Raw genomic sequence first — 55,879 nt, forward strand, 5'->3', positions numbered from 1 at the left:
AACCCACCGCATCAGCCTTGGCATGAAGCAGCTTCAGGCCGATCCGTGGGATGCCGTGGAAAAAGCCTATCCGCTGGGTTCGGTCCACAAGGGCCGTGTCACCAACATCACCGATTACGGCGCCTTCGTGGAGCTGGAAGCCGGTGTCGAAGGTCTGGTCCACGTTTCGGAAATGTCCTGGACGAAGAAGAACGTCCACCCCGGCAAGATCGTTTCGACCTCGCAGGAAGTCGACGTCATGGTTCTGGAAATCGACAGCGCCAAGCGCCGCGTTTCGCTGGGCCTGAAGCAGACCCAGCGCAACCCGTGGGAAGTGTTCGCCGAACAGCATCCCGTCGGCTCGAACATCGAAGGCGAAGTCAAGAACATCACCGAATTCGGTCTGTTCGTCGGCCTCGACAACGATATCGACGGCATGGTCCACCTGTCGGACCTGTCGTGGGACCAGCGCGGCGAGGAAGCCATCCAGAACTACCGCAAGGGCGACACGGTTCAGGCCGCCGTCACCGAAGTGGATGTCGAGAAAGAGCGTATCTCGCTTTCGATCAAGGCTCTGGGCGAAGACAACTTCACCGATGCGGTTGATGGCGTGAAGCGTGGCACGGTCGTGACCGTGGTCGTGACGGCCATCGAAGAAGGCGGGATCGAAGTGGAATACAACGGCGCCAAGTCGTTCATCCGCCGCTCGGACCTGTCGCGTGACCGTGCCGACCAGCGCCCCGAGCGTTTCTCGGTCGGTGACAGCATCGACGCGCGCGTGACCAACATCGACCCGAAGACCCGCCGTCTGGGCCTGTCGATCAAGGCGCGCGAGATCGCGGAAGAGAAAGAGGCTGTGGAACAGTACGGTTCGTCCGATTCGGGCGCCTCGCTGGGCGACATCCTCGGTGCCGCGCTCAAGGGCGGCAACTGATCCATCTGCCGCATGGCAGACACGAAAGGGGGCCCCGCCGCATGGCGGGGCCCTTTTGCTTTGGGGTCACAGCGGCCCGGCGCGGCGGTAACGCCTTGGATTTCATTTGTGTGACCGAAATTTCCGAATATAGTTTCGAGCAATAACAACGTGGCGCCACGCGTTTTGTAGGTGACCGCAGGGGGGACTTGCACGGATGATCCGTTCGGAACTGATCCAGAAGATCGCGGATGAAAACCCGCACCTGACGCAGCGACATGTGGAGCGGATCGTGAATACGGTCTTCGAGGAGATCATCGAGGCGCTTGCCAAGGGTGATCGGGTCGAGTTGCGGGGGTTCGGCGCGTTTTCGGTCAAGGCGCGGGATGCCCGCGTGGGCCGCAACCCGCGCACCGGCGAGGCCGTCAAGGTCGACGACAAGAAGGTGCCCTTCTTCAAGACCGGCAAGCTGCTGCGCGACCGGCTGAACGGCAAGGCCTGACCGCAGGGTCCGGCAGGCTGGTCCGTCGGGCTTGCACCTGCCCTTTGGCGGGGTGATACTGTGCAGGTAACCCGCGGGAAGGGGCCTGCCGATGCTGCGTTATCTGCGATATCTTCTGCTTGCCGTGCTGACGCTGTTCCTGCTGACGGTGGCGCTGGCGAACCGTGCCGTGGTGCCGGTGAGCTTTCTGCCCGAGGATGTGGCGGCGCTGTTCGGGGTGTCATGGTCGATGCAGGTGCCGCTGTTTCTGGTGATCTTCGGCGGCGTGGTCGCGGGTGTGGTGATCGGCTTCACCTGGGAATGGCTGCGCGAGCACAAGCACCGCAAGACGGCATCGGTGCGCGGGCGCGAGCTGGCGCGGCTCGAGCGCGAAATGGCGGTGATGAAGGACAGCAGCAGCCTGCCGCAGAAGGACGATGTGCTGGCGCTGATCGACCGCCCGCGCAAGGCGGGTTGACGTGTCGGACATCCGGGTCAAGATTTGCGGGCTTCGCACCGAAGCCGATGTCGCCGCCGTGGCGCGTGCGGGTGCGGCCTATGCGGGCTTTGTGTTCTTTGCGAAATCGCCGCGCAACCTGAGCCTTGCGCAAGCGCGCGTGCTGGCGCTTGCGGCGCCGGTCGGCCTTGCCAAGGTGGCGCTGGTGGTCGATGCGGAGGATGCCGCGCTGGATGCGCTGGTCGAGGCGGTGCCCTTGGACATGCTTCAGCTTCACGGTCACGAAAGCCCCGACCGCGTGGCCGCGCTGCGCGCGCGCTATGGCCTGCCGGTGATGAAGGCCGTTGGCGTGGCGGACGAGGGCGACCTTGCGGCGCTGTTCGATTATTCGACCGTGGCCGACCAGTTGCTGATCGACGCGAAGCCGCCCAAGGGTGCGGCCTTGCCGGGGGGGAACGGGCTGTCGTTCGACTGGCGTCTTGTGGCGCAGCGGCGCTGGTTGCGGCCCTGGATGCTGGCCGGAGGGTTGACGCCCGCGAACGTGGCCGAGGCGATCCGCCGGACCAATGCGCGGCAGGTGGATGTCTCGTCGGGTGTCGAATCCGCGCCGGGGGTGAAGGATGCCGCGAAGATGGCGGCTTTCGTCGCGGCAGCGCGGGGCTGACGAATTTTCTGCGAAAATTCCGGTCCGGCATGTCGCGGGCGCTTTTGCGGACCCGCCGCGCCCTGCATCGGCGGCGATGCCTTCGGCGAGGATATTTGGGCGAGTATGAAAGCCTGGGCGGTTCGCGGCTTTCATACTCGGGAAAATATCCTCGGGGGTGAGCCCTGAAAGGGCGAGGGGGCAGAGGGCCCCCTTTCCCCGCGCGGGCAAGGGCGCTACATCGGTGCGGCAAGCATAGGGGAGCGGATCATGGCCGAGGACGGAATCAACAGCTTCATGACGGGGCCGGACGAGCAGGGGCGCTTCGGCATTTTCGGCGGGCGCTTCGTGTCGGAAACGCTGATGCCGCTGATCCTCGATCTTGAGGAGCGCTACGAGTTCGCCAAGACCGACCCGACCTTCTGGGCCGAGATGGACTATCTGTGGAAGCATTACGTGGGCCGGCCCTCGCCGCTCTATTATGCCGAGCGGATGACCGAGCATCTTGGCGGGGCCAAGGTCTACATGAAGCGCGACGAGCTGAACCATACGGGCGCGCACAAGATCAACAACGTGCTGGGGCAGATCATCCTTGCCCGCCGCATGGGCAAGACGCGGATCATCGCGGAAACCGGTGCCGGACAGCACGGGGTGGCGACGGCGACTGTTTGCGCCAAGTTCGGCCTGCAATGCGTGGTCTATATGGGCGCGCATGACGTCGAGCGGCAGGCGCCCAACGTGTTCCGCATGAAGCTGCTGGGGGCCGAGGTGATTCCGGTCACCTCGGGTCGCGGCACGCTGAAGGATGCGATGAACGACGCGCTGCGCGACTGGGTGACCAACGTGCGCGACACCTTCTATTGCATCGGCACGGTGGCGGGGCCGCATCCCTACCCCGCGATGGTGCGCGATTTCCAGTCGATCATCGGCAAGGAAGTGCGCTGGCAACTGGCCGAGCAAGAGGGCGAGGGGCGCTTGCCCGACACGGTGATCGCGGCCATCGGCGGCGGATCGAATGCGATGGGGCTGTTCTATCCCTTCCTCGACGATCCGGGGGTGAACATCATTGGCGTGGAAGCGGGCGGCAAGGGCGTGGACGACCGGATGCAGCATTGCGCCAGCCTGACGGGCGGTCGCCCCGGTGTGTTGCACGGCAACCGGACCTATCTGTTGCAGGATCCCGACGGGCAGATCCTTGAAGGCTTCTCGATTTCGGCCGGGCTCGACTATCCGGGGATCGGGCCCGAGCATGCCTGGCTGCATGACATCGGTCGCGCGCAGTATGTAAGCATCACCGACGCCGAGGCTTTGGAGGCGTTCCAGCTGTGCTGCAAGCTGGAAGGAATCATTCCGGCGCTGGAACCGAGCCACGCTTTGGCGCATGTCATGAAAATCGCGCCGACCCTGCCGCGTGACCATATCATCGTGATGAACATGTGCGGGCGCGGGGACAAAGACATCTTTACCGTGGCCAAGCATCTGGGTCAGGATATGAAAGTCTGATATTTCAGATAGTTACGGAAAGGCCCCCGTGGTTCGTGCCGCGGGGGCCTTTTCATTTGTGCCGGACCGAGGGGGCAAAACCGGCCATAAACCATAGTTTATGCAGCCAAACCTTTCGGATAGAGCCCCCGAATAAACCGCGTGCGGATTTCGCGCCGCGGCAAAGCATGTGTTCCTTCTCGTGTCGCCGGAATGCGGCATCCAAATCCGCCTTGAGCAGGATCAACGAAGGAGCGAGACGATGAGGAACAAGACGAAAGGAATGATGTTCGGAGCCGTGATGGCGATGACGTCGACCTTTGCGTTGAATGCGATGGCACAGGACGTGCCGTTCGACGCAACGAATATCCGCAACAGCATCGAAGAAGCGATCGCCGCCGGCACCTATACTTCGGCCGAGCTGAAGTTCGGCCCGAGCCAGATCAAGCTCGAGGCGATTGGCGCCGATGGCATCAAGACCGAGACGATCTACGGCATCGCCGAGGACGGCGTGACGCTGACCGTGCTGAAGTCGGAATCGGAAACCGCCGATGGCGAAGATCTGACCAAGTCGGGTCTCGAAGTCAAAAGCCTGACCGACGACTTCGTCGACGGTGATGACGATGACGACGATGACGACGATGACGACGATGATGACGATGATGATGACGACGATGACGACGATGATGATGACGACGATGATGACGACGACGACGACGATGATGACGACGACGATGATGACGACGACGACGACGACGATGATGACGACGACGACGACAACTGATCGTCTGGAAACGGGTTACTGCGGCTTTTGACAGGCCGAATTCATGAAACGAGGGCGCCCCGGTCTTGCCGGGGCGCTTGTCATGGCGGATAGTCGATGTGCGGCTGCGGCCGCAGGGATTTGAAGATGGACAAGAGACGCATACTTCTGTCGGCCGCTGCTGTCAGTATCTGCCTTGCTGGCAATGCCAGCGCGGCCGATTATGCTGCGGTGATCGTCGAACAGCTGCAATCGCAGGGGTATAGCCTTGTCGAGACGGAGAGCACCTGGCTCGGCCGTGTCCGCATCGTTGCGCAACGCGAGAATGGAACGCGCGAGATCATCCTTAACCCGCGCACGGGTGAAATCTTGCGCGACCTTTGGTTGCTGGCGGATGGCGAAGCCGGTGGCATTGCCGGATCGCGGCCGACCGTCGATCATGACGACGATGATGACGACGACGATGACGACGATGACGACGATGACGATGACGATGACGATGACGATGACGACGACGATGATGACGACGACGACGATGATGACGATGACGACGATGATGACGACGACTCGTCGAACTCCGGCTCGGGCAGCAGTGGAAGCAGTGGTTGACCGGGTGACAGGGAAAGATTTCGGGATGTACTTTGTTTTTTCCGCCAGAGGGCGCAAGGTTCGGTTGACGTGACGCGCCAGGTTCTGATCGGACTTATCCTTGTTGTTCAGACGCTTTGCGCCGTCTTTTTCGTTTCTGACATATTGTCTTCGATGGTCGGCATCTATGTCCGGCCTTTGCCTTGGGAAATCCGCGAATTGATGGAGATCGGCGCCGCTCTCGGGCTGGTGCTGGGGCTGGTGCTGGGCGGGGTGATGCTGGTCTGGACGCTGCGCGAGCGCAATCAGGCGCAGGAAAGATTGCGGCGGGCATCAGGTGCGTTTCTCGAACTGCTCGAGGAACGGTTTGTCGAATGGGGGCTGACCCCTGCCGAGCGGGATGTGGCGCTGTTTGCGATAAAGGGCATGTCGACAGCGGAAATCGCTGTGTTGCGGGCGACATCGGAAGGCACGGTCAAGGCGCAGACCAATGCCATCTACCGCAAGGCGGGGGTCAGCGGGCGGCCGCAGCTTCTGTCGCTGTTCATCGACGATCTGATGCGGGACGACAGCCCCCTGAAGCAGGGCCGCGCCGCCTAGCGCGCGGGGTCGCGCAACGAGGGCGGGGCGTTCGGCGCATCCATCATGCCGAAGCGCAGCCCGCGCCCGATGCGGTGGGCAAGGTCGGACCATGCCGCTGCGGTTTCGGCGGGAAGGTGGCGTTTCAGCACCGAATCGAACAGGCCCAGCCAGACATCGAACATGCCCAGGCGCACATTGCCCGCCGCGCGGTGGACCTGCATCGGGTTGCCGTCATAGCTGCGGTCATAAAGGATCGCGTTGCGCCAGAAGCGGATGATCTTTGCCTCATGCGCCTCCCAGTCGGTGACATGCGCGGCAAAGACGGGGCCAAGACCGGGGTGGGTTCGGGCCACGGCGTAGAATTCGTGGACCACGGTGGCGATCTGGTCGTCGGTGATGGAAAAGCGCGGGGTCATGTGCCTTTGGTCGGGCTTTGCGCGCGCAACCGCAAGGGGCGGCGGTGTCGCAGGTCAGGCGTCGAGGTCGATCGCGTAGTCGCGCAGGATCGACAGGGGCACGATGTCGAGCGTGCGGATATGGGTGGCCGCGAGCCGGACCTTGGGCGCTGCGCCTTCCTGATGCGCTTGCAGGAAGCGGGCGGCGCAGAGGCACCATTGATCGCCCGCCTTCAGCCCTGCGAAACCGAATTCGGGGCGCGGGGTCGACAGGTCGTTGCCGAGGTATTTCGACATGGCAAGGAAATCGTCGGTCATGATGGCGCAGACGGTATGGAGGCCGCGGTCCATCGGGCCGGTGTCGCAACATCCGTTGCGGAAGAACCCCGTGACGGGCGCTGTCGAGCAGGTGACCAGCGCGCCGCCGAGGACGTTGACCGAGGCTTCCTTCATCGACCGCTCCTGTGTCTGTGCTGCCATTCTGCCCTTTGGCGCGGCGGGGGGACAGGGGAAATTCGCGGGTTTACGCAAGGTTGCGCTTGCATTGCACGCTTCCTTTGCAGCCTTAAGGCGGTAAGGTCCGCAAAAGGCCAAGGTGGAGTGCAGGGATGGATCTGGAGGCGCTGATCATGCTGGCGCTGGCCTTTCCGGCCGGGGTGGTCATTCTTTTCATCTGGGTCGCCGTTCTGGCGCGGCGGACGCGGGCTTTGGAGCGCGAGGTTGCGGCGCTGCGGATGGCGGCGGTCCGTCCGGAGATGCCCGTTTTGCCGGGTGCTTCCGTGGAAAGCGCCGTTCCTGCGGCGGCGGTCCCGCCCCGATCCGATATGCCCGTTGCCGATGCGCCGCTTGCCGATGCGCCGCTTGCCGATGCGACGGGGCCTCTTGCGGCCGTGGCCGGAGAGGATGCCGCCGCGCCGCGTCTGTTCGACCCTTGGGCTCCGAAGGGTGCGGCGCTTGTCGGACCCGAAGCGACCCTTTCGCCGCCCGGTCCGCCGCCCCTGCCTGTTCCGACCGGGCCAAGCGGGTTCGAGCGGTTCGGCGCTTGGCTGCGCGAGAACTGGGTCTATGCCATTTCGGGCGTCTCGCTTGCCTTGGCGGGCGTCTTTTTCGTGCAATACGGGATCGAACGCGGCCTGTTGCCGCCCGTCATGCGGGTGCTGATGGGCATCGGCTTCGGTCTGGCGCTGGTCGGGACGGGGGAATATGTCCGGCGGCGTTTCGGGGACCGGCTGGTCGACAGCACGGCCTATCTGCCTTCGGTCTTTTCCGGCGCGGGGGTGGTTTCCGTCTTTGCCGCCGTGGTGGCCGCGCGGCAGATGTACGGGTTGATCGGCCCCGAGGCAGGCTTTGCCGCACTGGTCCTGACCGCTGCGGGGGCGGTTGTGCTGGGCTGGTTCAACGGGCCGTTCATGGTTGCGCTGGGGCTTGCGGGCGCGGCAACGGCCCCCTTTGTCGTGGGGGGAAGTGCCGAGGCGGTCGATTGGCTTTACGCCTATTTCGCGCTGGTGGCGGCGGTGGGCCTGATGGTCGATACCGTGCGGCGCTGGGCCTGGGTGTCGGTGCTGGCGCTGGGGCTTGGCTTCGTTGCGGGGCTGCTGTTGCGGCAGGGCGGTGGCGGGGCCGATGGCTGGATGCTTTTGTGCTTTGCGCTGGTGCCTTTGGCCGTGGGCCTGCCCGCGCTGCGGCTGATGCCCGATCATGCGGGGCCGACGATGCTGGCTGCGGTCTTGCAGCCCAAGGGCGATGCGCCGATCTTTCCGGTGAAACTGGCGGCGGGCGCGGTGGCCGCAAGCACGCTGCTGCTGACGGTCGAGACGGGCGGGATGCTTCCCTTTGCGCTGCTGGCGGCGCTTGCGCTGGTGTTGGCGCTGTGGAGCGAGGAGGCCCCCGGTTTGCAGGATATGGCCTTGCTGCCTGCGGCGGGGTTCCTGCTGCGATTGGGCAGCGAGGGGCTGTTTGGCGGGGCGCTGTCGGCCGGGTTCCTGCAAGGGCTTTACCGCGAACCCGAAACCGCCGCGCCGATGACGGTGACATGGTTGGTGCTGATGGCGGCGGCGATGAGCGGGGCCTTGGCGTGGCGGTCGCTGCGGGGGCCGCTGCATCCCTTGGTGCTGTCGGGCGCGGCGGCTTTGGCGGCGCCCGTGGCGGTGCTGGTGATCGAGTTGCTGTGGAGTGCGTCACTGGTGATGGGGTCTTACCCCTGGGCGCTGCATGTGGTGGCGCTGGCGGCGATGATGACCGCGCTGGCGCTGGCCTTCGCGCGGCTCGGCGATCTGCGGCGGGCGGCGCATTTCACGCTTTCGGCGCTGTCGCTGATCGCGCTGGCCATGTTCCTGACGCTGACGGCGGCGGCGCTGACCGTGGCGCTGGCGGTGCTTGTGGTGGTCGCCGCAGGGCTGGACCAGAGGTTCCGGCTGCCCGAGATGGGCTGGTTCCTGCAAGCCGCTGTCATGGTGATCGGCTGGCGGGTGACCGTCGATCCGGGGATCGTCGGGTCGATCGACGCGTCATGGGGGGCGATGGTGCTGGGGCATGTGGCGCCGCTTGCGGCCTTTGCCACGGCGATTTGGCTGCTGCGCGGCTTGCCGCGCGATGTGGCGCGGGCCTTTCTCGAATCCGGTTTTGCCGGAACGGCGGCGGTCTTTGCCGATGTGGTGATCTTTCGCGTCATGGACAGCTATTCGCAGACCCTGCCCTTTGACACGCATTGGGGCATGGCGCTTCTGGCCTATCCGTGGCTGGTGCTGACCCTTGTGCAGCTTTACCGCGCCGCCTTGGGCGGGTGGTTGCGCTGGTTGCGCTATGCAATCGCGGCGGTGGCGGGGGTGGCCTTTACCGCGATGACGTTGATCGTCTTGGTGGCCGACAGTCCGCTGACCGCAGGCGAGAGGGTGATCGGGCCGCTGCTGCTCGATTCCATGCTGCTCGCCTATGTGCTGCCGGGGGTGACGCTGATCTTCGGGCAGCGGTTCCTCGGGCATCTGCCGCGCGGTTTGCGCCGGGCGATGCTGGGGGGCGGGGTGGCGCTTTGCGCGCTTTACGCGGCGCTGGAAATCCGGCGCTTCTGGCGCGGCGATGATCTGAGCGTCGCGGGCACGACCCAGCCCGAGCTTTACAGCTATACCGTGGCGCTGCTGGTGCTTGGCGCGGTGCTTCTGTGGCAGGCGATCGCCAAGGCCTCGCCCCTGCTGCGACGGATGGCGATGGGGGTGATCGCGGTGACCGTGGCCAAGGTGTTTCTGGTCGATGCCTCGGGCCTGTCGGGTCTGATACGGGTGTTCTCGTTCCTTGCGCTGGGGCTGGCGCTGGCGGGGCTTGCATGGCTGAACCGCTGGGCGGCGGGGCGGATGGCGGGGGCGGATCAGGCCGGCACGGGTGCGCCGTGAAGGCGCAGCCTACGGGGTGGACCACTGCCGCTGTGGCGTCTATAACGCGCGCATGACGCATCACCTTGCGATACATGGCCGAATTATCGGCCCGGCGCGCTGATCCAGCCGCCGGGACGCCCGCCGTTATGCCCGTTGCGCCGCGTGACCGTGGCGACACCCCCATAAGCTATAGCCGACAGGACCGCCACGATGTGCGCCGACACGACCACGCCTGACTACCGTTCGACCGTTTTCCTGCCCGAAACCGAATTCCCCATGCGCGCGGGCCTGCCGCAGCGCGAGCCTGACTGGCTGAAGCGCTGGGAGGAGATCGGCGTCTACGACCGCCTGCGCGAGCGCGGTGCGGCCGAGGGGCGCGCGCCCTTCGTGCTGCATGACGGCCCCCCCTATGCAAACGGGCATCTGCACATCGGCCATGCGCTGAACAAGGTGCTGAAGGACATGGTGGTGCGCAGCCAGCAGATGATGGGCAAGGACGCCCGCTATGTGCCGGGCTGGGATTGCCACGGCCTGCCCATCGAATGGAAGATCGAAGAGCAATACCGCGCCAAGGGGCTGAACAAGGACGACGTCGATGTCGTGGCCTTCCGTCAGGAATGCCGCAAGTTCGCCGAAGGCTGGATCGACGTGCAGCGCGAAGAGTTCAAGCGCCTTGGCATCACGGGGAAATGGGACGACCCCTACCTGACGATGGATTACCACGCCGAGGCCGTGATCGCGGACGAGTTCATGAAGTTCGTCATGAACGGCTCGCTCTATCAGGGGTCGAAGCCCGTGATGTGGTCGCCCGTGGAAAAGACCGCGCTGGCAGAAGCCGAGGTCGAGTATCACGACCATACCAGCCATACGATCTGGGCCAAGTTCCGCGTGATCGCGGGAGATGCGCTTTACACCAAGACACCCACCGATGTGGTGATCTGGACCACGACTCCTTGGACCATCCCGCAAAACCGCGCCATCAGCTTCGGGCCTGCAATCGCTTACGGGCTTTACGAGATCATCGGGCGGCCCGCCGACAGCGGCGCCACCATCGGGCATCGGGTGATCTTGGCCGATGCGCTGGCCGAAGCGACCTTTGCCCAAGCCAAGCTTGCGGGGCCGGAATTCGTGCGCCGTCTGGCGGATGTTCCGGCGGCCGACCTGTCGGGCATGGTCTGCGCCCACCCCTATCGCGGGATCGAGGGCGGCGCGGGCGAGTGGGATTATGACGTCCCCATGCTCGCCGGTGACCATGTGACCGACGACGCGGGCACGGGGTTCGTCCACACTGCGCCCAGCCACGGCGATGACGACTACCAGATGGGTCTGAAGCATGGCTTGCCGATGACCTACAACGTCGAACCCGATGGTTCCTACCGCGCCGATCTGCCGCTGTTCGGCGGGCAGCACATCATCCTGCCCGATGGCAAGGAGGGTCCGGCCAACGTCTCGAACATCAAGGCGCTGGCGGGGGCGGGGGCGCTGTTCGCCAAGGGCAAGCTCAAGCATTCCTACCCGCATTCGTGGCGCTCGAAAGCGCCGCTGATCTATCGCAACACGCCGCAATGGTTCGTGGCCATCGACAAGCCGCTTGCGGACGGCATGGGCCAATATGGCGAGACGATCCGCGCGCGGGCGCTGACCTCGATCAACGATCTGGTGGAATGGACGCCGCAGACGGGGCGCAACCGTCTGTTCAGCATGATTGAGGCGCGGCCCGACTGGGTGCTGTCGCGCCAACGGGCATGGGGCGTGCCGCTGACCTGCTTCGTGAAAAAGGGCGCAAAGCCCACGGATGCCGATTACGTGCTGCGCGATGCCGAAGTGAACGCCCGCATCAAGGCGGCCTTCGAGGCCGAGGGTGCGGATGTCTGGTATGTGGCGGGCTTCAAGGAGCGGATGCTCGGCGGGCTGCATGACCCCGAAGCCTACACCCAGGTCTATGACGTTCTCGACGTGTGGTTCGACAGCGGTTCCACCCATGCCTTCGTGCTGCGCGACCGTGCCGATGGCGCGGCCGACGGGATTGCGGACCTCTATCTCGAAGGCACCGACCAGCATCGCGGCTGGTTCCATTCCTCGATGTTGCAAGCCTGCGGCACCAAGGGGCGCGCGCCCTATCGCGGCGTTCTGACCCACGGTTTCACGCTGGACGAGAAGGGCATGAAGATGTCCAAGTCGCTTGGCAACACGGTCGCCCCGCAAGAGGTGATCGGGGAATATGGCGCCGATATCCTGCGGCTTTGGGTGGCGCAGTCGGATTACACCGCCGATCTGCGGATCGGAAAGGAAATCCTGAAAGGCGTGGCCGACAGCTACCGCCGCCTGCGCAACACGATGCGCTTCATGCTGGGCAACCTGAAGGACTTCACCGAGGCCGAACGGGTCGAGCTGCGCGACATGCCCGAGTTGGAGCAATGGCTGCTGCACCGTCTGGCGGAACTTGATGCCGAGGTGCGCGAGGGCTACGCGAAATACGACTTCCAGGGCGTGTTCCAGAAGCTGTTCACCTTCTGCACCACGGACCTGTCGGCGGTCTATTTCGACATCCGCAAGGACGCGCTTTATTGTGACGCGCCTGCCTCGGTGCGGCGGCGCGCGGCGCGGACGGTGCTGGACCTGCTGTTCCACCGTCTGGCCACATGGCTTGCGCCGATCCTTGTGTTCACGATGGAGGATGTCTGGCTGTCGCGCTTCGAAGCCCCCGGCGAGAGCGTGCATCTGCATGACATTCCCGAAACGCCGAAAGCATGGCTCAACCATGCGCTGGCGGTGAAATGGGACCGCATCCGTGCGGTGCGCCGCGTGGTGACGGGCGCGCTCGAGGTGCAGCGCACGGCCAAGGTGATCGGCGCGTCGCTCGAGGCTGCACCGGTTGTGCATGTCGATGCCGAGACCAAGGCGATGCTCGACGGCGTGCCCTTTGCCGATCTGTGCATCACCAGCGCGATCGAGGTCAGCAGCGCCGCCGCCCCCGCCGATGCCTTTACCCTGCCCGATGTGGCGGGGGTGGCCGTGGTGTTCCGCCCGGCGCAGGGCGGGAAGTGCGAACGCTGCTGGCAGATCCTGCCCGAGGTCGGCACGCTTTCCCATCCGGCAACCTGCAAGCGCTGCAACGACGCGCTGGGCTGAAGGCGGCGGGGCAAAGTCGGAGGGGCAAAGGCCCTGTCTCACCCTTGCCGAAATACTCTCGGGGGGTGAGCGCCCTTTGGCGCGAGGGGGGCGGATAGCCCCCCTGATTCTTCGCAGAAGAATCGCCTTGCCCTTGCCCTGCGGCGCGCTTAGCCGTTTCGTAACGGTTTCATGACGGGTGGTTTCCTTGTCCTTTGGCGTTTTCATGGCCGTGATCGGTGCGGCCTTTCTGCATGCGCTCTGGAATGCGCTGATCAAGGTCGGCTCGTCCAAGGTGGGGGGCATGGTGATCCTGTCGATCACCGAGGTGCCGATCGGGCTTGCCATCGGCCTTGCCTCGCCCTGGCCCAAGCCCGAGGTCTGGCCCTGGGTCATCGCGGCCGGATGCACGCATTTCTTCTATAAATCCTTCCTTGTCTTTGCCTACGAGCGGGGCGATCTGAGCCGCGTCTATCCCATCGCGCGGGGGGCGGCTCCGATGGTGGTGGCGCTGGTCGGGTTCTTCGCGCTGAGCGATGCGATCACGAGCCATGAATATCTGGGCATTGCCGTGCTGGGGTGCGGCATCTTCCTTATGGCGCGGGGTGTTTTCGCGCAGGCCGAGGACCGCAAGCTTTTACCCTTTGCGCTGGGGTCGGCCTGTGCCACGGCGGCCTATACGCTGATCGACGGGCTGGGGGCGCGGGTGTCGGGCGATGCGGCGGCCTATGTGGCCTGGGTCTTCGTGGCGGACGGGTTGATCTTTACCACCGTGACCTTGCTCTGGAAGGGGACGGATGTCCTGCCGCGCGATCTGAAAAGCTGGGGCATGGCGGGATTTGCCTCGGCGGCGTCCTACGGGTCCTATGCGATTGCGATCTGGGCGATGACCTTTGCGCCGCTTGCGGTGGTTGCGGCGCTGCGCGAAACCTCGATCCTGTTCGCGGTGCTGATCGGCTGGCTTGTCTTTGGCGAGAAGATGACGGGGGAAAAGGCGCTGGCGGCGGTTGTGATCGTGTCGGGGGTCTTGCTGACGCGGCTTTAGGCGGCAATGGGGCCTGCGGCCCTGCGACGTGACAGGGGGGGCGTGACAGGGGGGGATCGGGGGCCGCCCGCGCGCGGCCCGTGCCGAAGCGTCAGGTGACGCGGTTCACGCCGCGTTCGGGGATGATCTGCTGCGCGATGCCCGCGAAGGTCAGGTAAAGCGAGGTGATCACAAGGCCCCAATGCGCCCAGCTTTGCGGCCAGAAATCGACCCATGCCGCCCAGCCCGCGAAGAACACCCAAGCCAGCGCCATCGGCAGCGAGATGTTGCGCCAGCGCTTGGTGCGGGTGGGGTGGATGAATTTCAGGTTGGTGAACATGCCGACGGTCAGCGCGATCACCACGGTCAGGATCACCAGCCAGTGGGGATGCAGCGAGAAAAGCACCAGCACCACCATGTTCCAGCAGGCCGGAAAGCCCGCGAAGCTTTTGTCCTTGGTCTTCATGCGGGTGTCGGCGAAATAGACGACCGATCCGAAGACGATGGCGATGATGGCAAGCCAGCCCGTCCAGCCCGGCAGCAGCCCCGATTTGAACAGGGCATAGGCGGGGATGAAGACGTAAGTCAGATAGTCGACGATCAGGTCCATCAGGACGCCGTCGTAGGTGGGCCAGTTCTTGTGGACGTCGTAGCGGCGGGCAAGCGGGCCGTCGATTCCGTCGACGAAGAGCGCCAGCACGAGCCAGAGGAACATCAGGCTCCACTTTTCCTCGACGGCGGCGAGCATGGCAAACATCGAAAGCACCGCGCCCGAAGCGGTGAGGAGGTGCACGGAAAGGGCTTTGAGACGCATGTCCATTCGCCTTGGATTGCATGTAAATTCACGCCGCGCAATCCGCTTGCGGAGGGGATGTGGTTTTTGCGTCCTGCGGATTTTGACGCGAAGGGGGCCGATGGCCAGCCCCCGGGGGTTTTACCCCCGGACCCCCAGAGTATTTGGGCAAGGATGAAGGGCAAGGGGGCCGCACTGCGGCAGGGTCGCGGTCGGGCGGGTTTGTCAGGCGCGGGGGTGGGCGCTTTGGTAGACCTCCATCAGCCTTGCGGCATCGACGGCGGTGTAGGCCTGCGTGGTCGAGAGCGAGGCGTGGCCGAGAAGTTCCTGGATGGCGCGCAGGTCGCCTCCGGCCGAAAGGAGATGGGTGGCGAAGCTGTGCCGCATGGCGTGGGGCGTGGCCGTGGCGGGCAGGCCGAGCTGCATGCGGGCTTTCTCCATCACCGACTGGATCAGGCGCGGGTTGAGCGGGCCGCCGCGCTGTCCCCTGAAGAGGGGAGTGCCGGGCGCGAGGTCGAAGGGGCAAAGGCGGGCGTATTCGGCCACCGTTCCGCGCGCGACGGGAAGGACGGGGACGAGCCGCTCTTTCCCCCCCTTGCCGGTGATGCGCAGGACTTCGGGGAGGGGGTGGGCTTCTGCCGCGAGGCCGAGCGCTTCCGAGATGCGCAGGCCGCAGCCGTAGAGCAGGACGATGACGGCGCGGTCGCGGGCGGCGACCCAAGGTTCGGCCGCTTGCGCTGCGGCGGTGTCGATCATGTCGGCGGCCCCTTCGACCGAGAGGGGGCGCGGCAGCTTGCGGCGGAACTTGGGGCCGCGGGCCGAAAGGACGGCGGTGGCATCGCTGCCGCCCGCGCGGTCGGCCAGATAGGCGGTGAAGCCCTTGACCGCCGAGAGCGACCGCGCGAGCGAGCGTGCGCCGACGCCCCGCGCGCGTTCCTGCGCCATCCAGGCGCGCAGGTCGGTGAGCGGAACGGAGGCGAGGGCGGCAAGCCCCTCGGTCCCGCCACGGTGGCGGGCAAGGAAGGACAGATAGCCCGCAACATCGCGGGCATAGGCGGTGATCGTCTTTTCCGCCGCCCCGTCCAGCGCGCGCAGGTGGTCGAGCCAGCCGGACAGCGCATCTCTCGCCTGTGGCGAGATCAACGCGGGGGCCGTCATGACAGCCAGCGCCGCATGGTGCGTTCGAACACGCCCGCAAAGAAGGCCAGCAGGTCGGTTCCATGCGTCGGGCGGAACTGGTGCGGGTCTTCGGCGCCGAGGACCAGCATTCCCGGCAGCCGGCCCGCGCCGAAGTCGAGCCGCATCAGCGCCTCGGACCGGATCCATCCGGCGCGGTCGCCGTAGAGGCCCGGCGTTTCGGCCGGCATGGTCTGGCGCAGGACGACGGGGCGCATCGGCACGTTGCGCCCGCCTGCAAGGTAATCGGCCACGAAGCCGGGTTCGGCGACGTAGAGAACGTCACCCAGTTTGCGCAGAAGGGCGGGGCTGTCTTCGGGTTGCACCGATTCCAGCACGAGACGCACGCAATCGACGCGCAGGGTGCCCGCCACATCGGCGGCAAGGGTTTTCAGGAAATCCTCGAAGGTGAGCGGGTCGAGCATTTGCAGGATGGCCCGATGCACCTGATTGGTGCCCGCGAGGTTCTCGTAGGCGGCGGCGATCACGGAACGGTGCGTATCTTCCAGCCGGTCGAGACGGCTTTCGAGCCGTTCCATCGCGATGCCGCGCAGGTCGACGATGTTGGCCCCCATCGCGCGTTCGTTCGCGGCGATCAGGGCCGCCATGACATCGCGGTCCTCAAGCAGAAGTTCCGGCTCTGCCAGAAGCCGGTCGCGCAAATCCTGTTCGATCATGAAGGCACTGCCCGTGTGTTCTTGGTGATTTGCGCGACCTTAGCAGGAAATCAGATGATTTTCTGCCCTGTTTTCGCCCAGTCGGCCATGAACTGTTCCAGACCCTTGTCGGTGAGCACATGGTTGGCCATCTGCTTGATCACCGAAGGCGGCGCGGTCATCACGTCGGCCCCGATCAGGGCGCTGTCCTTGGCGTGGTTCAGGGTGCGGATCGAGGCCGCGAGGATCTGCGTGTCAAAGCCGTAGTTGTCGTAGATCGTGCGGATGTCGGCGATCAGGTCGAGGCCGTCGAGGTTGATGTCATCCAGACGGCCGATGAAGGGCGAGATGAAGGTGGCGCCGGCCTTGGCGGCGAGAAGCGCCTGATTGGCCGAGAAGCAGAGGGTGACGTTGACCATCTTGCCCTCGGCGGCGAGAACCTTGCAGGTTTTCAGGCCATCCCATGTCAGCGGCACCTTGACGGCGATGTTGGGCGCGATTTCGGCCAGCTTGCGGCCTTCGGCGATCATGTCGTCGGCTTTCAGGGCCACGACTTCGGCCGAGACGGGGCCGGAGACGATGGAGCAGATCTCGCGCGTGACTTCGAGGATGTCGCGGCCGGATTTCAGGATCAGCGAGGGGTTGGTGGTGACGCCATCGACCATGCCGAGGTCATTGAGTTCGGAAATGGCGGCCACATCGGCGGTGTCCACAAAGAATTTCATCGGCGCGGTCCTTATGGGTTGCGGGGGTTCGGGGGCGGGTTTACCCCAAAGGCGTTCCGGTTGAAAGACTGGGCGGGTGAAAGACTGGCCGTTTCAAGGATGGGGCGGTTCAAGGATTGGGCGGTTGAAAAACCGCAAGGCGGGTGCGCGTGTCGGACAGGACCTATGCGGCGGGCGAGCTGGTGGGCGTGCTGACGACCGAGCCGCTGGGGCGCGTGCTGGATTACCGCGCGCCCGAAGGCGGCTGCGGGGATGGCGATTTCGTCGAGGTGCCACTGGGGCCGCGCCGCGTGCTGGGCGTTGTCTGGGGGCGCGGCAAGGGCGATTGGGACCCTGCCAAGGTGCGCCCGGTCTCGCGCGTGCTCGATGCCCCGCCGATGCGGGCAGAGCTGCGGACATTCCTGCAACGCGCGGCGGATTACACGCTGACGCCGCTGCCGCAGATGCTGCGGCTTGCCACACGTGCGCCGGGATTGGGCGAGGGCGTGGCGGTGCGGCGGGTCTACCGACTGGGCGGGGCGGTGCCGAACCAGTTGACCGAGGCGCGGCACAGGGTGGTCGAGGCGCTGCGGGCCTTTGGCGGTGCGCCGATGACGCTGGGCGAACTGGCCGAGGAGGCGGGTTGCGGCACATCGGTCATCAAGGGCCTTGTGAAGCTGGGTGTGGTGGTGGAGGAGGATGCTCCGCGCGATCTGCCCTTTGCCACGCTCGACCCCGCGGGGGCGGCGGTTCTGGCGGGCGATCAGGTCGCGGCGGGGGATGCCTTGGTCGCGGCGGTGAATGGGGGGGAGTATTCGACGACGCTGCTGAAGGGGGTGACGGGGTCGGGCAAGACCGAAGTCTACCTCGAGGCGGTGGCGGAATGCATCCGGCTGGGACGGCAGGCCCTGGTCCTGCTGCCCGAAATCGCCCTGACGGCCGAGTTCCTGACGCGGGTCGAGGCGCGGTTCGGGGCGCGGCCTGCGGAATGGCATTCGGGTGTGACCCAGACCGAGCGGCGGCGGGTCTGGCGCATGGTCGCAAGCGGGCAGGCGCAATTCGTCGTGGGGGCGCGGTCGGCGCTGTTCCTGCCCTTCCAGCGGCTCGGGCTGGTGGTGGTGGATGAGGAACACGACACCTCGTACAAGCAGGAGGAAGGCGTCCTTTACAACGCCCGCGACATGGCGGTTCTGCGGGCGGCGGTCGCGGGATGTCCTGTCGTGCTGGCCAGTGCCACGCCATCGCTGGAGACATGGGCCAATGTCGAGGCGGGGAAATACGGGCGGCTGGACCTGTCGGCCCGTTATGGCCCGGCCGAAATGCCCGACCTTGGCGTGATCGACATGCGCGAGGCGAATCTGCCCGCCAACAGCTGGATTTCGGCGAAGCTGGGGGCCGAGATCGGGGCGCGGCTGGATCGGGGGGAGCAGTCGCTGGTGTTCCTGAACCGGCGGGGCTATGCGCCGGTGACGCTGTGCCGCGCCTGCGGGGCGCAGGTGGGCTGCGACCATTGCGACGCGCGGATGGTCGAGCACCGGTTCCTGAAGCGGCTGGTCTGCCACCAGTGCGGCGCGACCAAGCCGATGCCCGAGGCCTGTCCGTCGTGCAAGGTCGAGGGGAAGATGGCCGCCGTCGGGCCGGGGGTCGAGCGTATGGCCGAAGAGGTGCAGGCGCGGTTTCCGCAAGCGCGGGTGGCGGTGCTGTCGTCGGACCTGTTCGGATCGGCGCGCGAGTTGAAGGCGCAGATCGAGGCAATCGCGGCGGGTGCGGCGGATATCATCATCGGGACGCAGATCGTCGCCAAGGGTCATAACTTTCCGCTGCTGACCCTTGTGGGCGTGATCGACGCCGACCTTGGGTTGCAGGGGTCGGACCTGCGGGCGGCAGAGCGGACGTTCCAGCTGATGCGGCAGGTGGCCGGGCGCGCGGGGCGCAGCGAGAAGCGCGGGGCTGCGTGGTTGCAGACGCACCAGCCCGAGCATCCGGTGATACGGGCCATTCTGGGCGGCGACGAGGAGGCCTTCTGGCGGGCCGAGGCCGCCGAGCGCAAGGCGGCGGGCGTGCCGCCCTATGGGCGGATGGCGGGGGTGATCCTGTCCTCGCCCGATCTGCAACAGGTGTTCGATTTCGGGGCCGAGCTGGCGCGGCGCGACGGGCCGTTGCGCAAGGTGGGGGCGCAGGTTTTCGGCCCCGCCCCGGCACCGATCGCGCGGGTGCGGGGGCGGCATCGGGTCAGGCTGCTGGTCAAGGCGGGCAAGCTGGTGCCGTTGCAGGCGGCGCTGGCGGAATGGGTGGCGCAGGTGCGGGTGCCGAACAACCTGCGGATGGCGATCGACATCGATCCGCAGAGTTTTCTGTAAGGTCGGCAAAGGGGGGGCGCCCCCCACCGCCCGCAAGCGGTTGGTCAAGGTCGCCGTGTCGTGAGGACGGGCGCACTGGCGCGGGGGGCGGGGCGGCCCTATATTCAGGCCCAACCAAGGAGGCCCGAGATGTTCCTGAACGCCAAGAAGATGGAAATGGTGTCGCCCGACCGCGCCCTGCCGGGGCGGGCCGAGCCTTTGCCCACCGCCGAGACGCATTTCATTTCGGGCCTGCCGCTGAAATCGCCCGTGCCTGCGGGCATGGCCGAAGCCATGTTCGGCATGGGGTGTTTCTGGGGAGTCGAGCGCAAGTTCTGGCAGCTGGACGGCGTCTGGCTGACGATGGTCGGTTATGCGGGCGGTTTCACCCCGAACCCGACCTATCCCGAGACATGCACGCAGTTGACGGGCCATAACGAGGTGGTTCGGGTGATCTATGACCCCGCCAAGGTCAGCTACGAGCGGCTTTTGCAGCATTTCTGGGAAAACCACGATCCGACGCAGGGCATGCGGCAGGGCAATGATGTGGGATCGACCTACCGGTCGGGCATCTACACCTATACGCCCGAGCAGGCGGCGGCGGCGCAGGCCTCGAAAGCGGTCTACCAGCACCGGCTTAAGGCGGCGGGCTACGGGATGATCACGACCGAGATCCTGCCCGTTCCCGTGTTCTATTTCGCGGAAGCCTATCACCAGCAGTATCTGGCGAAAAACCCCGACGGATATTGCGGCATCGGCGGCACCGGCGTAACTTGCCCCATCGGACTGTCCGCCTGAAGCGCGGTCGTTTGCTTCGGGAGTGAGTGATGGCTGGTAAGAAGATCGACACCCGCGCGCCGGGACTAGAGGCGGGTGTCGCCCTTGCAAAGTGGCTTACGGGCAAGGAGCATCTGCATTACGGGCTTTGGACCGGGCTCGAGGTGCGGGCGGCCAATCTTGGGCCCGCGCAGGAAGCCTATAGCCAGAAGCTGTTCGCGTTGCTGCCGCAGGGGCGCGCGCTGCGCATCCTCGACATCGGCGGCGGGGCCGGAGAGACGGCGAAGCGGCTGATGGATCTGGGCCACCGTGTCGAGATCGTCGTGCCTTCGCCCTATCTGGCCGGCCGCTGCCGCGAGAACGCAAAGGGGGCGGTCGTCCACGAGGCGCTGTTCCAGCAGGCGCAGGTGACGGGGCCGTTCGATGTGTGCCTGTTCTCGGAAAGCTTCCAGTACATGCCCTTCAAGGTCTCGTTGCCCAAGGCGCGGGGCTTGCTGGCACCGGACGGGGTGATCGTGATCGGTGATACATTCCGGCCCGAGGGGTTTGATCGCGGCACGGGCGACCGTCCGGTCGGCGGGGGGCATCCGCTCGGGAAGTTCCGCGCCTTTCTGCCGAAGGCGGGGCTTGCCATAGAGACGGAAGAGGACGTGACCGATGCCGTGGCGCCGTCGATCGACCTTGAACAGGCGTTCTTCAACGTGGTGGGCGTGGGTCTTGCGGGGCTGGACCGCGAGTTCAGCGAGAAGCGCCCGCGGATGCGCAACCTGCTGGTCGGGCTGATCGGGTTGTTCATGGGCAAGGCGGCGCGCGACCGTCTGGCGCGGCGCTTGCGCGGAAAGGCGCGAACGGCGGATGCATTCCGCGCCAACAACCGTTATCTGCTGATGCGACTCGGCCAGACGGCCTGATCTGACCCCTGCCGGAGACAAGACGATGCCCAGCTATTCCGCCCTGACCACCCTGATGGGCGAGGACGCCGCCGAGGCGCTTGCCGAAGCCATCGAGAAGATGGAGCCGGAGCCGACGGGCGTGGGTGTCTTCGAGATCGAGGATGATTCCGGGCTGTGGGAGGTGGGGGCCTATTTCCTCGAACAGCCGAACGAGGTGGTTCTGGACGTGCTGGCGATGGCCTTCGGGGCCAAGCCCTTTGCCGTTTCGGAAATTCCCGAAATCGACTGGGTCGCCAAGGTCCGGCGCGAGTTGTCGCCGGTCGAGGCGGGGCGGTTCTATGTCTTTGGCAGCCATGACGCCCACACCGTGCCCGACGTTCTGGCGCAGGGCGGGCGGGTGCCGTTGCAGATCGAGGCCACGGTGGCCTTCGGCACGGGGCATCACGGCACGACGTTGGGGTGCCTGCGCGCCTTTGACCGGCTGTTCGAGGCGGGGGCGCGGCCTGCCAAGGTCGCGGATATCGGCTGTGGCACCGCGGTGCTGGCGCTGGCGGCGGCGGCGGTCTTGCCCGAGGCGCTGGTGATCGCGTCGGATATCGACGAGGTGGCGGTCGATGTTGCGCGTGCCAATGTCGAGATCAACGAGATGCAGGGGCGGATCGAATGCCTCGAGGCGGCGGGTTTCGCGCATCCGCGCATTGCCGAGGCGGGGCCGTTCGACCTTGTCTTTGCCAATATCCTCAAGGGGCCGCTGATCGAACTTGCCCCGGATATGGCGCGCCATGTGGCGGCGGGTGGCCTTGTGATCCTGTCGGGCCTGCTGGTCGTGCAGGCCGAGGCGGTGACGGCGGCCTATGTCGCGGCCGGTTTCTCGCTGCAATCGCGCGAGGATCTGGGCGAGTGGTCGGCGCTGGTCTTGCGGCGGCTGTGACCGGTGCCGGCATGGAAACGGGGCGTTTCCTGCGGGCTGCCTAGGTTTTGCCATCAATAAAGGTTAAAAACACCGCGCCGGCAGGTCTTGGCGAGGTAGGCAGATGTCCGACCCGAATATGCAGGATTTCCGCGCCCGCGTGACGCGGCTGCAACGCGCCCACGCGCGGGGCAAGGGATTCGACGCGCCCGGCACGCTGAGCCGGGCCGATTTCGTGCGCCCCAAGCTTCGCCGCCGTCCGATCTTTCGCACGCTGCTTTTCGTCGTCGCCTTCCTGTTCGGGATCAAGGGGGCGCTGCACCAGCATCTTGGCCCGAATGCCTACGAGGCGCGGATCGAGGAATTGCGGCAGTCGGGCGGGATCGACGCGTGGCAGGCCAGTTTCATGCAGGCCGATCCGGTGACGCTGATGGTGTCGCATACGATCCAGCGTCTGGTCGCAAAGGTCGTCTGACATGCAAAAGGCCGCCGACCCCGATGGTCGACGGCCCTAGCATACGGTCAGACGGCGCTGAAAGATCAGCGGCCGATCATTTCGACGTCGCCACGGCACAGGCCGATATCGTCAAGCTCACGGTCGGAAAGCTTGCCGAGGGCGTTGCGGGTGACGCGGGCGTCGTTCCAGTTGGCGACGGTCAGGTAGGCATCGCTGACGAACTGGACGAAGCGGAAGATCGAAATTGCGCCGAAAGGCGCCGGACGGGTCGTATCGAAGGCGGCCATGGCTGTTATCCTTTTACAAACTGCTCATAGTAGAGGCATCACTGTCTCACAGCGGCTAAATATCTATGCTGCAGGTGCAAAACAAGTCTGGTCCAAGCAAACCACCCTTGCGTGCAATGCATGGCAGATCGGGGCCGTCTGGCCCTGTTTTTGCTGGGATATGCCCCTGACGCGCCGCCATTGTCGTTTAAGCTGGCCGCTGCGTCGGTTTCTGCATCTGCATAAAGCACTGGGCGGCGATGCCTGCAAGGGGGTTTAAAGCGATTGCCCGATGTTCTTGTTTCGTGCTAATCGTGACGCCAAGAAGAAAAGCGGCCCGGATGGGGCCAAGGGCAGGGATACGATGCGCGTTCTGGGAATCGACCCGGGCCTTCGCAACCTCGGTTGGGGGGTGATCGAGGTGACGGGGGCGAAGATCGTGCATGTCGCAAACGGCATCTGCCATTCCGCCCCGGGCGAGGCGGGAGAGGGCGACCTCGCCCTGCGGCTGGTCAGTCTATACGAGCAATTGACAGCGGTGATCCGGACCTATGCGCCGGATGCGGCGGCGGTCGAGCATACATTTGTCAACAAGGATGCGGTGGCGACGCTGAAGCTGGGGCAGGCGCGGGGGATCGCGTTGCTGGTTCCGGCGCAGGCGGGGATCACGGTCGGGGAATATGCGCCCAATGCGGTGAAGAAGACGGTTGTCGGTGTGGGCCATGCCGCCAAGGTGCAGGTGGACCATATGGTGCGGCTGCACCTGCCCGGTGTGCAGATCGCGGGGCCGGATGCGGCGGATGCGCTGGCGATCGCCATTTGCCACGCGCATCATATGCAAAGCGCGGGGCGGTTGGCGCAGGCGTTGAAAAGGGCGGCGGGATGATCGGCAGGATTTCGGGGCGGCTGGACTGGCGGGGGCCGGAGTCGGTGCTGATCGACGTGCGCGGGGTGGGCTATATCGTCCATGTCAGCGACAGGACGCTACGCGGGATGCCCGGCGTGGGCGAGGCCGTGTCGCTGTATACCGAGTTGCTGGTGCGCGAGGATCTGCTGCAGTTGTTCGGCTTTCCGACGATGTATGAAAAGGAATGGCACAAGCTGCTGACCACCGTTCAGGGCGTGGGGGCAAAGGCGTCGATGTCGATCCTTGGCACGCTGGGGGCCGAGGGCGTGGCGCGGGCCATCAGCCTTGGCGATGCGCGCGCGGTGCAATCGGCGCCGGGTGTCGGGCCGAAGCTGGCGCAGCGGGTGATCCTCGAGCTGAAGTCCAAGGCGCATTCGGTGATGGCTGCGGGCGGCGGGCTGATGGACGTGGCCGAGGCCGATGACGCGGTGATCGAAGCGCCCGCCCCCAAACGGGCCGCAAAGCCCGCAGGTGCCGAGCAACTCGCCTCGCAGGCGCGGGCCCGGGCGGCGGCCGATGCGCTTTCGGCGCTGGCGAACCTTGGCTACGGGCCGGGAGATGCGGCGCAGGCGGTGGCCGCGGCGGCGGGCGATGCGCCCGAGGCGGATACCGCCATGCTGATCCGCGCCGCGCTGAAACTGCTGGCGCCGAAGGGATAAGGGATGGAGCCCGATCCGCTGATCCGCCCCGAAAGGCTGGCCGAGGATACCGACCGCGCGCTGCGCCCGCAGACGCTAGAAGAATTCGTCGGACAGGCCGAGGCGCGGGCGAACCTGCGCGTCTTTATCGAAAGCGCCAAGATGCGCGGCGAGGCGATGGACCACACGCTGTTCCACGGCCCGCCCGGTCTGGGCAAGACCACGCTGGCGCAGATCATGGCGCGCGAACTGGGGGTGGGGTTCCGCATGACCTCGGGGCCGGTGCTGGCAAAGCCCGGCGACCTCGCGGCGATCCTGACCAATCTCGAACCGCGCGATGTGCTTTTCATCGACGAAATCCACCGCCTGTCGCCCGTGGTGGAGGAGGTTCTCTATCCCGCGCTGGAAGATTTCGCGCTGGATCTGGTGATCGGCGAGGGGCCGGCGGCGCGGACGGTGCGGATCGACCTGCAACCCTTTACGCTGGTGGGGGCGACGACACGGCTCGGGCTGCTGACGACGCCGCTGCGCGACCGTTTCGGGATTCCGACGCGGTTGCAGTTCTATACCGAGGACGAGCTTGATCTGATCGTCACGCGCGGGGCGCGGCTGCTGGGCGTCGCCGCCGATCCCGAAGGCACGCGCGAGATCGCGCGGCGCGCCCGGGGCACCCCGCGCGTGGCGGGGCGGCTTTTGCGTCGGGTGGTGGATTTCGTGCTGGTCGAAGGCGACGGGCGGTTGACCAAAGCCATCGCCGACCGCGCGCTGACGCGGCTTGGGGTCGATCACCTTGGCCTCGACGGGGCCGACCGGCGCTACCTGCTGCTTCTGGCGGAAAATTACGGCGGCGGGCCGGTGGGGGTGGAAACCATCGCGGCGGCCCTGTCAGAGGCGCGCGATGCCATCGAGGAGGTGATCGAACCCTATCTGCTGCAACAGGGGCTGATCCAGCGCACGCCGCGCGGGCGGATGCTCGCGGCCAAGGCGTGGCGGCACATCGGGCTGGACGCGCCGCGGGTGACAGGGCAGAGCGACCTCTTCGAAGGCTAGCGCAGGGGCGAAAAATCTTCGGACGAAGATTTTTCGGGTGGCGGGAAAAATCATCGGAGGGGATTTTTCGGGCGGTGCGCGTGGTTGAGGGCGCGGCGGATCTGGGCTAGGTCGGCGCGGTATTTTCGGGGGGATGCCCATGACGCCGGACGAGATCGCAGCCCTGTTCACGCGGGCCGACGGGCAATATCTGTGCGCCCGCTGGGGGCGGCCCATCGTGCCGGTGGTCTTTGGCGTCGAGGATGCCACGCTGTCGGTGCTGAAGGGCGCGGTCGAGGCGGTGGTGACCTTGGCGGGTCACAAGATGGCAGAGACCGACCCCGAACTCGGCGCAAATCTGATGGTGTTCTTCTTCCGCGACTGGTCGGAACTGCCCGAGGTGCCGAACCTTGACCGGATGATACCCGACCTTGGCCCGCTGTGCGCGCGTCTGGCTGCGGCCGGGGCGAACCAGTACCGCATCTTCCGCTTTGACGAGGGGGGCGCGATCAAGGCGGCTTTCGTGTTCTTGCGGATGGATGCGGATCTTGCCTCGGTCTCGGCCGAGACGCTGGCTTTGGCGCAGGCGGTGCAGACGATCCTGCTTTGGTCCGACACGGCCTTTCACGGCGTCTCGCCGCTTGCACTGGCGGGGGGGCAGGTGATCTTGCGTCCCGAAATCGCCGCCGTGATCCGCGCGGCCTATGACCCCGTGCTGCCCGCCGTGGCGCGGGACGCAAGCCATGCGCTGCGCCTTGCGGCGCGGTTGCGCGTTCAGTAGGCCGCGACCCGTCGCTGCCGCAAAAGGCCGCTGGGCCGATGCGTCGGCAAGAACGGCGGGGGGGCGAGGTTTCGCTTGCAGCCCAAGCGCCCCGAGCGCTAGGTCGGGGCAGCTTTGGAGGCTGCCGATGGACCACGATGTCACCTTGCGCGTCTATTACGAGGACACCGATCTTGCCGGTATCGTCTATTACGCCAATTACCTGAAGTTCATCGAACGCGGGCGCAGCGAATGGGTGCGGAGCCTTGGCATCGACCAGGCGGCGCTGAAGCGGGATCACGGGGTGGTCTTTGCCGTGCGGCGGGTCGAGGCGGATTATCTGCGGCCCGCGCGGTTCGACGATATGCTGACGGTGCGGACGCGGCTGGCCGATGTGGGCGGGGCGCGGATCGTTCTGGAGCAAGAGGTGCTGCGCGATGGCGAGCGGCTGTTTGTGGCGCATGTCGTGCTGGTCTGCCTGACCGACGCCGGCACGGCGGGGCGCATCCCGCCGCAGGTGCGCGCGGCGCTTTCGGCCACGCGGCACTAAGCCGGGCGGCGGTTTTCGCCGGTTCGCGCAGATGTGTTGGCATTCCGTGTGGAACTTGGGTAGAATCACCCTTAAAGGCCGCGACAGGACGGCCATAACAAGAGCAGGCGTAATGGATACCCAGACCCTCGCGGCAGCGCAGGAGATTGATTTCTCCTTGCTGGCCCTTTTCATGAAGGCCACCCTTACCAACAAACTCGTCCTCATGACCCTGATGGGAATGAGCTTCTGGTCGTGGTCGATCATCATCCAGCGGCACATGACCTTTCGCAAGGCGCGGGTCGAGGCGGCCGAGTTCGATCAGGCCTTCTGGTCGGGTGAACCGCTCGACGAACTGTTCGAGACCATCGCGCCCGATCCGCAAGGGGCCGCGCAGCGCATCTTCGCGGCGGGCATGACCGAATGGCGGCGCAGTCACCGGCAGGACGGCGGGCTGATCGCGGGGGCGCAGGCGCGCATCGACCGCGCGATGGATGTCGCCATCGCCCGCGAGGCCGAGGTCCTGAACAAGGGTCTGGCCTTTCTTGCCACCACGGGATCGACCGCGCCCTTCATCGGGCTTTTCGGGACGGTCTGGGGGATCAAGCACAGCTTCGAGCAGATCGCCATAAGCCAGAATACCAACCTTGCCGTCGTGGCCCCCGGTATCGCCGAGGCGCTGCTTGCCACGGCCATCGGTCTGGTCGCGGCCATTCCGGCCGTCGTGGCCTACAACAAGCTCAACAGCGACAGCGAGCGCATTCTGGGCGGGTATGAATCCTTTGCCGACGAATTCGCCACGATCCTGTCGCGCCAGCTGGACGCCTGAGCATGGGAGCGGGAATCGCCAAGAAATCGGGCGGCGGCGGACGGCGCGGGCGGCGGCGTGGCGGCGCGGCCCCGATGGCCGATATCAACGTGACGCCCTTCATCGACGTGATGCTGGTCTTGCTGATCATCTTCATGGTCGCGGCCCCGATGCTGACCGTGGGCGTTCCGGTGGAACTGCCCGAGACGGCGGCCAATGCCTTGCCCACCGAACAGGAAGAGCCGCTTGCGATCACCATGACGGCGGACGGCAAGTTGCTGATCCAGAAGAACGAGATCCAGCCGGGCGACTTGATCCAGAAGCTGACGGCGATTGCCGCCGAGCGCACGTCGGACAAGATCTTCCTGCGGGCGGACGGGGCCATTCCCTATGCCAAGGTGGCCGAGGTGATGGGTGCTTTGAACAAGGGCGGGTTCAACAATATCGGGCTGGTAACCGATGCGGGTGGACCCTCGCTCGACGGCAGCGGCGGCTGACGGCCTGAGAGATGGGCTTGCGTGAACGCACAGGTATGAACACGGGGCAGATGGTTTCTGCGGTCGGTCACCTATGCCTGTTGCTTTGGGTGGCCATCGGGGATTGGCTGTTCACCACCAAGGACATGCCCGAGGTGACGGTTGCCGAAGTGTCGCTGATGACCTCGAGCGAGTTCGACGCGATGATGGAAGCCTCGCCCGCGGCGGCACCGGCCGAGCCTGCGGCCCAGCCCGACGCGCCCGCCGAGCAGCCCGCCGAACCGGCGCAGCCCGCGCCGACCGAGCCGCCGCCCGTCGTCGAGGACATTCCCGCCGATGTGCCGGTTTCGGATGCGCCCCAGCCCATCGAGGCGCCCGATCCCGTCGCGCCGATCGCCGATACCGAACAGCCTGTTCCCGTGGCCCCTTCGGATGTGAAGCCGAAGCCGCGGCCCATCGACCGCGTGGCGGCGGTGCCGGTGGATGCGACCGAGGATGCGCCCGAAATCGCCGATACGGTGACGCCGAAGGCATCCGAGGATGCCGCTCCCGACGCGCCGGTGATCGAGGACCAGCCCGAGGCGGCCCCCGAGGAAGCGACGACGCAGATCGTGACCGAGGCCGTCGAGACCGAGGACAACGCGCCGCAACTGCCGAAGATGGCCTCATTGCCGCCGCGGTCGCGGCCGAAAGATCTGGTCAAGCCGGAACAGCCGCCCGAAGAACAGGTCGCCAGCGCCGAGCCCGCGCCCGAGGACACGGCCGATGCCGATGCCGCGGCGATTGCCGCCGCCGTCGCTGCGGCGGCGAGCGAGGCACCTGCCGATGCGCCCGCCGAGCCGACGGATACGGGGGCCGCAAGTGGCCAGAGCAATGCGCCGTCCGGCCCGCCGATGACGGGGGCCGAGACAGATGCGATGCGGGTTGCCGTGCAGGCCTGCTGGAACGTGGGGGCCCTGTCGATGGAGGCGCTGCGCACGACTGTCGTCGTGGGTGTTTCGGTCAAGCAGGATGGCAAGCCCGATTCAGCCTCGGTCAAGCTGGTGAGCAGCGATGGCGGGGACGATACGGCGGTGGGTCAGGCCTTCGAGGCCGCGCGGCGCGCGATCATCCGCTGCGGGTCCAAGGGATTTCCGCTGCCGCCCGAGAAATACGACCAGTGGAAAGAACTCGAACTGGTCTTCGATCCGAACGGGATGCGCATGAGATGATGCTTTATTCCGCTTTTCACCGGCACGGACTTGCGCCTCGCGCGTTCGTGTTTCCACTGATGCAGCCGTTCGCGGCATGTTTGACCCATACCCGAGGAGACTGAGGCCCCGATGACCCTGTTTCGCACCCTCTCCCCCGTGCTTGCGTTGGCGCTTGGATTTTTCATTGCCGATGCCGGAGCGAGCCATGCCCAGCAAGGACCGCTGCGGATCACCATCACCGATGGCGTGATCGAGCCCTTGCCCTTTGCCGCGCCGACCTTCGTGGCCGAGAACGGAAGCGCTGCCGATTATGCCGCGCAGATCACGCAGGTGATTTCGGCCGACCTTGCGGGGACGGGGCTGTTCCGCGAAATTCCGGAATCGGCGCATATCAGCCGTGTCAGCAGTTTCGACGCGCCCGTCGCCTATGAGGACTGGAAGGCGATCAACGCGCAGGCGCTGATCACGGGCGCGGTCAGCGCCAGCGGCGACCGGATCGTGGTGAAATTCCGCCTGTTCGACATCTACAGCGGCCAGCAGATGGGCGAGGGGCTGCAATTCGCGGGCACACCCGACACGTGGCGGCGCATGGCGCACAAGGTTTCGGATGCGGTCTACAGCCGGATCACGGGCGAAGGCCCCTATTTCGACAGCCGCGTGGTGTTCGTGTCCGAAAGCGGGCCGAAGAACCAACGGCAAAAGCGCCTTGCCGTGATGGATTATGACGGGGCGAACGTGGCCTATCTGACCGACAGCTCGTCGATCGTGCTGGCCCCGCGCTTCTCGCCCACGGGCAACCAGATCCTGTTCACCAGCTACGAGTCCGGCTTCCCGCGCATCTATCTGATGGATACGGGCAGCATGGCGGTGCAGTCGCTGGCGCAGCAGGAAGGCACGATGACCTTTGCGCCGCGCTTCTCGCCCGACGGGCGGACGGTGGTGTTCAGCCTTGAACGGGGCGGGAATACCGACATCTACCAGCTTGATATCGGCAGCGGGCAGACGGCGCAGCTGACCAACGCGCCCAGCATCGAAACCGCGCCCAGCTTCAGCCCCGACGGCAGCCAGATCGTGTTCGAGAGCGACCGTTCGGGCACGCAGCAGATCTATGTCATGTCGGCGGGCGGCGGCGATGCGGTGCGGATCTCCAGCGGTGCGGGGCGCTATTCGACACCCGTCTGGTCGCCGCAGGGCGATTACATCGCCTTTACCAAGCAGAACGCGGGCCGCTTCCACATCGGCGTGATGCGCTCGGACGGAAGCGAGGAGCGGTTGCTGACGGCCTCGTTCCTTGACGAGGGTCCGACCTGGGCACCCAATGGCCGCGTGATCATGTTCATGCGCGAAAGTGCCGGGGCGGGCGGACAGTCGAGCCTGTTCTCGGTCGATATTTCGGGCCGCAACCTGCGGCAGGTGACGACCGACGGCCCTGCCTCGGACCCCGCCTGGTCGCCGCTTTTGCCCTGAGTGTCGCCCCCGATTCACACGGGCGCGCAAAGCTGATATAGATGGCCGCAATCGAGCCAAGAACCTTAAAAAAGGAACCCAAGAATGACCCTGCTTCCGAAAGCCCTTCTTATCGTCGCAGCCCTCGGGCTGGCGGCCTGCAACAACCCTGACCGTTACGGCGCGGGCGGTGCCGGCGATGGTGCCGGCGGCTTCGGCGCGGGCGGGATCGACCAGAACGGGTTGGGCGATCCGAACAACCCGGCGTCGATCGCCTATTTCAACCAGTCGGTCGGTGACCGCGTGCTTTTCGCCGTCGACCAGTCGACGCTGAGCCCCGAGGGCCGCAACATCCTGATCGGTCAGGCGCAGTGGCTGAACTCGAACCCCGGCTATGCGATCATCATCGAAGGCCACGCCGACGAGCAGGGCACCCGCGAATACAACCTTGCGCTCGGTGCGCGCCGTGCCAGCGCCGTGCAGGACTTCCTGATCAGCCAGGGCGTGCAGCCGAGCCGGATGCAGACCGTGTCCTATGGCAAGGAACGCCCGATCGAGATCTGCTCGGAAGAGGCCTGCTACGCCAAGAACCGCCGCGCCGTGACGGTGCTGTCGGCCGGCGCGGGGGTCTGACGCCATGCTTCGGCTCGGATTGATCCTTATGCTTGCGTTGATGCCTGCCGCCGTTTCGGCGCAGGACAAGGCGCAGACGCTGGCCGATATCCGGGCCGAGCTTGATCTGCTGATGGGCGATTTCAACGCGTTGAAGGCCGAACTGGTGCAATCGGGCGGCGCGGGAACGGGTGCGGGGGGCGGTGACGCCCTTCAGCGCATGGATACCATCGAAGCCGCCTTGACGCGCTTGACCGCCAAGACGGAAGAGGTGGAGCTGAAGCTGAACAAGGTGGTGTCGGATGGCACGAACCGGATCGGCGACATCGAGTTCCGCCTGTGCGAGGCGACCGAGGGATGCGACCCCGCGACCTTGCCGGAGACGCCGACACTTGGCGGCGCGGCAACCGGCGGGACCGAACCCGCGCCGGTGAGTGGCGGGACCACGCCCGCCGTCGATCCGGCAACGGGCGGCGGGACTGCGGCTCCGGAATTGGCGCTGAACGAAAAGGCCGATTTCGACAAGGCCAACGCGCTTTACACGGCGGGCGATTTCCGCGGGGCGGCGGACCAGTTCGCCAGTTTCGCGCAGAATTACCCCGGCGGGCCGCTGACGCAGGAAGCCGCCTTCCTGCGCGGCGAGTCGCTGGCGCAGCTGGGTGACACGGCGGGATCGGCACGGTCCTACCTCGAGGCGTTTTCGGGCCAGCCCTCGGGGCCGCGCGCGGGGCAGGCGCTTTTGAAACTGGGTCAGGCGCTTGGCGCTTTGGGCCAGACGCCGGAGGCCTGCGTCACCTTGCAAGAGGTGGGCACGCGGTTCCCCGGATCGGCCGAGGCGGGAACGGCCGTGACCTCGATGCAGGGGCTTGGCTGCTCCTGACCGCCGATATCGAACAGCGTTTCAGGCAGGGCCTGGCGGGGGTGAAGCTTCCGCTGGGCCTTGCCGTTTCGGGGGGCGGGGATTCGATGGCGCTGCTGCATCTGGCCGTGGCGGCTGCGGTGCCGGTGGCGGTGGCCACGGTCGATCACGGCCTGCGCGCCGAGGCTGCGGCAGAAGCGGAAGCGGTGGCGCGCGCCTGTGCGGGTTTGGGCGTTGCCCACAGGACGTTGCGCTGGCACTGGGACGGGCTTGGAAACCTGCAGGACCGCGCGCGGCGCGGGCGGCTGGCGCTGCTGTCGGACTGGGCGCGGGCAGAAGGGCTGGGTGCTGTCGCGCTGGGGCATACGCGGGATGATCTGGCCGAGACCTTTCTGATGCGTCTTGCGCGCGGGGCGGGGATCGACGGGCTGGCGGCGATGGCGGCGCGGCGCGAGGTGTCGGGGGTGATGTTCCTGCGCCCCTTGCTGGAGGTGTCGCGGCAAGAGTTGCGCGACTGGCTGGGCCTGCGGGGCGTTGCGTGGTTCGACGATCCGTCGAACGAGAATGACCGCTTCGCGCGGGTCAGGGCGCGGCGCATGGTGGCGGCCCTTGGCGCGCAGGGCATCGGGTCCGATGTGCTGGCCGAGACCGCGCTGCGGATGCGCGAGGCGCGCGAGGCGCTGGACGGGCAGGCCGCGGCGGTCGCGGCAGAGTGCGGCAGGATCGAGGCGGGGGATGTCATCTTCGACGCCGCGCAATTTGCCCGGTTGCCTGCCGAAATCCGGCGCCGGTTGCTGTTGGCTGCGGTGGTCTGGGTGGCCTCGGCGGAATATGGCCCAAGGGGTGCGGATATGGTCCGGCTGCGCGATGCGGTGGCGGCGGGGCGGGCGGCCACGCTGCATGGCGTGCGCGTGACGACAGCCAAGGGGCGGGTGCGCATCGGGCGCGAGGCGCGGGCGGTGGCGGGTGTCGAGACGCCCGCAAATGCGCTTTGGGACGGGCGTTGGCGGGCAAGCGGTGGCAATAACAATGATTTGACCTTGCGCGCGCTGGGCGAGACGGGCCTGCGCCAATGTTCCGGCTGGCGGGCGACGGGTCTGCCGCGCGCCACCCTTTTGGCCGCGCCTGCACTGTGGAACGGGGGCGATCTGGTGGCGGCTCCGCTGGCCGGGATGGCGGCGGGATGGCAGATCGGCTGCGTGCCGCCGCAGGGCGTTCTGGCTGCGGCAAAGGGCGCTGCCGCGTTATCTTCCGCTTTATCGCATTGAACCTGTGGCCGTTATCTCTATCTTAGAACATAAGTGCCGCGCCCTTCTTTTGAGCGCGTGGCGGTTTGAGGAGACTGTTCGTGGGCAATGCACGAAATATCGCGTTCTGGGTCGTTCTGTTCCTGCTGATCCTTGCGCTGTTCAACCTGTTCAGCGGTAACCAGACGACCATGTCGTCGCGCAGCCTGTCCTATTCCGATTTCATCTCGCGCGTGGACAGCGGCGACGTCCAGAGCGTGACGCTCGATGGCGAGCGTGTTCTGGTGCGGGCCAAGGACGGGTCGCAATATGTGACGATCAAACCCGAGGGCGAGAACCTTGCCGACCGGCTGATCACCAAGGGTGTCGAGGTCAAGGCCGAGGCGCAGGAACAGTCGAGCTTCGTTTCGATGCTTGGCGTGTGGCTGCCGTTCCTGCTGCTGATCGGGGTGTGGATCTTCTTCATGAACCGCATGCAGGGTGGCGGGCGCGGCGGGGCCATGGGCTTTGGCAAGAGCCGCGCGAAACTGCTGACCGAGAAGCAGGGCCGTGTGACCTTTGACGACGTCGCGGGCATCGACGAGGCCAAGGAAGAACTGGAAGAGATCGTCGAATTCCTGCGCAACCCGCAGAAGTTCAGCCGTCTGGGCGGCAAGATTCCGAAGGGCGCGCTGCTTGTCGGCCCTCCGGGCACGGGTAAGACGCTGCTGGCGCGCGCGATTGCGGGCGAGGCGGGTGTGCCCTTCTTCACCATCTCGGGTTCGGATTTTGTCGAGATGTTCGTGGGTGTCGGTGCATCGCGGGTGCGCGACATGTTCGAACAGGCCAAGAAGAACGCGCCCTGCATCGTGTTCATCGACGAGATCGACGCCGTGGGCCGTGCCCGTGGCGTGGGCATCGGCGGCGGCAATGACGAGCGCGAGCAGACCTTGAACCAGTTGCTGGTCGAGATGGACGGGTTCGAGGCGAATGAGGGTGTCATCATCGTCGCTGCGACCAACCGCAAGGACGTTCTGGACCCCGCGCTCTTGCGTCCGGGCCGCTTCGACCGGCAGATCCATGTTCCCAACCCCGATATCAAGGGGCGCGAGAAGATACTTGGCGTCCATGCCCGCAAGGTGCCGCTTGGCCCCGATGTCGACCTGCGCACCATCGCGCGCGGCACGCCGGGCTTTTCGGGTGCGGACCTCATGAACCTTGTCAACGAGGCGGCGCTCATGGCCGCGCGTGTGGGCCGCCGTTTCGTCACGATGGACGATTTCGAGAATGCCAAGGACAAGGTCATGATGGGGGCCGAACGCCGCAGCATGGTCTTGACCGACGACCAGAAGGAAAAGACCGCCTATCACGAGGCAGGCCATGCCATCGTGGGCATGAACATGCCCAAGTGCGATCCGGTCTACAAAGCCACGATCATTCCGCGCGGCGGTGCGCTGGGCATGGTTGTCAGCCTGCCCGAGATGGACCGGCTGAACATGCACAAGGACGAAGGCAAGCAGAAGATCGCCATGACGATGGCGGGCAAGGCGGCCGAGATCATCAAATACGGGGAAGAGGGCGTCTCGTCCGGCCCTGCGGGCGATATCCAGCAGGCCTCGTCGCTGGCGCGGGCGATGGTGATGCGCTGGGGCATGTCGGAAAAGGTCGGCAACATCGACTATGCCGAGGCGCATGAAGGCTATCAGGGCAATACGGCGGGTTTCTCGGTTTCGGCCGATACCAAGACGTTGATCGAGGCAGAGGTGAAGCGCCTGATCGACGAAGGCTACGAGACCGCCTATCGCATCCTGACCGAGAAGGCCGATGATTTCGAGCGGCTGGCCAAGGGGCTTCTGGAATATGAAACCCTGACGGGCGACGAAATCCGCAAGGTCATCGCCGGCGAGGCCCTTGGCAAGGACGACGACACCGCCGGTCCGGCCAGTGGCGGCGGGTCGATCGCCGCGATTCCGAAAACCAAGCCCAAGGCCCCCAAGGGTGGCGGGCTCGAACCGGAGCCGATGGTCTGAGGCTTTGCCGGACCGCTGAAAATGAAAGCCCCGAAACCCGAGACGGTTTCGGGGCTTTCGTTTGGGACGGAGCCTGACACGGGGCAGGAAGATGCGGGGCCGCCTGACACGGGGCCGCCTGACACGGGGCCGAGAGGCTGGGGCCGGGAGATATGGGGCCGGGAGATGCGGGGCCGGGAGATGCAGGCCGAGGGGTCGGCCGCATGGCGGGGCTTGTGTGTCGCGCCGCAAGCGGCGAGGTTGGGGGCGACGGGGCTTTCCACACCGGAGGGCCGCCGCCTTGCCAATCTGCCGGAGGTTCCATGCCTGCGTTGAAAGCCACCGCCTTCGTCGGCCGCATCGTCTGGCTGGGCCGTGTGCCCGACCGTGGACGGCAACTCGAGTCCGAACCCGTGCCGTCCCTGCGGGCCTCATTTGCGGGGCCCGAGGGAGAGGATCATGGCGGGCTGGTGCGGCCTTCGTGCAGTCGCGTGCTGGGGCTTTACCCGCGCGCGACCGAGATCAGGAACACGCGGCAGTTTTCGGTTCTGTCTGCCGAGGATCTGGCCGCCATCGCCGGGCGCATGGGAATAGACCGGCTGGACCCCGCGCTGGTGGGGGCGACGATGATGATCGAGGGTATCCCCGATTTCAGCCGCATCCCGCCCTCGAGCCGCTTGCAGGCGGCGGGCGGGGCGACGCTGGTGGTGGATATGGAGAACCGCCCCTGCGTCTTGCCTGCCAAGCCGATCGAGGCGCGGCACCCCGGCCTTGGTGCGGCCTTCAAGCCCGCCGCGCAGGGCCGGCGCGGGGTGACGGCCTGGGTCGAGCGCGAGGGCATGCTGACCCTGGGCGAGGCGATCCGCCTGCATGTGCCGGACCAGCCGGTCTGGCCGCATCTGGCGCTTGCGCGGCGCGGATAGCGCGGGTGCAGCCGCGAAGATTTTTCGTCCGAAAAATCTTCGTCACGGTCGGCACGCCCTGTCTGCGGGAAGCGCGGGTGCAGCGGGTCTGCCTGCGGCAGTCGTGGAATGTATGTTCCATATTTGGAAAGATTTCCGCCCTTGTTCCATAATTTCCGATCGGAAACCTGCGCTGGCGAAAATGGCGGGGAACATGTCGTAAAAGCCCACAACATAGTGCGTTTGGCCCGCTATCAAGTCGCAAACGGGGCATGAGCCTCCAACGGGAGCACGGGACCATGGCATTCAAGACCGACATCGAGATCGCACGCGAGGCGAAGAAAAAGCCGATCATGGAGATCGGCGCCAAGCTCGGTATCCCGTCGGAGCATCTGCTGCCCTATGGCCATGACAAGGCCAAGGTGAGCCAGGAGTTCATCAAGTCGCTGGCGGGCAAGAAGGACGGCAAGCTGATCCTTGTGACCGCGATCAATCCGACGCCTGCGGGCGAAGGCAAGACGACCACGACGGTCGGTCTGGGCGACGGTCTGAACCGCATCGGCAAGAAGGCCGTGATCTGCATCCGCGAAGCCTCGCTTGGCCCGAACTTCGGCATGAAGGGTGGCGCGGCCGGGGGCGGCTATGCGCAGGTCGTGCCGATGGAGGAGATGAACCTTCACTTCACCGGCGACTTCCACGCGATCACCTCGGCTCACAACCTGCTGTCGGCCATGATCGACAACCACATCTACTGGGGCAACGAGCTGGACATCGACGAGCGTCGCGTGATGTGGCGCCGCGTGATGGATATGAACGACCGCGCGCTGCGCGATATCGTCGTGTCGCTTGGCGGCGTGTCCAACGGCTTCCCGCGCCAGACCGGTTTCGATATCACGGTGGCGTCGGAAGTCATGGCGATCCTGTGCCTGTCGAACGACCTTGAGGATCTGCAGAAGCGTCTGGGCGACATCGTCGTGGCCTATACCCGTGCCAAGAAGCCGATCTACTGCCGCGACATCAAGGCCGATGGCGCGATGACCGTGCTGCTCAAGGATGCGATGCAGCCGAACCTTGTGCAGACGCTGGAGAACAACCCTGCTTTCGTGCATGGCGGCCCGTTTGCCAACATCGCCCACGGCTGCAACTCGGTCATTGCGACCAAGACCGCGCTGAAGCTGGGTGAATATGTCGTGACCGAAGCCGGTTTCGGCGCGGACCTTGGGGCCGAGAAGTTCTTCGACATCAAGTGCCGCAAAGCGGGCCTGAAGCCTGCCGCTGCGGTGATCGTGGCCACGGTGCGCGCGATGAAGATGAACGGCGGCGTGGCCAAGGCCGATCTGGGTGCCGAGAATGTCGATGCCGTCAAGAAGGGCTGCCCGAACCTTGGCCGCCACATCGCCAACGTGAAATCCTTCGGCGTTCCGGTCGTCGTAGCGATCAACCACTTCTACAGCGACACCGATGCCGAAGTGGCGGCGGTAAAGGCCTTTGTCGCCGAGCAGGGCGCGGAAGCGATCCTGTGCAAGCATTGGGCGAACGGCTCGGCCGGGATCGAGGATCTGGCGCACAAGGTCGTGGCGCTGGCGGAATCGGGTGCGTCGAACTTTGCCCCGCTCTACCCCGACGAAATGCCGCTGTTCCAGAAGATCGAGACCATCGCCAAGCGCATCTACCATGCCGACGAGGTGATTGCCGACAAGTCGATCCGCGACCAGCTCAAGGGCTGGGAAGCGGCGGGCTACGGCCATCTGCCGATCTGCGTGGCCAAGACGCAATACAGCTTCACCACCGATCCGACCGTGCGCGGCGCCCCCACGGGCCACACGGTTCCGGTGCGCGAAGTGCGGCTTTCGGCAGGGGCCGGTTTCATCGTGGTGATCTGCGGCGAGATCATGACCATGCCGGGCCTGCCCAAGGTGCCGTCGGCCGAGGTGATCCGGCTGAACGACCAGGGCAACGTCGAGGGTCTGTTCTAAGGCGCTCGTCTTGCGAAACGGGGCGCGAGGGTTTACCTCGCGCCCTGTAAGACGAAAGGCGCGGCGATGAAGCAACCGGCGGAATGCGAGACGATGGCGGATATCCGGGCCGAGATCGACCGGCTGGATGCAGAGTTGGTGGCCCTGTTCGCGCAGCGTGTGGGCTATATCGACCGCGCCGCCGAGATCAAGGCGCAGGTCGGTCTGCCGGCGCGGATCAACAGCCGCGTCGAGGAAGTGATCGCCAATGTGCGGCGGCACGCCGAGGCGCAGGGCCTGCCGCCGGACAAGCTTGAAAAGCTGTGGCGCAAGCTGGTCGAATGGTCGATCGAACGGGAAGAAAGCCAACTGGGCCGCGACGACTGACCGTCGCTGCCGCAGCTGGGGGAAACGGGCGGCGGATGACGGCAACGGTGATCGACGGCAGGGCCATTGCGGCCCGCATGACGGCAGAGGTCGCGCAAGAGGCGGCCGCGCTGGCACAGGCGGGCTGGGAGCCGCGTCTGGTGTCGATCTCGGTCGGGGATGTTGCGGCGGCAGAGCTTTACGTGCGCAACCAGCGCCGGCAGGCCGAGGCGGCAGGAGTCGCCTTCGAGGCGCGCAACTATCCCGAGACCATCAGTCTCGAGCAGTTGACAGGCGTGCTGGCGGGGCTGAATGCCGATCCGCGTGTGAACGGCATCATCATCCAGCGCCCGCTGCCTGCGCATATTCCGGTGAAGGCTTTGCAGAAAGCCGTGCATCCGTTGAAGGATGTCGAGGGGATGCATCCGGCAAGCATCGGGAACATCGTCTACAACGATCTTGCGCTTGGTCCCTGCACGGCGGTTGCGGCTGTCGAGATCCTGAAAACCCTGCCGCTGAAGGTCGAGGGGCTGGATGTCTGCGTGATCGGGCATTCCGAGATCGTGGGCAAGCCGATCGCCTTTCTGATGATGGGGCTGGGGGCCACGGTTACGGTCTGCCACCATATGACACGGCAGGTCGCGGTTCACAGCCGCGCGGCCGATGCGGTCTTTGTGGCCGTTGGCAAGCCGGGCCTTGTGACGGGCAATATGTTGAAGCCGGGGGCGGCGTTGATCGACATCGGGATAAACCGTGTCGAGGGTCGCACGGTGGGTGATGCCGATTACGACAGCTGCGCCGAGGTGGCGGGCTGGATCACCCCTGTCCCCGGTGGCGTGGGGCCGGTGACGGTGGCGGTGCTGCTGAAGAATGCGGTTCTGGCGACACGGATGCAAAGAGACCATTACAGCGCCGCTTTCGCGGCTGCGGTTTGACAGGGAAAAAGGGAGCGGGGACATGGTGGCCAAGGTGATCGACGGCAAGGCTTTCGCGGCGAATGTGCGCGGGCAGGTGGCCGGGCATGTGGCGAAGCTGAAGGCGGACAAGGGCATCACGCCCGGTCTGGCCGTGGTGCTGGTGGGCGAGGACCCCGCGAGCAAGGTCTACGTCAAGAACAAGCACGCCTCGACCATCGAGGTGGGCATGGAAAGCTTCGAGCATCGGCTTCCGGCCGAAACCTCGGAAGCCGATCTGCTGGCGCTGATCCACAGGCTGAACGGCGATCCGGCGGTGCATGGCATTCTGGTGCAATTGCCGCTGCCCAAGCATCTGGACAGCGAGTTGATCATCAACAGCATCGATCCGGCCAAGGATGTGGACGGGTTCCACATCTCGAACGTCGGTCTGCTGGGCACGGGGCAGAAAAGCATGGTGCCCTGCACGCCGCTGGGCTGCCTGATGATGCTGCGCGACCACCACGGCAGCCTTGCGGGGATGAATGCGGTGGTCGTCGGGCGGTCAAACATCGTGGGCAAGCCGATGGCGCAGCTGCTGCTGGGCGATAGCTGCACGGTGACGATTGCCCACAGCCGCACCAAGGATCTGGCCGAGGTGTGCAAGCGCGCCGATATTCTGGTTGCTGCCGTGGGGCGGCCCGAGATGATCACGGGCGACATGGTCAAGCCGGGGGCTACGGTGATCGACGTGGGCATCAACCGGATCGAGCGGGACGGCAAGGCCAAGCTGGTGGGCGATGTGCATTACGACAGTGCCGCTGCCGTGGCCGGGGCGATCACGCCCGTGCCGGGGGGCGTGGGGCCGATGACCATCGCCTGCCTGCTGGCCAATACGCTGACCGCCTGCTGCCGCGCGAACGGCTTGCCTGAGCCGAAGGGGCTGACGGCCTGAGTGCGGGCCTTGGTCCGAACGGGGTGTTCGGAACGGGCTGTTCGGAACGGGGGGGGCGGTCCTGCGGGGCCGCCCTTTTTCTATCGCGGAAGCGGGCAGGGGATGGCGCGGGGGCCTGTCAGGATGGCCAGCGCCTTTGGCCCCATAAGGCCCGACAGCGCCGGATCGTCGTGGCGCATCCCGCCCGTATAGGCCCCGAAGGCGGGCAGGATCAGGCGGTCGGCGTCGAGCAGGAAGCAGGGGCGCGACTGGCCTGCAAGGCGCAGTTTGGGGTGGTAGTGGCCCGAGACTTCTCCCTTGGCCCCCGCCTGTGCGATGTGGCGGAAGGTGAGCGGGCCAAGCGCGAGTTCCGCGCGGTGGGTGCCGCCGATGTCTATGGGGCCCGCATCGTGGTTGCCTTCGATCCAGACCCAGTCGCGGCCCGCCATGAGACGGGCGAGCCAGAGGCGTTCGGCGTCCGGCATCGCATCGGCGGCGGCGAGGTCGTCGAAACTGTCGCCAAGGCAGATGACGGTTTCGGAGCGCGTCGCCTCGATGGCCGCATCGAGGCGGGCAAGGGTTTCGCGCGTCTCGTAGGGGGGCAGAAGCGTGCCGCCGCGGCGGGCAAGGCGTTCGGATTTCCCAAGATGCAGGTCCGAGACGCAGAGAAGCCGCCGCTCGGGCCAATGCAGCGCGCCCGAGGCGAGGGCGCTGAGGGCGGTTTCGGCAAAGGTGAAGGCATGGGCGGTCATGCGCTGGTTGATGGCCGATGGGGCAAGGCTTGGCAAGGGCAGCGCCGCGCTTGCGGGGGGCCATGCTTGCGGGGCAAGCCCTTCCCTTTGGTCTGCGGGCGCGGATAGGCTGGCGCTTCGGCGGCCCCGTGCCGTGCCAGAGCCGCGCGAGTGTCGGCCCTGTGGTGACTGGACTTAAGCGGGTCTGGCGTCTGGCCCTAAGGTTGGGTCGGGGGCGGGGGTAGAAAGCCGCAAAGTGCCGTGCGTTCGGGCGCGGCGGGATCAGGAGTGACTTCGATGAAGATGACCACGGAAGAAGCCTTTGTGAAAGTGTTGCAGATGCACGGCATCGAGCATGCCTTCGGCATCATCGGGTCCGCCTTCATGCCGATCTCGGACCTGTTCCCGCGGGCGGGCATCGCGTTCTGGGACTGCGCGCACGAAGGCTCGGGCGGGATGATGGCGGATGGCTATACCCGCGCCTCGGGCAAGATGAGCATGATGATCGCCCAGAACGGGCCGGGGATCACCAACTTCGTCACCGCCGTAAAGACCGCCTACTGGAACCACACGCCGCTGTTGCTGGTCACGCCGCAGGCGGCGAACAAGACCATCGGCATGGGCGGCTTTCAGGAAGTCGAGCAGATGGCGCTGTTCAAGGATATGGTCGCCTATCAGGAAGAGGTGCGCGACCCTTCGCGCGTGGCCGAGGTGCTGAACCGCGTGATCCTTCAGGCCAAGCGCCATTCCGCCCCCGCGCAGATCAACATGCCGCGCGATTATTTCACGCAAGTCATCGACATCGACCTGCCCGCGATCGTGGAATTCGAGCGGCCCTCGGGCGGCGAGGCGGCCATTGCCGAGGCGGCGGCGCTGCTGTCGTCGGCGAAGTTCCCCGTGATCCTGAACGGTGCGGGCGTGGTGATCGGCGGCGCGATTCCGGCAAGCATGGCGCTGGCCGAGCGGCTGACCGCGCCTGTCTGCGTGGGCTACCAGCACAATGACGCCTTTCCCGGCAGCCATCCGCTGTTTGCGGGGCCGCTGGGCTATAACGGGTCCAAGGCGGGGATGGAGCTGATCGCGCAGGCCGATGTGGTGCTGTGCCTTGGCACGCGGCTCAACCCGTTCTCGACCCTGCCGGGCTATGGGCTGGATTACTGGCCCAAAGAGGCCAAGATCATTCAGGTCGACATCAACCCCAACCGGATCGGGCTGACCAAGAAGGTGACGGTCGGGATCGTCGGCGATGCGAAGAAGGTGGCCGAGGGGATTCTGGCGCGGCTTTCGGGCACGGCGGGGGATGCGGGGCGCGATGCGCGGCGTGACACCATCGCCACGACGAAAAGCCGCTGGGCACAGCAGCTTGCCAGCATGGACCACGAGGATGACGATCCGGGCACCACGTGGAACCAGCGCGCGCGGGCGGACAAGCCCGAATGGATGAGCCCGCGCATGGCGTGGCGTGCCATCCAGAGCGCGCTGCCGAAGGAGGCAATCATCTCGTCCGATATCGGCAACAACTGCGCCATCGGCAACGCCTATCCGACATTCGAGGCGGGGCGGAAATATCTGGCGCCGGGCCTGTTCGGGCCGTGCGGTTATGGCCTGCCCTCGATCATCGGGGCCAAGATCGGTTGCCCCGACACGCCGGTCGTGGGCTTTGCGGGGGACGGCGCTTTCGGGATTGCGGTGACGGAACTGACCGCCATCGGGCGGCCCGAATGGCCCGCGATCACGATGGTCGTGTTCCGCAACTACCAGTGGGGCGCCGAGAAGCGCAATTCGACCCTGTGGTATGACGACAATTTCGTCGGGACCGAACTGGATACGCAGGTGTCCTATGCGGGCATCGCCAAGGCTTGCGGCTTGCAGGGCGTTCAGGCCCGCACGATGGAGGAACTGCGCGACGCGCTGGCCAAGGCCATCGACGACCAGATGAAGCATGGCAAGACGACGCTGATCGAGGCGCTGATCAATCAGGAACTGGGCGAGCCTTTCCGCCGCGATGCCATGAAGAAGCCGGTTGCGGTGGCGGGGATCTCCAAGGCGGATATGCGCCCGCAGGTGGTTTGATGCCATTTGACCTCGGGCTTGGCGGGGCGGTCTGGATGGCGGTGGCCGTGCTGATCGCCGCGCTGGTGCGGGGCTATTCGGGGTTCGGCTATTCGGCGCTTGTGATTGCGGCCTCGAGTCTGGTGATGAACCCGCTGCACATGGTGGCGGTGGTGGTGATCCTTGAATCCGCCATGTCCTTGCAGGCGTGGCGGGGGGTCGGGCAGGATGTCGACTGGCGGCGCGTGTGGTTTCTGATGGGCGGGGCCGCGATCGGCCTGCCCCTTGGGCTTTGGGCGCTGACGGGCGTTTCCGAGGATACGGCGCGGGCGGTGATTTCGGCCTATGTGCTGGTCATGTGTCTGGTCTTGCTGGCGGGATGGCAGCTGCGCGGCGAATGGCGGGGGGGAAGCAATTTCGCGGCCGGCATCGTTTCGGGGCTGGCCAATGCGCCCGGTATGGGGGGCTTGCCGATTGCCGCCTTTTTCGCGGCGCAGGCGATTCCGGCCAATGTGTTCCGCGCCACGCTGATCGCCTATTTCCCGCTTTTGGACCTGTATTCCGCGCCGCTTTACTGGTGGCACGGGCTGGTAAGCTGGGACACGATCTGGGCGTCGCTTATTGCCTTGCCGCTGACCTTTCTGGGCAACTGGCTGGGGGGGCGGCATTTCCTGCGCACCGATCCGCAAGAGTTCAGGCGCTTTGCCATCGTGCTGCTGGCGCTTCTGGCCCTGATGGGGCTGGTGAAGGCGGTGTTCTGACATGGCGGTGCTGGTGGTCAATGCGGGATCATCCTCGATCAAGATCGCTGTCTTTGACGAGGGTTTGACCGAGGTCGCGTCCGGCCGCGTGACCGAGATCGGCGGCGCGGCGCGGGTCGAGGTGGGTGATTTGCGCGGCGGCCGCGTGGTGCCGGACCATGCCGCTGCGCTTGCGATCTGCCTTGAGGCGCTGGCCGAGCGTGGGTTGGGGTTGGAACGGCTGGACGCCGCCGCGCACAGGGTGGTGCATGGCGGCGCAAAGCTGGTGCAGCCCTGCCGGATCACGCCAAAGGTGGTGGCCGGGATCGAGGCGGTGGTGCCGCTGGCCCCGTTGCACAACCCCGCGAACCTGACGGCCATTCGCGCGCTGGGGCGGCTTGCGCCCGACTTGCCGCAATATGCAAGTTTCGACACCGCGTTCCATGCGACTAACCCCGAGGTGGCGGTGCGCTACGCCCTGCCGCCCGAGGCCGAGGCGATGGGTCTGCGCCGATACGGGTTCCACGGGATCAGCTATGCGGGGTTGGTGCGGGCCTTGGGCGCGCGTCTGCCGGACCGGTTGCTCGCGCTGCATCTGGGCAACGGTGCCTCGCTCTGCGCCATTCGCGGGGGCGTGTCGGTTGCCACGACAATGGGCTATTCGCCGCTTGACGGGTTGACGATGGGCACGCGGACGGGGGGCATCGACGGCAACGCGGTGCTGCGGCTGGCCGAGTTGCACGGGGTTGCGCAGGCGGGGCGGATCCTGAACCGCGAGAGCGGGTTGCTGGGCCTTGGCGGTGCGTCCGACATGCGCGAGCTGGCCCGCATGGGGACGGATCGGGCAGGTTTCGCGCGGGCGCATTTCGTCTACTGGGCGGTGCGCCATGCGGGCAGCATGATCGCGGCGATGGGGGGGCTGGACGGCATCGCCTTTACCGGCGGCATCGGCGAGAACGATGTGGCGGTGCGGGCGGGCATACTGGACGGGCTGGCATGGGCGGGGGCAGGTTATGACGCCGCCGCCAATGCGGAGGGCAGGGCAGAGTTGACGGGGGCGGGTTCCCGTGTCGCTATCTGGACAGTCGCCGCGGAAGAAGAGCGACAGATTGCAAGAGAGGCGCTGGCGGCCAAGGCTGCGGGCGCATGAGGGGAGAGGTGCTATGGGGCAGCCACGGGTCGAGACGCAGCGTCCGGTATCGGACGAGGTCAGAAAGACCACCTGCTACATGTGCGCCTGCCGCTGCGGGATCAACGTCCATCTGAACAGCGGCAAGGTCACCTATATCGAAGGCAACCGCGACCATCCGGTGAACAAGGGTGTTCTCTGTGCCAAGGGGGCATCGGGGATCATGCAGGTCACGGCGCCGAGCCGGTTGCGCGCGCCGCTGAGGCGGGTCGGGCCGCGCGGGTCGGGGGCCTTCGAGGAGATCAGCTGGGACGAGGCTTTGTCGCTGGCCGTCGATTGGTTGAAGCCACTGCGCGAGGAGGCGCCCGAAAAGCTTGCCTTCTTCACGGGGCGCGACCAGAGCCAGAGTTTCACCGGCTGGTGGGCGCAGCAGTTCGGCACGCCGAATTATGCAGCCCATGGCGGGTTCTGTTCGGTGAACATGGCGGCAGCGGGGATTTACACCATCGGCGGGGCCTTCTGGGAGTTCGGTCAGCCGGATTGGGCGCATACCAAGCTGTTCGTGATGTTCGGCGTGGCCGAGGACCATGACAGCAACCCGATCAAGATCGGGCTGGGCAAGCTGAAGGCACGCGGGGCGCGGGTGATCGGGATCAACCCGATCCGCACGGGTTACAACGCCGTGGCCGACGACTGGCTGGGCATCACGCCGGGGACGGACGGGCTGTTGATCCTGTCCTTGATCCATTGCCTGCTCGCCGCGGGGAAGATCGACCTCGACTACCTGGCGCGCTGGACCAACGCGCCCTTGCTGGTGAACGAGGCCGAGGGGCCGGAGAAGGGGCTGATCCTCAAGAACGCGGAAAGCCAGCCCTTCGTGATCGACAAGCGCACGGGCATGCCCGCGCCGTGGGACGGGGCGGGGGTGCAGCCCGACCTCGGCGCGGTGTGGCAGGGGCACCGGACGGTGTTCCAGCATATGGCCGAGCGGTATCTGGACGAGCAATACGCGCCCGAGGCTGTGGAAGCGCGGGTCGGCATTCCTGCGGCGCGGATCAGGGCGCTGGCGGCAGAACTGGCGCGGGTGGCATTCGACGAGGCGTTCGAGTTGCCCGTGGAATGGACGGATTTCCGGGGCGACAGGCACAAGACGATGCTGGGGCGGCCCGTCAGCTTCCACGCGATGCGGGGGATTTCGGCGCATTCCAACGGTTTCCAGACCGCGCGGGCGCTGCATCTGTTGCAGATCGTGCTTGGCACGGTCGAGGTGCCGGGGGGCTACCGCTTGAAGCCGCCCTATCCCAAACCGGTCGAGGCGCATCCGACCCCGCATTTCGTGGCGGCGGCAGGCAAGCCGCTGTCGGGGCCGCATCTGGGCTATGTGCGGGGGCCGGAAAACCTCGCCCTGAAAGAGGATGGAACACCGTGGCGCATCGACAAGGCGTTCACATGGGAGAACCCGTTCAGCGCGCATGGGCTGATGCATATGGTCATCCCCAATGCCCATGCGGGCGACCCCTACAAGGTGGATACGCTGTTTCTTTACATGGCGAACATGTCGTGGAATTCGTCGATGAATTCCGCCCGCGTCATGGAGATGCTGACGGACAAGGGCGAGGACGGGGAATATGTGATCCCGCGCATCATCTATTCCGATGCCTATGCGTCGGAAATGGTGGCCTATGCCGATCTGATCCTGCCCGATACGACCTACCTCGAGCGGCATGACTGCATCAGCCTGCTCGACCGCCCGATCTCGGAACCGGATGCGGCGGGCGATGCGATCCGCTGGCCGGTGGTCGAGGCGGATCGGGATGTGCGGGGGTTCCAGTCGGTGCTGCTTGACCTTGGGGTGCGGCTGGGGTTGCCGGGGATGACGAACCCGGACGGGACCGCGAAGTTCAGGGATTACGCCGATTACATCGTGAACCACCAGCGCCGCCCCGGTGTGGGGCCGCTGATCGGGTTTCGCGGCGATGGCACGGCCGAGGGGCGGGGCGATCCGAACCCCGACCAGTTGCAGCGATATATCGAGAACGGCGGCTTCTATCAGGCGCATGTGCCGGAAGGGGCCGAGTATTACAAACCGTGGAACGCGGCCTATCAGGATTGGGCGGTGGCGACATCGTTCTATGAAAGCCCGCAGCCCTATCTGTTTTCGATCTGGTCCGAGCCGATGCGCAAGTTCCAGTTGGCCGCCGAGGGGCAGGGCTTCATCCAGCCGCCCGACCATCTGCGCGCGCAACTGAAACTGGCGATGGACCCGCTGCCGCTTTGGTATCCGCCGTTCGGCGAGGATGCGGCGGCGGGCTATCCGGTCCATGCGCTGACGCAGCGGCCGATGGCGATGTATCATTCATGGGGGTCGCAAAACGCATGGCTGCGCCAGATTCACGGCAAGAACTATCTATATCTGCCGACGAAGATCTGGGAGGCCGAGGGGTTCGCCGAAGGGGATTATGCCCGCGTGACCTCGCCCACGGGCGAGATCGTGGTGCCTGTCGCGCATATGGCGGCGCTGAACGCGGATACGGTCTGGACGTGGAACGCCATCGGCAAGCGCAAGGGCGCATGGGCGCTGGACGAGGGCGCGCCGGAAGCGACCGAGGGGTTCTTGCTGAACCATCTGATTTCGGAACTGTTGCCCGAAAAGGGCGACGGGCATCGCTGGAGCAACAGCGATCCGGTGACGGGGCAGGCGGCGTGGTTCGATCTGCGGGTAAAGATTGCGCGGGTGGGGCCGAGGGATCATTCCGAGCCGTCTTTCCCCGTTTTGCCAAGGGTCGTGCCGAAGGGGAGGGCGCGGGGATGAGTGTGAACGGGCGGGCGATTTCTGGCGCAGAAATCGCCCCGAATTCTGGCGCAGAATTCGGGGCGGCCCCGGGCGTTTCGTCTGGCCGTGGAGCGGCGGAATTTGCGTCAAATTCCGCGCCGTTTTCTGCGTCGGAAAACGGGGGTGCGGCATGACGGCTTTGCCTCGGTCGACGGAAAAGAAGCTTGGCCTTGTCGTCGACCTTGACACCTGCGTGGGCTGCCACGCCTGCGTGACCGCCTGCAAGGGCTGGAACGATCAGGGCTATGGCGCGCCGCTTTCGGACCAGAACCCCTATGGCGCCGACCCATCGGGGACGTTCCTCAACCGCGTGCATTCCTATTCGGTGCAGCCCGAGGAGGGCTTTGCCCAGACCATCAACTTCCCCCGATCCTGCCTGCATTGCGAGGATGCGCCCTGCGTCACCGTCTGCCCGACGGGGGCAAGCTACAAGCGGGCCGAGGACGGGATCGTTCTGGTGAACGAGGATGCCTGCATCGGCTGTGGTTTGTGTTCCTGGGCCTGCCCTTACGGCGCGCGCGAGATGGATGCGGATGCGGGCGTGATGAAGAAATGCACGCTTTGCGTCGACCGCATCTACAACGAAACGCTGCCCGAGGAGGACCGCGAACCCGCCTGCGTGCGGACCTGCCCCACCGGAGCGCGGCATTTCGGGGATTTCGCGGACCCTGACAGCAAGGTGAGCAGGCTGAGCGCCGCGCGGGGTGGCTATGCGCTGATGCCCGAGATGGGAACGAAACCCGTCAACCGCTACCTGCCGCCGCGCAAGAAGGACCGCCCGCAAGAGGCAAGCCTGCTGGCGCCGCTTCTGGACATCAAGGCAAGCGGCTTTGCCGGATGGCTGGACCGCGTTTTGGGGAAGATGGGATGAATCCTGCACCTTCGGTGATCGTCTTTACCGTGCTGTCGGGCATGGGGTTCGGCTATCTGGCGATGCTCGGCTTCGGGCTGGTGCCGGTGGCGGGCTGGGCCGCGTTCTTCGGCTGGGGGCTTGGTTACGGGCTGGCGGTGGCGGGGCTGGTGGCGTCGACCTTCCACCTTGGCAATCCGCAGCGGGCATTGCTGGCCTTTACCCAGTGGCGCACAAGCTGGCTGAGCCGCGAGGGATGGGCCGCCGTGCTGACGCTGGTCTTGCTGGCCCCGCAGGCGCTGTCGGACTGGCTGGTATTGGACTGGTGGCGCGGGTTCGGCTGTCTGGGCGCGGTCATGTGCTTTGTGACGGTCGGCTGCACCTCGATGATCTATGCCCAGATCAAGGCGGTGCCGCGCTGGAACCACTGGATTGTTCCGGTGCAGTTCCTTTGGGCGGCGCTGACCGGAGGGCTGGTGCTGGCGGGGGCGGGGCTGGTGCCTGCGGCCGCTTCCGCACTGCTCGCGGCGCTTCTTGTCCTTGGCTGGCGGATCGGGGACGGGCGCTTTGCGGCGGTGGGGGCAACGCTGGGCAGCGCGACGGGGCTGGGTGCGATCGGATCGGTTGCGGTGTTCGAGCAGCCGCATACCGGCGGGAACTATCTGCTGCGCGAGATGATCTATGTCGTCGGGCGCAAACATGCCGAGAGGCTGAGGAAGATCGGCCTTTTGGCGGTGGGCTTCGTGCCGGCGGCCGCGCTGCTGTTCCTGCCGCCTTTGCTTGCGGTGCCGGTTGCCGCGCTGTCGCATCTGGCCGGCATGGCCGCCGCGCGGTGGCTGTTCTTTGCCGAGGCAGAGCATGTCGTGGGGCTTTACTACGGCCAGCGCTGACGCCCGCGGCCGGACCTGACCGCCCCGTTCCGCGCGGAACCGTGCCCTTTTACCGCCGTTGCATCGCCTGCCTGCGTTGGGCGGGATGGGGTCATTATACCTAAGGTGGTATGTTTCACCCAGTAGGGGGTCCGGCACGGTATGATGGCCGTATGGACCAGCCCCCATTATCGGCATAGCCCTCGTCGTCCGGATATCATCCCGCTGAAAGCCGCTTTCGGTCGGGATCTGAGTGGAGCGGTCAGCCGATGGCGCGGGACAGTGTTATGACGACGATCTCAATTCTTCTGGCAGACGACCACACCTTGCTGGCCGAGTCGCTCGAGCTGTTTCTCGAGGCGGATGGCGGCTTTGCCGTAGAGCGGGCCGAGACGCTGGATGCGGCCTTGGCCAAGATCGCCGAGTTCGGGCATTTCGATGTGGTGCTGCTGGACCTCGACATGCCCGGAATGGCGGGGCTGCGCGGGCTTGAAAAGGCGCTGCTGGCCAATGCCGGGGGGCGTGTCGTGCTGTTTTCGGGGCAGGCGCGGCAGGATGCGGCGCTGCGGGCCATCGAGATGGGGGCCGCCGGATACATTCCGAAGACCCTTTCGCCGAAATCGATGGCGACGGCCGTGCGCTTCGTTGCGGCGGGCGAGACCTACTTCCCCTCGAACCTGAGCCGGACCAAGCGCCCCGATGCCGATGCCGAGGTGCAACTGTCGCAGCGCGAGTTCCAGGTGCTGCGCGGGCTGTGCGAAGGCCAGACCAACAAGGATATCGCGCAGGACCTGCAACTGACCGAAGTCACGGTCAAGATGTATGTCCGTGCGGTCTGCACCAAGCTGAAGGCCAACAACCGCACGCAGGCGGCGATCATCGCGCTGTCGTCGGGCATGATCTGAACGCTGCCAACCGCTGCACGGCAGGGCGCGCATCCGCAAGGGTGCGCGTTTTGCATTGCGGCCTTGGTTGTGATCGGGGCGGGGCCTGCATAAGATCGGCGCGGCCTGCCCGTCGTGGCAGGTGGCACGGGGTTTCAGGGGGCGGGACGGATGGGTTTGGCGGTTGTCACGGCGGGCACTTCGGCGATCGGGCGGCATCTGGTGACGGCTTTGGCCGAAGCGGGCCATGACATCGCGCTGACGCATCTTGGCAGCGCCGCCTTGGCCGAGACGGTCTGCGCCCGCGTGCGGGCCTTGGGGCGCAGGGCGCTGGCGGTCGAGGTGGATGCAGGCTGCGAGGTGGCCGTGCCGGCATTCCACGCGCAGGCGGCGGACTGGGCGGGAGAGCCGCCGCAGGTGTTGGTGAACAATGCGGGCATCCAGACATGGGCCAAGCTCATGGACCTGCGGGCCGACCAGTGGGACGCGGTGATGCGGACCAATCTGCGCGGCACCTTCCTGAACACCCAATCGGCGGCGCGCCTGATGATCGCGGGCGGGGTGAAGGGGTCTATCGTCAACCTCGGTTCGGGCTGCAACAAGATCGCCTTTCCGCGACTGGTGGACTACACGACCTCGAAAGGCGGGATCGAGCAGTTCACCAAGGTTGCCGCGAGCGAGCTGGGGCCGAACGGCATAAGGGTCAACTGCGTTGCACCGGGCGCGGTCGAGACCGAGCGCACCAAGGCCGAGGCGGGCGATTACGCCGCCACCTGGAGCAAGGTCACGCCCTTGCGCCGGGTCGGCACCCCCGAGGATATCGCGGGGCCGGTGCTGTTTTTCTGTTCGCCGGCGGCGGCTTTCGTGACGGGGCAGACGTTGTGGGTGGATGGGGGCGTCTTTTCGCAGGCGCCCTGGCCCTATGATCTGGACGACTGAAGGTCGAACCTTTCGGGGGCAGGGGGCTGCGTGGCGCGACCGCCGCAAGGACGGGGCCTTGTTGCAAGCGGCGGCGGGTCGGGATTGCAGCGGTCAGTCGCCGGGGGCGAGCGGTTCGGGTTCGCGCTGGGGGGCGGCTGCGGTGGCACCCGATTGCCCGATCCAGCGCAGCAGAACCTCGCGCAGGTTGAGCGGGGTCATCGGCTTGACGATGTAATCGTTCATCCCCGCTTCGAGACCTTCGATCCGGTCGCTTTCGTCCGAGCGTCCGGTGAGGCCGATGATCGGGATGCGGCCCTTGGCGGTGGGCAAGGCGCGGATGCGGCGGGTGGCTTCGAAGCCGCTCATCACCGGCATCTGGTTGTCCATGAAGATCAGGTCGAAGTCGTTTTCGAGCAGGCTTTCCAGCGCGGCGGCACCGTTTTCGGCCGTCTCGGTGACCAGCGCGTGTTTCCTGAGCATCGCCGCCGCCAGTTCGCGGTTGAGCGGATGGTCATCGACCACCAGCACGCGCTTTCCCGCATAGGGAAGGTCGTTCAGCACCTCGGGCGGGCGCGCGGGGCGCACGCCGCGGCGCGTCTTGGCGGCACTGCCCGGATCGGGATGGAGCAGGCGTTCGAGCTTGCCGATCAGGATTTCGGGATCGACCGGCTTGATCACCAGATCGTCGATCCCTTCGGACAGGGTCAGATCGACGATCTGCTGCCCGCCCTGTTTGGTCATCAGGATCGAGGGGGGCGGCGTCTTGCCCAGATGCTCGCGCAGGCTGCGCAGGGTCTTGATGCCGTCCATGCCCGGCATCTTGAGGTCGACGACCATGGCTTCGGGCAAATGCGAGGGGTCGGCGTCGTCATGGAACAGGTCCAGCGCCTCGCCGCCCGAGGCGACGGCCGTGACATCGGCACCGGCCCGTTGCAGCGCGGCCTTGATCTGGGCCGATGCGCCCGCGTGGTCATCGACGATCAGCACGCGGCGGCCAAGCAGCGCCGGATGCACGGATGTCATCGCATCGCTGCCGATGCTGCGCAGGGCAAGGACGGCCCAGAAGGTCGACCCGATGCCCGGCGTGCTGGATACGCCGACCTCGCCGCCCATCAGCACGGCAAGCTGGCGGCAGATGGCAAGGCCAAGGCCGGTGCCGCCATAAAGGCGCGCGGTGGAATCCTCGGCCTGGCTGAAGCTTTGGAACATGCGCGCGACCTGATCGGGCGACATGCCGATGCCCGTATCGCTGACCGCGAAGTGAAGGTAGGTCGCGTCCCCGTCCAGATGGCCCGCTGCGTTGGCCGAAGGCGTCGCGCGGCTGACGGACAGGGTGATCGTGCCGTGTTCGGTGAATTTCAGCGCGTTGGTCAGGTAGTTCATCAGGATCTGGGTGATCCTGAGCGGATCGCCGATCAGGCGGCGCGGCACGTCGGAGTCGATATGCACGATGAGTTCAAGGTTCTTGTCGGCCACGCCCTTGGAAATGGTATCGACCGCCGTGCGCAAGAGCGAGGGCAGGGTGAATTCCGTCTCTTCGATGCGCAGCTTGCCCGCTTCGACCTTTGACAGGTCCAGCACGTCGTTCACGATCAGCAGCAGATGGCGACCCGAGGACTGGACCTTTTGCAGATAGTCGCGCTGGTGGTCGCTGAGGGTCGTGCCCATGAGCAGTTCGGTGAAGCCCAGCACGGCGTTGATGGGCGAGCGCAACTCGTGGCTCATATGGGCGAGGAATTCCGATTTCAGCCGCGCCGCCTGCAAGGCAAGGTCGCGGGCCTCGCCAAGTTGCGATTGTGCGGCATGTTCGAGCGAGATGTCTTCCAGAACCCAGACGGTGCCCTTGTCGGGGTCGGCGGGATCGACCGCGGTGGCCCGCTGGCGCACCCAGACCGACGATCCGTCAAGCCGGATCAGTTCGGTCGTGCGTTCATAGACCCCGCCCGCATGCATCAGGGCATAGGCTTCGTCGCGGCCTTCCATCCATGAGGTGTCGTCCTTGAAAAAGACGCGCGTCGAGCGGCCGAGAAGTTCTTCGTGCGGCCAGAGCAGGATCGAGGCGAGCGAGGGGTTGCAGGTGACGATGTGCCGGTCGCGGACAAGGGCTATGCCTGCCTTGGCCGCCGCGAAGATGGCGTGCAATTCGTCATAAAGCGTCGTGATCTGCTGCGTGCGCTTGGCGACCTGTGCTTCGAGTGTCTGCTGATAGGCCGACAGCGCCTGTTCGGCCTGACGTTTCACGGTGATGTCGTTCCACAGGACATAGACATCGGTGCGCCCGTCTTCGACAACGGCCGTCAGCAGCACTTCGAACAGCACCACCTCGCCGTCGCGGCGCAGATGCTCCCATTCGAATTTCTGGCTGCCCTGTTCGATCGCTTCGGTCACAAGGCGCTGCGACTTCTCGCGGCTTTCCGTGCCGTCGGACTGGTAGAGGGGGGAAATCTGGTCGGGCGTCAGGCCGACGAAGGTTTGGCCCGGACCATAGCCCAGCAAGGCAAGTGCCGCGTTGTTGGCGCTGACGAAACGGCCCTCTTGCAGCACGGCGGTTGCCTGAGCCGAATGCATGAAGGTGCGCCGGAACCGTTCCTCGCTTTTTTGCAGCATGGCGAGGGTGGTCTGGCCCAGGGCGCGCCCCGCCACGCGCGAGGCGACAAGGCCAAGCAGCAGCCGGTTGACGTAGGGGGCGTTGGACTTCGACAGTTCGAGAAGGGTGATGCGGCCGCGTTCCTTGCCCTCGATCATGATCGGCGTGGTCACGGCGTCGCGGATGTCGCGCTTGCCGATCTCGTCATGTTCGTAGCCCATCAACTCGACGCGGATCAGGCATTCGATCGACTCGGGCCAGCCCTTGTGAATGGCGGCGGCGACATCGCGCAGAATGTCGACCATCGGGCGCTGCATGTTGTCGGTGGCCAGAAAGACCTCGTGCAGGCAGGTCTGTTCGCGGATGCGCTGGCGCAGCTGGGCCTCGATGGTGTCGCGCGAGAAAAGCGCGATGCCAAGCCGCCAGCGCAGGAAGATCGCCGAGCCGATGGCGGCGATGAAGATCGTCGCCAGCAATTGGAGCGCGCGCTTTATCTGGACCGGATCGAGGCCGAGCAGGCCCGGGATCGACCCACCCTCCCAGCGGCGGTCGATTGCCGTGGCTTCGGTCGGGGCGATCATGCGGAAGCCGTCGGCCACGGTGGCCAGAAGGGCGGTGTCGCCCTTGCTGACGACCCAGTGGATCGTGCCGCTGAACAGCGTGGGGGTCTGGCGATAGCGGTCGAGGATGCCGGCGCGGGCCAGCAGGTAATCGGCCGGGTTGGTCTGCATGCAGAAAACCGGCAACTGGCCGACGACCGCCGTGTAGATCAGGTCGTGCATCGAGGGGAAGATGCGGGGCGTGACGCCGGCCTTGACCAGTTCGGCCTCGCACTGGCTGCGGCCAAGCGCGCCCACCTCCATGCCTTTGACGGATTCAAGGTCATGCACGCCGACCAGCGACTGATCGAAGAACAGCGCGGTGTCGGTGCGGGCGTAGGACGGGCCATAGTCGAGCCAGAGCCTGCGCGCATCGGTATCGATGACCAGATCGGCGACATCGGCGCTGGCATCCTCGATCGCGCCAAGAACCTGTGGCCAAGGTCGGTTCACGATCGTCACGGGAATGCCCGTGCGTTCGGACCAGAGGTTCCACATGTCGATGCGCTGGCCTTCGTATTTGCCCGCGTCGTTGATGAGGACATAGGGGGGGAAATCGTCAGGCATGACGACGGTGATGCCGTCGCGAAGCCGTCCCGCCGCCATCGGGGCGGGAGAGGCGACAGTTTCGGTCGGCACGGAAAGGGGTTCGGTCTGGGCCAGAAGGGCGACAGGATGCGCGAACAGCGACACGGACCAAAGTGCCATAACCCGCAGGCTATAAAAGAACGATCTGGTCACGCGGCCCCACCAATCCCAGACTTTGACCCGAACAGGGCGGCACCTTTACCGTCCGCGGCCCAAATCCGCCGCGGATGTCCACTGGACAGTGCCTGCCGCGCGAGTGCCTTGCGGTAGATCAAGGATTGCGCATGGCTGGCGTGATTTCATTAAAAAACGATAACGCTAAACCATAAGGTGAGCAACGAAAGAAGACGCTGGATCCTTGGGCGCCCGAGCGGCCGTTTCGGTGCGCGGGTATGGGTTTTCACATCCTTTCGTCTTGGTGCTATTCCAATTCATCAGGCGGATGGGCTATCGTTATGCTAGATTAGCGATATCTCTTTCGCCAGACACCCAGTCTTTGCAGCAACCAAGCCATGTCCGATATCACAAAGAACCGCTTTTCGGTCACGACGGGTGCAAAGGCATCCGAGCCGACGCGTGACCGCGCGCGGGATGTCGGGCATTATTTCGAGCAGGGTTTTTTCGAGCGCCAGCAAAGTCTGCTGGCGGCGCGGGCCGAGACATTGGCGCTGAATGACGAGCTGCTGAGGCTCGGGATCGAGGTCGACCCCAAGACCGGTGAAGTCAGGGTGCGCAGCGCCTAGCGCAGGCCGCAGCGGGCCTGTGGTATGGCGCCGCCCTTGGGCGGGCGGGATGCC

Annotated in this window: 52 protein-coding genes (1 of these 52 cut by a window edge); 43 read left to right on the forward strand and 9 right to left on the reverse strand. The window is 65.8% G+C overall.

Annotation, left to right across the window (positions count from 1 at the left end; all coding sequences use genetic code 11):
- From rpsA to H7F16_RS16940, 8 genes are all read left to right on the forward strand, one after another.
- Window positions 1-913 carry the 3' portion of a 30S ribosomal protein S1 gene (gene rpsA, locus H7F16_RS16905; protein WP_185798801.1) on the forward strand. Its footprint begins 767 nt before the window's first position, so the window shows 913 of its 1,680 coding nt (coding positions 768-1,680); its start codon lies beyond the left edge, outside the window; the stop codon is at window positions 911-913.
- A gap of 196 nt (window positions 914-1,109) precedes the next feature.
- The gene (gene ihfB / locus H7F16_RS16910; protein WP_108434454.1) at window positions 1,110-1,394 is read left to right on the forward strand and encodes an integration host factor subunit beta; all 285 of its coding nucleotides are present in this window, start codon (window positions 1,110-1,112) and stop codon (window positions 1,392-1,394) included.
- A gap of 91 nt (window positions 1,395-1,485) precedes the next feature.
- The gene (locus tag H7F16_RS16915; RefSeq protein WP_185798802.1) at window positions 1,486-1,851 is read left to right on the forward strand and encodes a lipopolysaccharide assembly protein LapA domain-containing protein; all 366 of its coding nucleotides are present in this window, start codon (window positions 1,486-1,488) and stop codon (window positions 1,849-1,851) included.
- 1 nt (window position 1,852) lies between these two features.
- Entirely contained in the window at window positions 1,853-2,494 is a 642-nt protein-coding gene (locus H7F16_RS16920) for a phosphoribosylanthranilate isomerase (protein ID WP_185798803.1), read from the forward strand.
- A gap of 249 nt (window positions 2,495-2,743) precedes the next feature.
- Window positions 2,744-3,976 carry a tryptophan synthase subunit beta gene (trpB, locus tag H7F16_RS16925; protein WP_185798804.1) on the forward strand — a complete coding sequence of 411 codons (1,233 nt, stop codon included), beginning with the start codon at window positions 2,744-2,746 and terminating at the stop codon, window positions 3,974-3,976.
- Between the two features lie 241 nt (window positions 3,977-4,217).
- Window positions 4,218-4,739, forward strand: a complete 522-nt coding sequence (locus H7F16_RS16930; RefSeq protein WP_185798805.1) for a hypothetical protein — start codon at window positions 4,218-4,220, stop codon at window positions 4,737-4,739.
- A 126-nt stretch (window positions 4,740-4,865) separates the two neighbouring features.
- Window positions 4,866-5,327, forward strand: a complete 462-nt coding sequence (locus H7F16_RS16935; protein ID WP_185798806.1) for a hypothetical protein — start codon at window positions 4,866-4,868, stop codon at window positions 5,325-5,327.
- Window positions 5,328-5,396: 69 nt separating this feature from the next.
- Window positions 5,397-5,906, forward strand: coding sequence for a helix-turn-helix transcriptional regulator (locus tag H7F16_RS16940; protein WP_338402022.1), 510 nt, complete (start codon window positions 5,397-5,399; stop codon window positions 5,904-5,906).
- On the opposite strand, the gene H7F16_RS16945 is transcribed toward H7F16_RS16940, so the two are convergent.
- Together H7F16_RS16945 and H7F16_RS16950 are read right to left on the reverse strand one after the other, a co-directional pair.
- Window positions 5,903-6,304: a group III truncated hemoglobin gene (locus H7F16_RS16945; RefSeq protein ID WP_185798807.1), complete on the reverse strand. Its 402-nt coding sequence runs from the start codon at window positions 6,302-6,304 to the stop codon at window positions 5,903-5,905. The genes H7F16_RS16940 and H7F16_RS16945 overlap by 4 nt on opposite strands.
- A 54-nt stretch (window positions 6,305-6,358) precedes the next feature.
- Window positions 6,359-6,736: a DUF2237 family protein gene (locus tag H7F16_RS16950; RefSeq protein WP_185798931.1), complete on the reverse strand. Its 378-nt coding sequence runs from the start codon at window positions 6,734-6,736 to the stop codon at window positions 6,359-6,361.
- A gap of 155 nt (window positions 6,737-6,891) precedes the next feature.
- On the opposite strand from H7F16_RS16950, the gene H7F16_RS16955 reads away from it, so the two are divergent.
- The 3 genes from H7F16_RS16955 to H7F16_RS16965 all read left to right on the forward strand — a co-directional run bounded on the left by H7F16_RS16955 (window position 6,892) and on the right by H7F16_RS16965 (window position 13,807).
- Window positions 6,892-9,669 carry a DUF2339 domain-containing protein gene (locus tag H7F16_RS16955; protein ID WP_185798808.1) on the forward strand — a complete coding sequence of 926 codons (2,778 nt, stop codon included), beginning with the start codon at window positions 6,892-6,894 and terminating at the stop codon, window positions 9,667-9,669.
- Between the two features lie 192 nt (window positions 9,670-9,861).
- Complete coding sequence (gene ileS / locus H7F16_RS16960) at window positions 9,862-12,783, forward strand: isoleucine--tRNA ligase (protein ID WP_185798809.1); 2,922 nt, start codon at window positions 9,862-9,864, stop codon at window positions 12,781-12,783.
- A 205-nt stretch (window positions 12,784-12,988) separates the two neighbouring features.
- On the forward strand, window positions 12,989-13,807 hold the full coding sequence (locus tag H7F16_RS16965) for an EamA family transporter (RefSeq protein WP_422121129.1): 819 nt from the start codon (window positions 12,989-12,991) through the stop codon (window positions 13,805-13,807).
- Between the two features lie 91 nt (window positions 13,808-13,898).
- Here H7F16_RS16965 and H7F16_RS16970 read toward each other — a convergent pair whose 3' ends face one another.
- From H7F16_RS16970 to fsa, 4 genes are all read right to left on the reverse strand, one after another.
- Window positions 13,899-14,606, reverse strand: a complete 708-nt coding sequence (locus tag H7F16_RS16970) for a CDP-alcohol phosphatidyltransferase family protein (RefSeq protein WP_185798811.1) — start codon at window positions 14,604-14,606, stop codon at window positions 13,899-13,901.
- A 198-nt stretch (window positions 14,607-14,804) separates the two neighbouring features.
- Window positions 14,805-15,737: a tyrosine recombinase XerC gene (locus tag H7F16_RS16975; RefSeq protein ID WP_185798812.1), complete on the reverse strand. Its 933-nt coding sequence runs from the start codon at window positions 15,735-15,737 to the stop codon at window positions 14,805-14,807.
- Window positions 15,734-16,432 (reverse strand): DUF484 family protein, encoded by a 699-nt coding sequence (locus H7F16_RS16980; RefSeq protein WP_185798813.1) that lies wholly within the window; start codon window positions 16,430-16,432, stop codon window positions 15,734-15,736. The genes H7F16_RS16975 and H7F16_RS16980 overlap by 4 nt, the downstream gene beginning before the upstream one ends.
- Window positions 16,433-16,482: 50 nt before the next feature.
- Window positions 16,483-17,136 carry a fructose-6-phosphate aldolase gene (gene fsa, locus H7F16_RS16985; RefSeq protein ID WP_185798814.1) on the reverse strand — a complete coding sequence of 218 codons (654 nt, stop codon included), beginning with the start codon at window positions 17,134-17,136 and terminating at the stop codon, window positions 16,483-16,485.
- Between the two features lie 149 nt (window positions 17,137-17,285).
- Between fsa and H7F16_RS16990 the strand changes: the two genes are divergently transcribed.
- From H7F16_RS16990 to H7F16_RS17010, 5 genes are all read left to right on the forward strand, one after another.
- Complete coding sequence (locus H7F16_RS16990) at window positions 17,286-19,475, forward strand: primosomal protein N' (RefSeq protein ID WP_185798815.1); 2,190 nt, start codon at window positions 17,286-17,288, stop codon at window positions 19,473-19,475.
- Between the two features lie 129 nt (window positions 19,476-19,604).
- Entirely contained in the window at window positions 19,605-20,252 is a 648-nt protein-coding gene (gene msrA / locus H7F16_RS16995; RefSeq protein WP_185798816.1) for a peptide-methionine (S)-S-oxide reductase MsrA, read from the forward strand.
- Window positions 20,253-20,281: 29 nt separating this feature from the next.
- Window positions 20,282-21,142 (forward strand): class I SAM-dependent methyltransferase, encoded by an 861-nt coding sequence (locus H7F16_RS17000; protein ID WP_185798817.1) that lies wholly within the window; start codon window positions 20,282-20,284, stop codon window positions 21,140-21,142.
- Between the two features lie 25 nt (window positions 21,143-21,167).
- Window positions 21,168-22,055, forward strand: a complete 888-nt coding sequence (locus H7F16_RS17005) for a 50S ribosomal protein L11 methyltransferase (protein WP_185798818.1) — start codon at window positions 21,168-21,170, stop codon at window positions 22,053-22,055.
- Window positions 22,056-22,158: 103 nt separating this feature from the next.
- Window positions 22,159-22,509, forward strand: coding sequence for a hypothetical protein (locus H7F16_RS17010; protein WP_185798819.1), 351 nt, complete (start codon window positions 22,159-22,161; stop codon window positions 22,507-22,509).
- A 65-nt stretch (window positions 22,510-22,574) separates the two neighbouring features.
- Here H7F16_RS17010 and H7F16_RS17015 read toward each other — a convergent pair whose 3' ends face one another.
- Window positions 22,575-22,778 (reverse strand): DUF1127 domain-containing protein, encoded by a 204-nt coding sequence (locus tag H7F16_RS17015; protein ID WP_185798820.1) that lies wholly within the window; start codon window positions 22,776-22,778, stop codon window positions 22,575-22,577.
- A 343-nt stretch (window positions 22,779-23,121) separates the two neighbouring features.
- Here H7F16_RS17015 and ruvC point away from each other — a divergent pair, with 343 nt between their 5' ends.
- The 18 genes from ruvC to folD all read left to right on the forward strand — a co-directional run bounded on the left by ruvC (window position 23,122) and on the right by folD (window position 40,320).
- Window positions 23,122-23,643, forward strand: coding sequence for a crossover junction endodeoxyribonuclease RuvC (gene ruvC / locus H7F16_RS17020; RefSeq protein ID WP_185798821.1), 522 nt, complete (start codon window positions 23,122-23,124; stop codon window positions 23,641-23,643).
- The gene (gene ruvA, locus H7F16_RS17025) at window positions 23,640-24,323 is read left to right on the forward strand and encodes a Holliday junction branch migration protein RuvA (protein WP_185798822.1); all 684 of its coding nucleotides are present in this window, start codon (window positions 23,640-23,642) and stop codon (window positions 24,321-24,323) included. Before ruvC ends, ruvA begins: the two co-directional genes overlap by 4 nt.
- A gap of 3 nt (window positions 24,324-24,326) precedes the next feature.
- On the forward strand, window positions 24,327-25,352 hold the full coding sequence (gene ruvB / locus H7F16_RS17030) for a Holliday junction branch migration DNA helicase RuvB (protein ID WP_185798823.1): 1,026 nt from the start codon (window positions 24,327-24,329) through the stop codon (window positions 25,350-25,352).
- Window positions 25,353-25,491: 139 nt separating this feature from the next.
- Window positions 25,492-26,112: a hypothetical protein gene (locus H7F16_RS17035; protein ID WP_185798824.1), complete on the forward strand. Its 621-nt coding sequence runs from the start codon at window positions 25,492-25,494 to the stop codon at window positions 26,110-26,112.
- Between the two features lie 127 nt (window positions 26,113-26,239).
- On the forward strand, window positions 26,240-26,641 hold the full coding sequence (ybgC, locus tag H7F16_RS17040) for a tol-pal system-associated acyl-CoA thioesterase (protein WP_185798825.1): 402 nt from the start codon (window positions 26,240-26,242) through the stop codon (window positions 26,639-26,641).
- Window positions 26,642-26,753: 112 nt separating this feature from the next.
- Window positions 26,754-27,449 carry a protein TolQ gene (gene tolQ / locus H7F16_RS17045; protein ID WP_185798826.1) on the forward strand — a complete coding sequence of 232 codons (696 nt, stop codon included), beginning with the start codon at window positions 26,754-26,756 and terminating at the stop codon, window positions 27,447-27,449.
- Window positions 27,450-27,451: 2 nt separating this feature from the next.
- Window positions 27,452-27,925 carry a protein TolR gene (gene tolR / locus H7F16_RS17050; protein ID WP_185798827.1) on the forward strand — a complete coding sequence of 158 codons (474 nt, stop codon included), beginning with the start codon at window positions 27,452-27,454 and terminating at the stop codon, window positions 27,923-27,925.
- Between the two features lie 50 nt (window positions 27,926-27,975).
- Window positions 27,976-29,115 carry a cell envelope biogenesis protein TolA gene (locus H7F16_RS17055; protein ID WP_241741498.1) on the forward strand — a complete coding sequence of 380 codons (1,140 nt, stop codon included), beginning with the start codon at window positions 27,976-27,978 and terminating at the stop codon, window positions 29,113-29,115.
- A 111-nt stretch (window positions 29,116-29,226) separates the two neighbouring features.
- Window positions 29,227-30,564, forward strand: a complete 1,338-nt coding sequence (gene tolB / locus H7F16_RS17060) for a Tol-Pal system beta propeller repeat protein TolB (RefSeq protein WP_185798829.1) — start codon at window positions 29,227-29,229, stop codon at window positions 30,562-30,564.
- 84 nt (window positions 30,565-30,648) lie between these two features.
- Window positions 30,649-31,176 carry a peptidoglycan-associated lipoprotein Pal gene (pal, locus tag H7F16_RS17065; protein ID WP_185798830.1) on the forward strand — a complete coding sequence of 176 codons (528 nt, stop codon included), beginning with the start codon at window positions 30,649-30,651 and terminating at the stop codon, window positions 31,174-31,176.
- Between the two features lie 4 nt (window positions 31,177-31,180).
- Window positions 31,181-32,035, forward strand: coding sequence for a tol-pal system protein YbgF (gene ybgF / locus H7F16_RS17070; RefSeq protein ID WP_185798831.1), 855 nt, complete (start codon window positions 31,181-31,183; stop codon window positions 32,033-32,035).
- A 41-nt stretch (window positions 32,036-32,076) separates the two neighbouring features.
- Complete coding sequence (gene tilS, locus H7F16_RS17075; RefSeq protein ID WP_338402023.1) at window positions 32,077-33,282, forward strand: tRNA lysidine(34) synthetase TilS; 1,206 nt, start codon at window positions 32,077-32,079, stop codon at window positions 33,280-33,282.
- Between the two features lie 80 nt (window positions 33,283-33,362).
- Window positions 33,363-35,270: an ATP-dependent zinc metalloprotease FtsH gene (gene ftsH, locus H7F16_RS17080; RefSeq protein WP_185798832.1), complete on the forward strand. Its 1,908-nt coding sequence runs from the start codon at window positions 33,363-33,365 to the stop codon at window positions 35,268-35,270.
- Window positions 35,271-35,572: 302 nt separating this feature from the next.
- The gene (locus H7F16_RS17085) at window positions 35,573-36,172 is read left to right on the forward strand and encodes an MOSC domain-containing protein (protein ID WP_185798833.1); all 600 of its coding nucleotides are present in this window, start codon (window positions 35,573-35,575) and stop codon (window positions 36,170-36,172) included.
- A 278-nt stretch (window positions 36,173-36,450) separates the two neighbouring features.
- Window positions 36,451-38,127, forward strand: coding sequence for a formate--tetrahydrofolate ligase (locus H7F16_RS17090; RefSeq protein ID WP_185798834.1), 1,677 nt, complete (start codon window positions 36,451-36,453; stop codon window positions 38,125-38,127).
- A gap of 66 nt (window positions 38,128-38,193) precedes the next feature.
- Entirely contained in the window at window positions 38,194-38,493 is a 300-nt protein-coding gene (locus H7F16_RS17095; protein WP_185798835.1) for a chorismate mutase, read from the forward strand.
- Window positions 38,494-38,528: 35 nt separating this feature from the next.
- Window positions 38,529-39,407 carry a bifunctional 5,10-methylenetetrahydrofolate dehydrogenase/5,10-methenyltetrahydrofolate cyclohydrolase gene (locus H7F16_RS17100; RefSeq protein ID WP_185798836.1) on the forward strand — a complete coding sequence of 293 codons (879 nt, stop codon included), beginning with the start codon at window positions 38,529-38,531 and terminating at the stop codon, window positions 39,405-39,407.
- Window positions 39,408-39,429: 22 nt separating this feature from the next.
- On the forward strand, window positions 39,430-40,320 hold the full coding sequence (gene folD, locus H7F16_RS17105; protein ID WP_185798837.1) for a bifunctional methylenetetrahydrofolate dehydrogenase/methenyltetrahydrofolate cyclohydrolase FolD: 891 nt from the start codon (window positions 39,430-39,432) through the stop codon (window positions 40,318-40,320).
- A gap of 80 nt (window positions 40,321-40,400) precedes the next feature.
- Here the strand turns inward: folD and pdeM are convergent, their stop codons facing one another.
- Complete coding sequence (gene pdeM, locus H7F16_RS17110) at window positions 40,401-41,051, reverse strand: ligase-associated DNA damage response endonuclease PdeM (RefSeq protein WP_185798838.1); 651 nt, start codon at window positions 41,049-41,051, stop codon at window positions 40,401-40,403.
- Between the two features lie 276 nt (window positions 41,052-41,327).
- On the opposite strand from pdeM, the gene xsc reads away from it, so the two are divergent.
- The 8 genes from xsc to H7F16_RS17150 all read left to right on the forward strand — a co-directional run bounded on the left by xsc (window position 41,328) and on the right by H7F16_RS17150 (window position 51,326).
- Window positions 41,328-43,103, forward strand: coding sequence for a sulfoacetaldehyde acetyltransferase (gene xsc / locus H7F16_RS17115; RefSeq protein ID WP_185798839.1), 1,776 nt, complete (start codon window positions 41,328-41,330; stop codon window positions 43,101-43,103).
- The gene (locus H7F16_RS17120) at window positions 43,103-43,843 is read left to right on the forward strand and encodes a sulfite exporter TauE/SafE family protein (protein WP_185798840.1); all 741 of its coding nucleotides are present in this window, start codon (window positions 43,103-43,105) and stop codon (window positions 43,841-43,843) included. Before xsc ends, H7F16_RS17120 begins: the two co-directional genes overlap by 1 nt.
- A gap of 1 nt (window position 43,844) precedes the next feature.
- Window positions 43,845-44,972 (forward strand): acetate/propionate family kinase, encoded by a 1,128-nt coding sequence (locus H7F16_RS17125; protein ID WP_185798841.1) that lies wholly within the window; start codon window positions 43,845-43,847, stop codon window positions 44,970-44,972.
- 13 nt (window positions 44,973-44,985) lie between these two features.
- Window positions 44,986-47,763 (forward strand): molybdopterin oxidoreductase family protein, encoded by a 2,778-nt coding sequence (locus tag H7F16_RS17130; RefSeq protein ID WP_185798842.1) that lies wholly within the window; start codon window positions 44,986-44,988, stop codon window positions 47,761-47,763.
- A gap of 151 nt (window positions 47,764-47,914) precedes the next feature.
- A complete protein-coding gene (locus H7F16_RS17135) occupies window positions 47,915-48,655 on the forward strand; it encodes a 4Fe-4S dicluster domain-containing protein (RefSeq protein ID WP_185798843.1) in 741 nt (246 codons plus the stop codon).
- Window positions 48,652-49,524 (forward strand): dimethyl sulfoxide reductase anchor subunit family protein, encoded by an 873-nt coding sequence (locus H7F16_RS17140; protein WP_185798844.1) that lies wholly within the window; start codon window positions 48,652-48,654, stop codon window positions 49,522-49,524. Before H7F16_RS17135 ends, H7F16_RS17140 begins: the two co-directional genes overlap by 4 nt.
- A gap of 266 nt (window positions 49,525-49,790) precedes the next feature.
- Window positions 49,791-50,408 (forward strand): response regulator, encoded by a 618-nt coding sequence (locus H7F16_RS17145; RefSeq protein WP_185798845.1) that lies wholly within the window; start codon window positions 49,791-49,793, stop codon window positions 50,406-50,408.
- A gap of 150 nt (window positions 50,409-50,558) precedes the next feature.
- On the forward strand, window positions 50,559-51,326 hold the full coding sequence (locus tag H7F16_RS17150; protein WP_185798846.1) for an SDR family NAD(P)-dependent oxidoreductase: 768 nt from the start codon (window positions 50,559-50,561) through the stop codon (window positions 51,324-51,326).
- A gap of 93 nt (window positions 51,327-51,419) precedes the next feature.
- Here the strand turns inward: H7F16_RS17150 and H7F16_RS17155 are convergent, their stop codons facing one another.
- Window positions 51,420-55,202, reverse strand: coding sequence for a response regulator (locus H7F16_RS17155; protein WP_185798847.1), 3,783 nt, complete (start codon window positions 55,200-55,202; stop codon window positions 51,420-51,422).
- 392 nt (window positions 55,203-55,594) lie between these two features.
- Between H7F16_RS17155 and H7F16_RS17160 the strand changes: the two genes are divergently transcribed.
- Window positions 55,595-55,825, forward strand: coding sequence for a hypothetical protein (locus H7F16_RS17160; RefSeq protein WP_185798848.1), 231 nt, complete (start codon window positions 55,595-55,597; stop codon window positions 55,823-55,825).
- Window positions 55,826-55,879 lie beyond the last annotated feature (54 nt).

It is taken from the genome of Paragemmobacter straminiformis, from assembly GCF_014243445.1.
Taxonomy (GTDB): Bacteria; Pseudomonadota; Alphaproteobacteria; order Rhodobacterales; family Rhodobacteraceae; genus Paragemmobacter; species Paragemmobacter straminiformis.

What these genes read in the sequence shown, in the direction of transcription:
- ybgC (WP_185798825.1), top strand. Translation starts at nt 26,240, where the DNA reads ATGGACCACGATGTCACCTTGCGCGTCTATTACGAGGACACCGATCTT.
- H7F16_RS17085 (WP_185798833.1), top strand. Translation starts at nt 35,573, where the DNA reads ATGCCTGCGTTGAAAGCCACCGCCTTCGTCGGCCGCATCGTCTGGCTG.
- H7F16_RS16980 (WP_185798813.1), bottom strand. Translation starts at nt 16,432, where the DNA reads ATGATCGAACAGGATTTGCGCGACCGGCTTCTGGCAGAGCCGGAACTT.
- H7F16_RS17150 (WP_185798846.1), top strand. Translation starts at nt 50,559, where the DNA reads ATGGGTTTGGCGGTTGTCACGGCGGGCACTTCGGCGATCGGGCGGCAT.
- H7F16_RS16930 (WP_185798805.1), top strand. Translation starts at nt 4,218, where the DNA reads ATGAGGAACAAGACGAAAGGAATGATGTTCGGAGCCGTGATGGCGATG.
- H7F16_RS17035 (WP_185798824.1), top strand. Translation starts at nt 25,492, where the DNA reads ATGACGCCGGACGAGATCGCAGCCCTGTTCACGCGGGCCGACGGGCAA.
- H7F16_RS17140 (WP_185798844.1), top strand. Translation starts at nt 48,652, where the DNA reads ATGAATCCTGCACCTTCGGTGATCGTCTTTACCGTGCTGTCGGGCATG.
- H7F16_RS16935 (WP_185798806.1), top strand. Translation starts at nt 4,866, where the DNA reads ATGGACAAGAGACGCATACTTCTGTCGGCCGCTGCTGTCAGTATCTGC.
- H7F16_RS17155 (WP_185798847.1), bottom strand. Translation starts at nt 55,202, where the DNA reads ATGGCACTTTGGTCCGTGTCGCTGTTCGCGCATCCTGTCGCCCTTCTG.
- ileS (WP_185798809.1), top strand. Translation starts at nt 9,862, where the DNA reads ATGTGCGCCGACACGACCACGCCTGACTACCGTTCGACCGTTTTCCTG.
- H7F16_RS17130 (WP_185798842.1), top strand. Translation starts at nt 44,986, where the DNA reads ATGGGGCAGCCACGGGTCGAGACGCAGCGTCCGGTATCGGACGAGGTC.
- H7F16_RS16965 (WP_422121129.1), top strand. Translation starts at nt 12,989, where the DNA reads ATGGCCGTGATCGGTGCGGCCTTTCTGCATGCGCTCTGGAATGCGCTG.
- H7F16_RS16915 (WP_185798802.1), top strand. Translation starts at nt 1,486, where the DNA reads ATGCTGCGTTATCTGCGATATCTTCTGCTTGCCGTGCTGACGCTGTTC.
- H7F16_RS17145 (WP_185798845.1), top strand. Translation starts at nt 49,791, where the DNA reads ATGACGACGATCTCAATTCTTCTGGCAGACGACCACACCTTGCTGGCC.
- H7F16_RS17160 (WP_185798848.1), top strand. Translation starts at nt 55,595, where the DNA reads ATGTCCGATATCACAAAGAACCGCTTTTCGGTCACGACGGGTGCAAAG.
- H7F16_RS17100 (WP_185798836.1), top strand. Translation starts at nt 38,529, where the DNA reads ATGACGGCAACGGTGATCGACGGCAGGGCCATTGCGGCCCGCATGACG.
- H7F16_RS17055 (WP_241741498.1), top strand. Translation starts at nt 27,976, where the DNA reads ATGGTTTCTGCGGTCGGTCACCTATGCCTGTTGCTTTGGGTGGCCATC.
- trpB (WP_185798804.1), top strand. Translation starts at nt 2,744, where the DNA reads ATGGCCGAGGACGGAATCAACAGCTTCATGACGGGGCCGGACGAGCAG.
- H7F16_RS17010 (WP_185798819.1), top strand. Translation starts at nt 22,159, where the DNA reads ATGTCCGACCCGAATATGCAGGATTTCCGCGCCCGCGTGACGCGGCTG.
- pal (WP_185798830.1), top strand. Translation starts at nt 30,649, where the DNA reads ATGACCCTGCTTCCGAAAGCCCTTCTTATCGTCGCAGCCCTCGGGCTG.
- ybgF (WP_185798831.1), top strand. Translation starts at nt 31,181, where the DNA reads ATGCTTCGGCTCGGATTGATCCTTATGCTTGCGTTGATGCCTGCCGCC.
- ruvB (WP_185798823.1), top strand. Translation starts at nt 24,327, where the DNA reads ATGGAGCCCGATCCGCTGATCCGCCCCGAAAGGCTGGCCGAGGATACC.
- tolR (WP_185798827.1), top strand. Translation starts at nt 27,452, where the DNA reads ATGGGAGCGGGAATCGCCAAGAAATCGGGCGGCGGCGGACGGCGCGGG.
- tolQ (WP_185798826.1), top strand. Translation starts at nt 26,754, where the DNA reads ATGGATACCCAGACCCTCGCGGCAGCGCAGGAGATTGATTTCTCCTTG.
- H7F16_RS16950 (WP_185798931.1), bottom strand. Translation starts at nt 6,736, where the DNA reads ATGAAGGAAGCCTCGGTCAACGTCCTCGGCGGCGCGCTGGTCACCTGC.
- H7F16_RS17125 (WP_185798841.1), top strand. Translation starts at nt 43,845, where the DNA reads ATGGCGGTGCTGGTGGTCAATGCGGGATCATCCTCGATCAAGATCGCT.
- ruvC (WP_185798821.1), top strand. Translation starts at nt 23,122, where the DNA reads ATGCGCGTTCTGGGAATCGACCCGGGCCTTCGCAACCTCGGTTGGGGG.
- H7F16_RS17135 (WP_185798843.1), top strand. Translation starts at nt 47,915, where the DNA reads ATGACGGCTTTGCCTCGGTCGACGGAAAAGAAGCTTGGCCTTGTCGTC.
- H7F16_RS16975 (WP_185798812.1), bottom strand. Translation starts at nt 15,737, where the DNA reads ATGACGGCCCCCGCGTTGATCTCGCCACAGGCGAGAGATGCGCTGTCC.
- folD (WP_185798837.1), top strand. Translation starts at nt 39,430, where the DNA reads ATGGTGGCCAAGGTGATCGACGGCAAGGCTTTCGCGGCGAATGTGCGC.
- msrA (WP_185798816.1), top strand. Translation starts at nt 19,605, where the DNA reads ATGTTCCTGAACGCCAAGAAGATGGAAATGGTGTCGCCCGACCGCGCC.
- pdeM (WP_185798838.1), bottom strand. Translation starts at nt 41,051, where the DNA reads ATGACCGCCCATGCCTTCACCTTTGCCGAAACCGCCCTCAGCGCCCTC.
- H7F16_RS17120 (WP_185798840.1), top strand. Translation starts at nt 43,103, where the DNA reads ATGCCATTTGACCTCGGGCTTGGCGGGGCGGTCTGGATGGCGGTGGCC.
- ihfB (WP_108434454.1), top strand. Translation starts at nt 1,110, where the DNA reads ATGATCCGTTCGGAACTGATCCAGAAGATCGCGGATGAAAACCCGCAC.
- H7F16_RS16945 (WP_185798807.1), bottom strand. Translation starts at nt 6,304, where the DNA reads ATGACCCCGCGCTTTTCCATCACCGACGACCAGATCGCCACCGTGGTC.
- H7F16_RS16955 (WP_185798808.1), top strand. Translation starts at nt 6,892, where the DNA reads ATGGATCTGGAGGCGCTGATCATGCTGGCGCTGGCCTTTCCGGCCGGG.
- H7F16_RS17015 (WP_185798820.1), bottom strand. Translation starts at nt 22,778, where the DNA reads ATGGCCGCCTTCGATACGACCCGTCCGGCGCCTTTCGGCGCAATTTCG.
- fsa (WP_185798814.1), bottom strand. Translation starts at nt 17,136, where the DNA reads ATGAAATTCTTTGTGGACACCGCCGATGTGGCCGCCATTTCCGAACTC.
- H7F16_RS17095 (WP_185798835.1), top strand. Translation starts at nt 38,194, where the DNA reads ATGAAGCAACCGGCGGAATGCGAGACGATGGCGGATATCCGGGCCGAG.
- ruvA (WP_185798822.1), top strand. Translation starts at nt 23,640, where the DNA reads ATGATCGGCAGGATTTCGGGGCGGCTGGACTGGCGGGGGCCGGAGTCG.
- H7F16_RS17090 (WP_185798834.1), top strand. Translation starts at nt 36,451, where the DNA reads ATGGCATTCAAGACCGACATCGAGATCGCACGCGAGGCGAAGAAAAAG.
- tolB (WP_185798829.1), top strand. Translation starts at nt 29,227, where the DNA reads ATGACCCTGTTTCGCACCCTCTCCCCCGTGCTTGCGTTGGCGCTTGGA.
- H7F16_RS17005 (WP_185798818.1), top strand. Translation starts at nt 21,168, where the DNA reads ATGCCCAGCTATTCCGCCCTGACCACCCTGATGGGCGAGGACGCCGCC.
- H7F16_RS17000 (WP_185798817.1), top strand. Translation starts at nt 20,282, where the DNA reads ATGGCTGGTAAGAAGATCGACACCCGCGCGCCGGGACTAGAGGCGGGT.
- xsc (WP_185798839.1), top strand. Translation starts at nt 41,328, where the DNA reads ATGAAGATGACCACGGAAGAAGCCTTTGTGAAAGTGTTGCAGATGCAC.
- H7F16_RS16970 (WP_185798811.1), bottom strand. Translation starts at nt 14,606, where the DNA reads ATGGACATGCGTCTCAAAGCCCTTTCCGTGCACCTCCTCACCGCTTCG.